Origin of the sequence: Vibrio sp. R-1 (assembly GCF_035615595.1) — a bacterium.
Classification (GTDB): domain Bacteria; phylum Pseudomonadota; class Gammaproteobacteria; order Enterobacterales; family Vibrionaceae; genus Vibrio; species Vibrio cholerae.
In genome coordinates, this window is sequence record NZ_WPDC01000010.1 from 1 (window position 1) to 55348 (window position 55348).

Annotated in this window: 65 protein-coding genes and 1 pseudogene (1 of these 66 cut by a window edge); 45 read left to right on the plus strand and 21 right to left on the minus strand. The window is 48.9% G+C overall.

Features of this window, described 5'->3' with window-relative positions:
* Nucleotides 1-42: 42 nt before the first annotated feature.
* The 6 genes from crp to GOU96_RS03640 all read right to left on the minus strand — a co-directional run bounded on the left by crp (nt 43) and on the right by GOU96_RS03640 (nt 5610).
* Entirely contained in the window at nt 43-675 is a 633-nt protein-coding gene (gene crp / locus GOU96_RS03615; RefSeq protein ID WP_000242749.1) for a cAMP-activated global transcriptional regulator CRP, read from the minus strand.
* Nucleotides 676-917: 242 nt separating this feature from the next.
* Nucleotides 918-1787 (minus strand): phosphoribulokinase, encoded by an 870-nt coding sequence (locus tag GOU96_RS03620; protein WP_001274667.1) that lies wholly within the window; start codon nt 1785-1787, stop codon nt 918-920.
* 96 nt (nt 1788-1883) lie between these two features.
* On the minus strand, nt 1884-2093 hold the full coding sequence (locus GOU96_RS03625; protein ID WP_000586561.1) for a YheU family protein: 210 nt from the start codon (nt 2091-2093) through the stop codon (nt 1884-1886).
* A 128-nt stretch (nt 2094-2221) separates the two neighbouring features.
* Nucleotides 2222-3211: a hydrolase gene (locus GOU96_RS03630; protein ID WP_069648377.1), complete on the minus strand. Its 990-nt coding sequence runs from the start codon at nt 3209-3211 to the stop codon at nt 2222-2224.
* Complete coding sequence (locus GOU96_RS03635; protein WP_001278733.1) at nt 3208-3693, minus strand: TIGR02444 family protein; 486 nt, start codon at nt 3691-3693, stop codon at nt 3208-3210. The genes GOU96_RS03630 and GOU96_RS03635 overlap by 4 nt, the downstream gene beginning before the upstream one ends.
* On the minus strand, nt 3694-5610 hold the full coding sequence (locus GOU96_RS03640; RefSeq protein WP_267781245.1) for an ABC transporter ATP-binding protein: 1917 nt from the start codon (nt 5608-5610) through the stop codon (nt 3694-3696).
* 122 nt (nt 5611-5732) lie between these two features.
* On the opposite strand from GOU96_RS03640, the gene kefG reads away from it, so the two are divergent.
* From kefG to motX, 7 genes are all read left to right on the plus strand, one after another.
* Entirely contained in the window at nt 5733-6323 is a 591-nt protein-coding gene (gene kefG, locus GOU96_RS03645) for a glutathione-regulated potassium-efflux system ancillary protein KefG (protein WP_001245312.1), read from the plus strand.
* Nucleotides 6304-8106 (plus strand): glutathione-regulated potassium-efflux system protein KefB, encoded by a 1803-nt coding sequence (gene kefB, locus GOU96_RS03650; RefSeq protein ID WP_000188331.1) that lies wholly within the window; start codon nt 6304-6306, stop codon nt 8104-8106. The genes kefG and kefB overlap by 20 nt, the downstream gene beginning before the upstream one ends.
* 9 nt (nt 8107-8115) lie before the next feature.
* Entirely contained in the window at nt 8116-8316 is a 201-nt protein-coding gene (locus tag GOU96_RS03655; protein WP_000810607.1) for a YheV family putative zinc ribbon protein, read from the plus strand.
* A 91-nt stretch (nt 8317-8407) separates the two neighbouring features.
* Nucleotides 8408-9013, plus strand: a complete 606-nt coding sequence (gene slyD, locus GOU96_RS03660; RefSeq protein ID WP_000687664.1) for a peptidylprolyl isomerase — start codon at nt 8408-8410, stop codon at nt 9011-9013.
* A gap of 162 nt (nt 9014-9175) precedes the next feature.
* Nucleotides 9176-10156 (plus strand): isoaspartyl peptidase/L-asparaginase family protein, encoded by a 981-nt coding sequence (locus GOU96_RS03665; RefSeq protein ID WP_114812238.1) that lies wholly within the window; start codon nt 9176-9178, stop codon nt 10154-10156.
* 127 nt (nt 10157-10283) lie between these two features.
* Nucleotides 10284-11582 carry an adenylosuccinate synthase gene (locus GOU96_RS03670; protein ID WP_267781241.1) on the plus strand — a complete coding sequence of 433 codons (1299 nt, stop codon included), beginning with the start codon at nt 10284-10286 and terminating at the stop codon, nt 11580-11582.
* A 207-nt stretch (nt 11583-11789) separates the two neighbouring features.
* Nucleotides 11790-12425 (plus strand): flagellar protein MotX, encoded by a 636-nt coding sequence (gene motX / locus GOU96_RS03675; RefSeq protein WP_001883957.1) that lies wholly within the window; start codon nt 11790-11792, stop codon nt 12423-12425.
* Between the two features lie 26 nt (nt 12426-12451).
* Here the strand turns inward: motX and GOU96_RS03680 are convergent, their stop codons facing one another.
* Nucleotides 12452-14281 carry a DUF3413 domain-containing protein gene (locus GOU96_RS03680; RefSeq protein WP_267781239.1) on the minus strand — a complete coding sequence of 610 codons (1830 nt, stop codon included), beginning with the start codon at nt 14279-14281 and terminating at the stop codon, nt 12452-12454.
* 182 nt (nt 14282-14463) lie between these two features.
* On the opposite strand from GOU96_RS03680, the gene rnr reads away from it, so the two are divergent.
* From rnr to rplQ, 30 genes are all read left to right on the plus strand, one after another.
* On the plus strand, nt 14464-16929 hold the full coding sequence (rnr, locus tag GOU96_RS03685; RefSeq protein WP_088131575.1) for a ribonuclease R: 2466 nt from the start codon (nt 14464-14466) through the stop codon (nt 16927-16929).
* 7 nt (nt 16930-16936) lie between these two features.
* Entirely contained in the window at nt 16937-17680 is a 744-nt protein-coding gene (gene rlmB, locus GOU96_RS03690; RefSeq protein ID WP_071170599.1) for a 23S rRNA (guanosine(2251)-2'-O)-methyltransferase RlmB, read from the plus strand.
* A 468-nt stretch (nt 17681-18148) separates the two neighbouring features.
* Nucleotides 18149-18460: a 30S ribosomal protein S10 gene (gene rpsJ / locus GOU96_RS03695; protein ID WP_001181007.1), complete on the plus strand. Its 312-nt coding sequence runs from the start codon at nt 18149-18151 to the stop codon at nt 18458-18460.
* A 14-nt stretch (nt 18461-18474) separates the two neighbouring features.
* Nucleotides 18475-19104 (plus strand): 50S ribosomal protein L3, encoded by a 630-nt coding sequence (gene rplC, locus GOU96_RS03700; RefSeq protein ID WP_000579663.1) that lies wholly within the window; start codon nt 18475-18477, stop codon nt 19102-19104.
* 16 nt (nt 19105-19120) lie between these two features.
* The gene (gene rplD, locus GOU96_RS03705; protein WP_000422344.1) at nt 19121-19723 is read left to right on the plus strand and encodes a 50S ribosomal protein L4; all 603 of its coding nucleotides are present in this window, start codon (nt 19121-19123) and stop codon (nt 19721-19723) included.
* Complete coding sequence (gene rplW, locus GOU96_RS03710) at nt 19720-20022, plus strand: 50S ribosomal protein L23 (RefSeq protein ID WP_000617542.1); 303 nt, start codon at nt 19720-19722, stop codon at nt 20020-20022. The genes rplD and rplW overlap by 4 nt, the downstream gene beginning before the upstream one ends.
* A gap of 16 nt (nt 20023-20038) precedes the next feature.
* Entirely contained in the window at nt 20039-20863 is an 825-nt protein-coding gene (gene rplB, locus GOU96_RS03715; RefSeq protein ID WP_001018908.1) for a 50S ribosomal protein L2, read from the plus strand.
* Nucleotides 20864-20883: 20 nt separating this feature from the next.
* The gene (gene rpsS, locus GOU96_RS03720; protein ID WP_001138114.1) at nt 20884-21162 is read left to right on the plus strand and encodes a 30S ribosomal protein S19; all 279 of its coding nucleotides are present in this window, start codon (nt 20884-20886) and stop codon (nt 21160-21162) included.
* Nucleotides 21163-21172: 10 nt separating this feature from the next.
* Nucleotides 21173-21505, plus strand: a complete 333-nt coding sequence (gene rplV, locus GOU96_RS03725; protein WP_000387269.1) for a 50S ribosomal protein L22 — start codon at nt 21173-21175, stop codon at nt 21503-21505.
* Nucleotides 21506-21524: 19 nt separating this feature from the next.
* Entirely contained in the window at nt 21525-22226 is a 702-nt protein-coding gene (gene rpsC / locus GOU96_RS03730; protein WP_000529940.1) for a 30S ribosomal protein S3, read from the plus strand.
* An 11-nt stretch (nt 22227-22237) separates the two neighbouring features.
* Nucleotides 22238-22648: a 50S ribosomal protein L16 gene (rplP, locus tag GOU96_RS03735; RefSeq protein ID WP_000941219.1), complete on the plus strand. Its 411-nt coding sequence runs from the start codon at nt 22238-22240 to the stop codon at nt 22646-22648.
* Nucleotides 22648-22839 carry a 50S ribosomal protein L29 gene (gene rpmC, locus GOU96_RS03740; protein WP_000647192.1) on the plus strand — a complete coding sequence of 64 codons (192 nt, stop codon included), beginning with the start codon at nt 22648-22650 and terminating at the stop codon, nt 22837-22839. Before rplP ends, rpmC begins: the two co-directional genes overlap by 1 nt.
* Nucleotides 22839-23093: a 30S ribosomal protein S17 gene (gene rpsQ / locus GOU96_RS03745; RefSeq protein ID WP_001280803.1), complete on the plus strand. Its 255-nt coding sequence runs from the start codon at nt 22839-22841 to the stop codon at nt 23091-23093. The genes rpmC and rpsQ overlap by 1 nt, the downstream gene beginning before the upstream one ends.
* 162 nt (nt 23094-23255) lie before the next feature.
* Complete coding sequence (rplN, locus tag GOU96_RS03750) at nt 23256-23627, plus strand: 50S ribosomal protein L14 (protein ID WP_000615540.1); 372 nt, start codon at nt 23256-23258, stop codon at nt 23625-23627.
* Between the two features lie 12 nt (nt 23628-23639).
* Complete coding sequence (rplX, locus tag GOU96_RS03755) at nt 23640-23957, plus strand: 50S ribosomal protein L24 (protein WP_000729178.1); 318 nt, start codon at nt 23640-23642, stop codon at nt 23955-23957.
* 24 nt (nt 23958-23981) lie between these two features.
* Nucleotides 23982-24521 (plus strand): 50S ribosomal protein L5, encoded by a 540-nt coding sequence (gene rplE / locus GOU96_RS03760; protein WP_001096208.1) that lies wholly within the window; start codon nt 23982-23984, stop codon nt 24519-24521.
* A 17-nt stretch (nt 24522-24538) separates the two neighbouring features.
* The gene (rpsN, locus tag GOU96_RS03765) at nt 24539-24844 is read left to right on the plus strand and encodes a 30S ribosomal protein S14 (protein ID WP_001118926.1); all 306 of its coding nucleotides are present in this window, start codon (nt 24539-24541) and stop codon (nt 24842-24844) included.
* 29 nt (nt 24845-24873) lie between these two features.
* Nucleotides 24874-25266 (plus strand): 30S ribosomal protein S8, encoded by a 393-nt coding sequence (gene rpsH / locus GOU96_RS03770; protein ID WP_000062614.1) that lies wholly within the window; start codon nt 24874-24876, stop codon nt 25264-25266.
* A 14-nt stretch (nt 25267-25280) separates the two neighbouring features.
* Nucleotides 25281-25814, plus strand: coding sequence for a 50S ribosomal protein L6 (rplF, locus tag GOU96_RS03775; RefSeq protein WP_000091926.1), 534 nt, complete (start codon nt 25281-25283; stop codon nt 25812-25814).
* Nucleotides 25815-25823: 9 nt separating this feature from the next.
* Nucleotides 25824-26177 (plus strand): 50S ribosomal protein L18, encoded by a 354-nt coding sequence (gene rplR / locus GOU96_RS03780; RefSeq protein ID WP_000358092.1) that lies wholly within the window; start codon nt 25824-25826, stop codon nt 26175-26177.
* Nucleotides 26178-26191: 14 nt separating this feature from the next.
* Nucleotides 26192-26695 (plus strand): 30S ribosomal protein S5, encoded by a 504-nt coding sequence (gene rpsE / locus GOU96_RS03785; protein WP_001040927.1) that lies wholly within the window; start codon nt 26192-26194, stop codon nt 26693-26695.
* 7 nt (nt 26696-26702) lie between these two features.
* Nucleotides 26703-26879: a 50S ribosomal protein L30 gene (gene rpmD / locus GOU96_RS03790; protein WP_000201159.1), complete on the plus strand. Its 177-nt coding sequence runs from the start codon at nt 26703-26705 to the stop codon at nt 26877-26879.
* 5 nt (nt 26880-26884) lie between these two features.
* Nucleotides 26885-27319 carry a 50S ribosomal protein L15 gene (rplO, locus tag GOU96_RS03795; protein ID WP_000926115.1) on the plus strand — a complete coding sequence of 145 codons (435 nt, stop codon included), beginning with the start codon at nt 26885-26887 and terminating at the stop codon, nt 27317-27319.
* Nucleotides 27320-27339: 20 nt separating this feature from the next.
* A complete protein-coding gene (secY, locus tag GOU96_RS03800; protein ID WP_142546027.1) occupies nt 27340-28674 on the plus strand; it encodes a preprotein translocase subunit SecY in 1335 nt (444 codons plus the stop codon).
* 38 nt (nt 28675-28712) lie between these two features.
* Nucleotides 28713-28826, plus strand: a complete 114-nt coding sequence (gene rpmJ, locus GOU96_RS03805; protein ID WP_000868186.1) for a 50S ribosomal protein L36 — start codon at nt 28713-28715, stop codon at nt 28824-28826.
* 149 nt (nt 28827-28975) lie between these two features.
* A complete protein-coding gene (rpsM, locus tag GOU96_RS03810; protein WP_000090771.1) occupies nt 28976-29332 on the plus strand; it encodes a 30S ribosomal protein S13 in 357 nt (118 codons plus the stop codon).
* Nucleotides 29333-29351: 19 nt separating this feature from the next.
* The gene (gene rpsK, locus GOU96_RS03815; RefSeq protein ID WP_001118870.1) at nt 29352-29741 is read left to right on the plus strand and encodes a 30S ribosomal protein S11; all 390 of its coding nucleotides are present in this window, start codon (nt 29352-29354) and stop codon (nt 29739-29741) included.
* A gap of 27 nt (nt 29742-29768) precedes the next feature.
* The gene (gene rpsD, locus GOU96_RS03820) at nt 29769-30389 is read left to right on the plus strand and encodes a 30S ribosomal protein S4 (protein ID WP_000135216.1); all 621 of its coding nucleotides are present in this window, start codon (nt 29769-29771) and stop codon (nt 30387-30389) included.
* Nucleotides 30390-30413: 24 nt separating this feature from the next.
* Complete coding sequence (locus tag GOU96_RS03825; protein WP_001162087.1) at nt 30414-31406, plus strand: DNA-directed RNA polymerase subunit alpha; 993 nt, start codon at nt 30414-30416, stop codon at nt 31404-31406.
* Between the two features lie 26 nt (nt 31407-31432).
* A complete protein-coding gene (rplQ, locus tag GOU96_RS03830) occupies nt 31433-31819 on the plus strand; it encodes a 50S ribosomal protein L17 (protein ID WP_001216360.1) in 387 nt (128 codons plus the stop codon).
* A 143-nt stretch (nt 31820-31962) separates the two neighbouring features.
* On the opposite strand, the gene GOU96_RS03835 is transcribed toward rplQ, so the two are convergent.
* Both GOU96_RS03835 and GOU96_RS03840 read right to left on the minus strand, forming a co-directional pair.
* Nucleotides 31963-32439, minus strand: coding sequence for a DUF2780 domain-containing protein (locus GOU96_RS03835; protein ID WP_042989285.1), 477 nt, complete (start codon nt 32437-32439; stop codon nt 31963-31965).
* Nucleotides 32440-32580: 141 nt separating this feature from the next.
* The gene (locus tag GOU96_RS03840) at nt 32581-33201 is read right to left on the minus strand and encodes an FKBP-type peptidyl-prolyl cis-trans isomerase (protein WP_000005601.1); all 621 of its coding nucleotides are present in this window, start codon (nt 33199-33201) and stop codon (nt 32581-32583) included.
* 225 nt (nt 33202-33426) lie between these two features.
* Between GOU96_RS03840 and GOU96_RS03845 the strand changes: the two genes are divergently transcribed.
* Nucleotides 33427-33993: an OapA family protein gene (locus tag GOU96_RS03845; protein WP_001081782.1), complete on the plus strand. Its 567-nt coding sequence runs from the start codon at nt 33427-33429 to the stop codon at nt 33991-33993.
* On the opposite strand, the gene GOU96_RS03850 is transcribed toward GOU96_RS03845, so the two are convergent.
* Together GOU96_RS03850 and GOU96_RS03855 are read right to left on the minus strand one after the other, a co-directional pair.
* A complete protein-coding gene (locus GOU96_RS03850; RefSeq protein WP_032474790.1) occupies nt 33943-34836 on the minus strand; it encodes a DMT family transporter in 894 nt (297 codons plus the stop codon). The two genes, GOU96_RS03845 and GOU96_RS03850, sit on opposite strands and share 51 nt — an antisense overlap.
* Before the next feature lie 2 nt (nt 34837-34838).
* Nucleotides 34839-35288 (minus strand): GNAT family N-acetyltransferase, encoded by a 450-nt coding sequence (locus tag GOU96_RS03855; RefSeq protein ID WP_000611535.1) that lies wholly within the window; start codon nt 35286-35288, stop codon nt 34839-34841.
* A 225-nt stretch (nt 35289-35513) separates the two neighbouring features.
* On the opposite strand from GOU96_RS03855, the gene dbpA reads away from it, so the two are divergent.
* Nucleotides 35514-36896 carry an ATP-dependent RNA helicase DbpA gene (gene dbpA, locus GOU96_RS03860; protein WP_000993354.1) on the plus strand — a complete coding sequence of 461 codons (1383 nt, stop codon included), beginning with the start codon at nt 35514-35516 and terminating at the stop codon, nt 36894-36896.
* A gap of 2 nt (nt 36897-36898) precedes the next feature.
* On the opposite strand, the gene GOU96_RS03865 is transcribed toward dbpA, so the two are convergent.
* Nucleotides 36899-37468: a Crp/Fnr family transcriptional regulator gene (locus GOU96_RS03865; RefSeq protein ID WP_001148210.1), complete on the minus strand. Its 570-nt coding sequence runs from the start codon at nt 37466-37468 to the stop codon at nt 36899-36901.
* Between the two features lie 118 nt (nt 37469-37586).
* Complete coding sequence (gene cpdB, locus GOU96_RS03870) at nt 37587-39494, minus strand: 2',3'-cyclic-nucleotide 2'-phosphodiesterase (protein ID WP_002034585.1); 1908 nt, start codon at nt 39492-39494, stop codon at nt 37587-37589.
* 372 nt (nt 39495-39866) lie between these two features.
* Between cpdB and cobA the strand changes: the two genes are divergently transcribed.
* The 4 genes and pseudogenes from cobA (at nt 39867) to cysC (ending at nt 43850) form a co-directional block, all read left to right on the plus strand.
* Nucleotides 39867-40733 (plus strand): uroporphyrinogen-III C-methyltransferase, encoded by an 867-nt coding sequence (gene cobA / locus GOU96_RS03875; protein ID WP_029627669.1) that lies wholly within the window; start codon nt 39867-39869, stop codon nt 40731-40733.
* A 66-nt stretch (nt 40734-40799) separates the two neighbouring features.
* Nucleotides 40800-41744, plus strand: a pseudogene (gene cysD, locus GOU96_RS03880) (sulfate adenylyltransferase subunit CysD); the annotation flags it as partial.
* A 17-nt stretch (nt 41745-41761) separates the two neighbouring features.
* Nucleotides 41762-43192 (plus strand): sulfate adenylyltransferase subunit CysN, encoded by a 1431-nt coding sequence (gene cysN / locus GOU96_RS03885; RefSeq protein ID WP_108315024.1) that lies wholly within the window; start codon nt 41762-41764, stop codon nt 43190-43192.
* 10 nt (nt 43193-43202) lie between these two features.
* Nucleotides 43203-43850: an adenylyl-sulfate kinase gene (gene cysC, locus GOU96_RS03890; protein WP_108315023.1), complete on the plus strand. Its 648-nt coding sequence runs from the start codon at nt 43203-43205 to the stop codon at nt 43848-43850.
* 72 nt (nt 43851-43922) lie between these two features.
* On the opposite strand, the gene GOU96_RS03895 is transcribed toward cysC, so the two are convergent.
* The 8 genes from GOU96_RS03895 to msrA all read right to left on the minus strand — a co-directional run bounded on the left by GOU96_RS03895 (nt 43923) and on the right by msrA (nt 50321).
* Entirely contained in the window at nt 43923-44822 is a 900-nt protein-coding gene (locus GOU96_RS03895) for a TIGR03899 family protein (RefSeq protein ID WP_000774796.1), read from the minus strand.
* 310 nt (nt 44823-45132) lie between these two features.
* Nucleotides 45133-45654, minus strand: coding sequence for a DUF3299 domain-containing protein (locus tag GOU96_RS03900; protein ID WP_000819707.1), 522 nt, complete (start codon nt 45652-45654; stop codon nt 45133-45135).
* Nucleotides 45655-45706: 52 nt separating this feature from the next.
* On the minus strand, nt 45707-46966 hold the full coding sequence (locus GOU96_RS03905) for an ABC transporter permease (RefSeq protein WP_000864642.1): 1260 nt from the start codon (nt 46964-46966) through the stop codon (nt 45707-45709).
* Entirely contained in the window at nt 46963-47679 is a 717-nt protein-coding gene (locus GOU96_RS03910) for an ABC transporter ATP-binding protein (RefSeq protein WP_174500179.1), read from the minus strand. The genes GOU96_RS03905 and GOU96_RS03910 overlap by 4 nt, the downstream gene beginning before the upstream one ends.
* Before the next feature lie 81 nt (nt 47680-47760).
* On the minus strand, nt 47761-48474 hold the full coding sequence (zrgA, locus tag GOU96_RS03915) for a zinc uptake protein ZrgA (RefSeq protein WP_267781223.1): 714 nt from the start codon (nt 48472-48474) through the stop codon (nt 47761-47763).
* 48 nt (nt 48475-48522) lie between these two features.
* Nucleotides 48523-48813, minus strand: coding sequence for a DUF2607 domain-containing protein (locus GOU96_RS03920; protein WP_161783423.1), 291 nt, complete (start codon nt 48811-48813; stop codon nt 48523-48525).
* A 236-nt stretch (nt 48814-49049) separates the two neighbouring features.
* A complete protein-coding gene (locus GOU96_RS03925; protein ID WP_000792388.1) occupies nt 49050-49601 on the minus strand; it encodes a YtfJ family protein in 552 nt (183 codons plus the stop codon).
* Between the two features lie 81 nt (nt 49602-49682).
* A complete protein-coding gene (msrA, locus tag GOU96_RS03930; RefSeq protein WP_000884805.1) occupies nt 49683-50321 on the minus strand; it encodes a peptide-methionine (S)-S-oxide reductase MsrA in 639 nt (212 codons plus the stop codon).
* A gap of 178 nt (nt 50322-50499) precedes the next feature.
* On the opposite strand from msrA, the gene GOU96_RS03935 reads away from it, so the two are divergent.
* Both GOU96_RS03935 and GOU96_RS03940 read left to right on the plus strand, forming a co-directional pair.
* Nucleotides 50500-52215 (plus strand): autotransporter assembly complex protein TamA, encoded by a 1716-nt coding sequence (locus tag GOU96_RS03935; protein WP_230609895.1) that lies wholly within the window; start codon nt 50500-50502, stop codon nt 52213-52215.
* On the plus strand, nt 52212-55348 hold the 5' portion of the coding sequence (locus tag GOU96_RS03940; RefSeq protein WP_267781220.1) for a translocation/assembly module TamB domain-containing protein. 628 nt of this gene lie beyond the right edge of the window; the window shows 3137 of its 3765 coding nt (coding positions 1-3137); the start codon lies at nt 52212-52214; the stop codon falls past the right edge of the window. Before GOU96_RS03935 ends, GOU96_RS03940 begins: the two co-directional genes overlap by 4 nt.

The window sequence follows — 55348 nt, forward strand, 5'->3', positions numbered from 1 at the left end:
GCAGGGTGGCTATTTTTTATAACAAGATACGGGTTGGAGCACTTAGCGAGTGCCATAAACCACGATGGTTTTACCGTGGGCAGAGATCAGGTTCTGCTCTTCCAGCATCTTCAGGATGCGGCCAACGGTTTCGCGAGAACAGCCAACAATTTGACCGATCTCTTGGCGAGTGATCTTGATTTGCATACCATCAGGGTGAGTCATCGCATCTGGCTGACGTGCAAGATTCAGCAGAGTCTGTGCGATACGGCCAGTTACGTCTAGGAACGCAAGGTCGCCAACTTTCTGGCTGGTCACTTGCAGACGACGAGCCATTTGACCTGAAAGGCGCATCAAAATGTCTGGGTTAACTTGGATTAACTGACGGAACTTCTTAAATGAGATTTCAGCCACTTCACACGGTGTTTTGGCACGAACCCAAGCGGTACGCTCTTGACCTTCTTCAAACAGGCCGAGTTCACCGATGAAATCACCTTGGTTCAGGTAAGAGAGAATCATCTCTTTACCTTCTTCATCTTTGATCAGTACCGCAACTGAACCTTTTACGATGTAGTACAGCGTTTCCGCCTTCTCACCCGCGTGGATCAGCGTGCTTTTTGATGGGTACTTATGAATGTGACAATGTGAAAGAAACCACTCTAGTGTTGGATCGGTTTGAGGTTTACCTAGAACCATAATAATCTCACTTCCTCTGCAGGGTACGCTTGCCGCTATCCATATTTTAGCGAAGCCTCAATTGGGCTTACTAGAATAAGAGGTGTTACCCAAGGCTGCAAGCTATCTTGTGTTTCGGTTAAGAATAGTATCCTTTTTCGAAATCGATTTCTTGATTTTAATCGTGTCAGTAGTCCGATTTGCTACGCAAAACTGTGCACATGATCACGGTATGAAAAGTAAGCATTCATCACTGGTCGGATCTAGCCAATTTTTCCCGTTTCGATCAGTTGTTGCAGCAGCGGGCGCACAATCAAATCCATCGCAAAACTCATTTTACCGCCGGGGACGACAATGGTGTTGTGGCGTGACATAAACGAGCCATCAATCATCGCCAGCAAGTACGGGAAATCGACGTTCTTGATGCCACGAAAACGGATCACCACAAAACTCTCATCCAGCGTTGGAATGCCTTTGGCATTGAGTGGATTCGAAGTATCGACCGTAGGCACACGTTGAAAGTTGATGTGGGTGCGCGAAAATTGCGGGGTGATGAATTTGAGGTAGTCGTCCATTGAGCGAACAATCGAATCCATCACCGCTTCACGTGAATGGCCGCGATCGCGCGTATCGCGCACGTATTTTTGGATCCACTCAAGGTTAACTATGGGTACCATGCCAATCAAAAAATCGACGTGTTGCGCGACATTAACATCGCCATCAACGACCCCGCCGTGTAAACCTTCATAAAACAGCACATCGGAGTTTTCAGGCAGCGACTGCCAAGGGGTAAATGTACCGGGCATCTGGTTATACGGCACCGCTTCATCAAAGGTGTGCAAGTAGCGGCGTACTTGGCCGGTGCCTACTTTTCCATATTGGCGGAAGAATTCTTCCAGTGTAGGGAAATCGTTGGCTTGCGGGCCAAAGTAGCTGATATGGCGGCCTTGTTCACGCGCTTTGCGGATTTCCACATCCATTTCTGGGCGAGTAAAACGGTGGAAACTGTCGCCTTCCACCCAAGCGGGTTTGATGTTCATCATATTGAACATCTTGCGAAAGGCTTCTGAGGTGGTGGTGGTACCAGCGCCGGAAGAACCGGTCACTGCAATAATCGGATGTTTGGCTGACATGACAAACCTTGTCCTTTAAGTCCTTGATTTTGGTGCTAACTTAGACACCTTCCAAAAAATGACTATAGCACGGAAAATGCCGTCGTCACGGCATGGCTAAAACGGATGGCATTTAATATCCACGGTTTCATGCAATTCTGAATAGACGATCACAGCTTGTCCAGATTGTAATTGAGTGCGTACCTGAGCAATTTTCTCCTCTAGCGAGACTTCAATATCGCCATAGTCGGTGCCTTCACGCAGCACAAATTCACGGATCAAATTGTCGAGTGTGTCTGGCGCAATCTCTTGCCATGGAATGATCATAAATACCTCTTTATTTTATGATGGCGCTTTTTTATGACGGTTCTTTTGTATGACTGAAAGAAACGACGAGTTGCCGCCACGCTCAGTCGTTTGAATGTCGCTTTCATCTGTCGAGAAGGAATCGTGGATTAGCTGGGCTGTAGAAAATCATCTCGCAGCGGTACGTAATACTCGGGTAGAGCTTGCTCTAACCAAAAATACGGTTTAAGCCATGAACCGCTCAGGAAACCCACATGGCCGCCATGCTCGAAGAGACGATAGCGGATATTGTCAGGTAGCGGAAAATTGGGGATCACCGCTTCAGTCATAAAAGGATCGTCTTTGGCGTGGATGATCTGAGTCGGGACGCGGATCTGAGTCAGCTGTTTAATCCCAGAGCACTGCTGGTAATAATCGGCTGCATCATGAAAACCGTGCAGCGGTGCGGTGATCACATCATCAAACTCGGCGAGTTTAGCGATCGCACGGATCCGCTCAGGGCTCAGTGGCAAAGCGTTTTCCAGCAGTGGGTATTTCGCGATGGCATTTTTCTTCAATGAAGAGAGCAGATAGGCTCGATACACTTTGGAAAAGCCCTGTTCGATACGTTGTGAGCAGGCGGCTAAATCGAGTGGCGCAGAAATCAAGGTGGCGGCCGTGACGATAGGATCATCCCGATACTGCGCAAGATAGTTGGCGAGCATGTTACCGCCGAGCGAAACACCGACGGCAACGATCGGACGCTCTGGTAATTGTTTACGCAGATACTCCAGCACAAAACGCGCATCGCCCGTTTCGCCAGAGTGGTAAGCGCGTGCTAAGTGGTTGGGTTTACCACTGCAACCGCGAAAATGCATCATCACCGAGAGCCAGCCTTGCCGCGCAAAGGCGTGCATCAAGCCGTTCGCGTAAGGGCTTTTGAAGCTGCCTTCTAAGCCGTGGAACAACACAAACAGTGGCTTACGCTGCGCGTGTGGTGTGCGCCAATCTTCGCTCCAAGCCAGATCGAGAAAATCACCATCAGGCGTGAATAGCGTTTGCCATTCGGCACTAAACAGCGGCTGTTTTCGCAGCAAGCGAGGCAGCAGAGTTTGTAAGTGGGGATTTTTCAGCCCCTTGGCAGCAATAAACGTGGTCATGATGTTGGATTATCGGATTCTCGGTACGGAGCTGAAAAAAGCTCGGCTAAGTATTCTGCGCCAAGCATTTTACAGTATTGCAGAGTGAGCGATAGATCTTGCGCAGGATGAAGTGTCATTCGATTGATACAATGCACCAAATCCGCTTGTTGCTGCTTTTCTAATTGCAGCTCAAACTGCAGAGCTTCGCGATAGAGAGTGTCTGGTAAATGGCTTTTCAAGCGTCGCCGCAAATCACGAAAATCGTGCAGCAGAGTTTCCGAATGACTCAAACATTCCAGCACCGTCGGCCAGTCAGTTTCCGCAAAAGTGAGCTGCTGTTCATCTAGCCATTTGAGTAACAGCAGCAGATTGACATTGCCGTGATGGCTATTTTGCAATCGTAAGCACGCCTCTTTTACCTCGCGCACACTGTAATACTGCAAACTGAATTGCCAGAGTCTTTCCAGTGTTAATCTTGGTTTGGCGTGCTCATCACTCATTTATCCGTTGAACTCCCGTTCCATCTCTTCCAAGGTTTCTTGCTCGGCCATCCATTCTAGCTCGACTTGCTCAAGCTCGGATTTGGCGGCGGCTTGTTTAGCCAACACCTCAGTCAGTGTCGCTTTATTCTGTGCTTCGTACAGTGAGGTGTCCGACAATTGTGCCTCCATCTCACTGACAACGTGGTTCAACTTATCGAGTTTCTCTTCTAACTGTGTCAGCTTTTTGCGAATTGGCGCAGTGAGCTTACGAAAATCGGCTTCACGGCGCTTTTGCTCTTTTTTCGCCGCGGCACTGTTCGCGCTATTCGCAGTATTGGTCGGTTGGGTTTCTTTACGCTCGGCTTTTTGCTGATCGGTAAGCCATTTGTAGTAGTCATTCAAGTCACCATCAAACGGACCAACTTGGTGATCATGCACTAAATAGAGATCATCGGTGGTAGCACGCAGCAAGTAGCGATCATGGCTGACAATGACCATGGCGCCTTCATAGCTTTGTAGCGCAAGGGTTAGCGCCTGACGCATGTCCAAATCCAAATGGTTGGTGGGTTCGTCAAGCAACAGTAAGTTGGGCTTTTGCCACACAATCAGCGCCAGCACTAAACGGGCTTTTTCACCACCCGAGAAAGGCGCGACTTTTTCGAGTGCTTTCTCACCATGGAAACCAAAGCTGCCTAAGTAGTTACGCAGCTCGAGCTCATTTTTGTCTGGCGCGATTTGCATCATGTGTTGCAGCGGCGTCTCTTCTGGATGCAGTGTTTCCAACTGATGCTGCGCAAAGTAACCAATTTTCACCCCCTGCGAGTATGTGCAGTCACCCGATTGCGGTTTGAGCTCACCCGAGAGCAGTTTGATCAAGGTGGATTTACCTGCGCCGTTACGACCAAGCAGACCGATGCGACTGCCCGGCACCAGATTGAGGCGGATTTTCTCGAGGATGAGGTGATCGCCGTAGCCCGCTGCGACCTGATCCATCATCAGGATCGGGTTCGGTAGCGCGGTAGGTTCACGAAATTCAAAGCTGAATGGGTTATCAAACTGGGCGGGCAACACTTTTTCCATCCGCTCCAGCGCTTTAATCCGGCTTTGGGCTTGGCGAGCTTTCGACGCTTTATAGCGGAAGCGATCAATGTAGCTTTGCATGTGCGCCATCTGCTTTTGTTGCTTTTGGTAGATGGCTTGTTGCTGAAGCATTTTCTGCGCGCGCTGAGTTTCAAACGACGAGTAGTTCCCCGTGTATTCATTCAGTGTCTGATTTTCAATATGCACAATGCGATTGACGATTGGGTCGAGGAAATCGCGGTCATGGGAAATCAGGATCAGCGTGCCGGGGTAGCTTTGCAGCCAACGCTCGAGCCACATCACCGCATCCAAATCCAAGTGGTTGGTCGGTTCGTCGAGCAGCAGTAAATCTGAGCGGCAAATCAGCGCTTGCGCCAAGTTCAAACGCATCCGCCAGCCACCAGAAAATTGGGTCAGGCTCCAGCTCATCTGCTCTTGAGTAAAGCCTAAACCGTCAAGCAGTTCTGAGGCGTGAGCGCGAATGCTGTAACCACCGACCATCTCGATTTTGCCATGCAAATCGGCCACTTTGGTGCCGTTGTCGGCCGCTTCTGCGTCCATCAATTGGCGCTCAAGTTCGCGATATTCGCGATCGCCATCGATGACGTATTCCAATGCTGTGCGATCCAGCGCTGGGGTTTCCTGTGCTACCCAAGCCAGCTCCCAGTGCGCTGGTTTGCTGAAGGAGCCCGCATCAATGGTGAGTTCATCTTTCAGCAGTGCAAAGAGAGTGGATTTGCCGCAGCCGTTTTTGCCCACTAAGCCGACTTTATCGCCGGGATGAATGGTGGCTGAAGCTTGCTCAAGGAGTGGTTTGCCGCCACGCAGTAGCTGAATCTCAGAAAAGGTAATCATAAAAAATCGTTTATCGCCCGTTGAATTTTCGCTCGGAATAGTAGGAGGAATAAGGATAAATGTCGATCATTATACAAATTGGGTTATGATGCTGAGTAACGGATTAGTAACAAATTAGCGGAGTGCGCAACTTGGTCAACCGAGAGCAAACGAAAGCCAAAGTGCTGGTGGTGTATGCGCACCCCGATCCACAACACTCCGTTGCCAATCAGGTGATGATGGAAAAGATTGCCGATTTAGAGCATGTTTCGATTATCGACCTCTACGCCACTTACCCCAATTTCTTTATTGATGTGCATGCTGAGCAGCAGCGCTTGCGGGAACATGATGTGCTGGTGTTGCAACATCCCCTCTATATGTATTCCTGCCCTGCTCTTTTGAAAGAGTGGATTGATCGCGTGTTGAGCAAAGGTTTCGCCTTCGGTAAACAGAGTGAGCTGAAAGGGAAACTTTGGCGCAGTGTGATCACCACTGGCGGCAACCACACCGCCTACGATCAACGTGGTTATAACCGTTATCCGCTGAATGAAATCCTGCAGCCGTTCGAGCTCAGTGCGGCTTTGTGTCAGATGCACTGGATTGAGCCTTTGGTGCTGTATTGGTCACGCAACATCAGTGATCAAGAGCGTGCGCAGCATGCAGAGCGTTATCGGCAATGGCTACAAGAGATCGCCCACTGGCAAGGAGAGCCGTATGACGCCACTGACCAGTGATTTTCTCAGTAGCAGTGTCGTCTTTCTGAGCGCTGCGGTGATTGCCGTACCCCTTGCGCAGCGCGCGGGATTAGGCTCTGTGCTTGGCTATTTGCTGGCGGGGATTGCGATTGGTCCATGGGGACTGGGCTTGATCCGCGATGTGCAAGCCATCATGCATTTTGCTGAGTTTGGCGTGGTGCTACTACTGTTTCTGATTGGCTTAGAGCTCAACCCGAAAAAGCTGTGGAATCTACGCGGCCCCATTTTAGGGCTAGGCGGCGCGCAAGTGGTGGTGACCACTGCGGCGCTTTCCAGTGTCGCGTATTTACTGGGTGTCAGTTGGCAAAGTGCGTTAGTCATCGGTATGGCGCTGGCGCTTTCATCGACCGCGATCGCTCTGCGCGTGATTGAAGAGCACGGCTTAACGCGTACTGAGGCGGGACAATCGGGATTTGCGGTGCTGCTGTTTCAAGATATTGCGGTGATCCCCATGTTGGCACTGCTGCCAATCCTCGCTGGAAACAGCAGTGGCGATTGGCTGAATGCCCTGTGGATGACGGGAGGAATTGCTGCTTTGTTACTGGGCGGACATTTTCTGCTTAACCCGCTGTTTCGATACATCGCATTAAGTGGCGTGCGCGAACTGTTTACTGTCGCGGCTTTGCTCTTGGTGGTTGGCATCGCGTTGCTGATGCAGAAGGTTGGTCTTTCGATGGCGCTAGGTACTTTTTTAGCTGGGGTGATCCTCGCAGAAAGCGAGTTTCGTCATGAGCTAGAAATCGCTATCGATCCTTTTAAAGGCTTATTGCTTGGTCTGTTTTTTATTTCGGTGGGTATGGCAGTGGACGTGGGTTTGTTACTCGTCAAGCCTCTGCAGATTATGCTGGCCGTGTTGGGCTTAGTGATTGTCAAAGGTCTAGTGCTCTATCTGCTGGCACGCCTGTCGGGTACGGTTGCCAAAGCGCGCAGCAAAATGGCGGCGATTTTAAGCCAAGGGGGGGAATTTGCCTTCGTGATTTTTACCGCCGCCAGTGCGGAGGGCTTGCTGACGGCCTCGCAAGTCTCCTTCCTTCTGGTGGTGGTAAGCCTTTCTATGGTGACCACGCCGTTATTACTCTCTGCCCAAAAATACTGGTTTGCCCGCCAGCTCAATATTGAAGAAAACCCACTGACGCCGGATGTCGAAAATAAAGAGCCGCGAGTGATCATTGTCGGTTTTGGCCGCTTTGGTCAGATAGTGGGGCGTCTGCTGTACGCCAACAAAATCAAAGTCACTATTTTGGAAAGTGACGCCAGCCAAGTGCGTTTACTGCGTAAATACGGCTACAAAGTCTTTTATGGGGATGCCACCAATCTGGAACTATTACGCGCTGCGGGTGTTGAGCAAGCAGAGGCCTTGGTGGTTTGTACCGATGACCCTGAGCAAGTGATCACCATAGTGGAGCTGTGTCAGCAGCATTTTCCGAATCTGAAATTGTTGGCGCGAGCACGCAGTCGGGTCGAAGCTTATCAACTGATGAGTCTCGGTGTACAAAATTACACCCGAGAAACCTTCTTGAGCGCACTCGACTTGGGGCGCAAAGCCTTGGTTCAACTTGGCATGCATCCTTATCAAGCGAAACGTGCCGAAGAGCATTTTCATCGTCTCGATAAAACTATGCTCAAAGAATTGCTACCGCAACATAATGAAGATAAACAACTCGAACTGCGCGCCAAAGAAGCGCGTACCGAACTTGAAGAAATATTTAGCCGTGAGATGGACAGTGATCAGCTCTCACGCCGATATTGGGAAAAGGAGTAGTACAATCTCGTGAAACAGAAAAAACGTTTTATCGCTGGCGCAAACTGCCCACAGTGCAAGACCGCCGATACGTTGCAATGGTGGGTAGAGAACAGCATTGAGCTGGTTGAGTGCGTCGAATGTGGGTTCCATGAACAGCGTAAACCCAAATCCGTCGAGCAGAGTGAGCATGCGAATGAGCAGATGATCGGGATTTTTAAGCCGGAGTAATTGAGTTTCTGCGTGTGATCTTCATAATATCGGCAACATTCTTCTCTTGGCCTGCATTTGGCAGTCAAGAGACAACCTCCCTGGAGCAGTTATGAAAATTGAAAAAAACACGGTAGCAAGTCTTGCTTACCAATTGACTATCGAAGATGGCGTGGTGGTGGATCAGTCTACTGTTGATGCGCCGCTGGATTACCTGCACGGTCACAATAACCTAATTACAGGTCTTGAGCGTGAATTGGAAGGCAAAGTGGCTGGTGATAAATTCACCGTTACTATCGCACCAGAAGATGCATACGGCGAACACAACGAAGATCTGGTACAGCGTGTTCCTGCAGACGTGTTCCAAGGAGTGGATGAGCTTGAAGTCGGTATGCGTTTCCTCGCCGATACAGACCAAGGTCCAATCCCAGTTGAAATCACTGAAGTGGATGGCGATGAAGTCGTGGTTGATGGTAACCACATGCTGGCTGGCCAGTCACTGACTTTCACCGTAGAAGTGGTTGCCGTGCGCGCAGCGACGGAAGATGAGATTGCTCACGGTCATATCCACCAAGCGGGTGGCTGTGGTCATGACCACGATCACGACCATGATCATGAAGGCGGTTGCTGCGGTGGCGAAGGCCACGGTCACGATCACCATGGTCACGGTAAGAAAGAAGGCGGCTGCTGTGGTGGCGGCGGTTGTGGTTCTCACTAATAGTGAGCCCATCTCGCTAAGTAGTACGTTATTTTCGTAGTACGACAGATTTGAAAGCGCTAACCGCGATCCGGTTAGCGCTTTTTTATTGCGAACTTTGGCACTATACGCCCATTCTAAAAGCCGAAATAAAACGGTTAACTATATTGGAGAATACAAGTCATGACACAGCCTTTTGCGATTGCTATCCATGGCGGTGCCGGCACGATTTTGCGTGAGCAGATGAGTGATGCATTGCGCATGGACATCCTCGCGACTTTAGAGCAAGCCGTGCGAGCAGGGCATCAGCTACTGGTTGAAGGAGCCGATGCCTTAGATGCGGTGGTGGCCGCGGTGACAGTATTGGAAGACTCGCCACTGTTTAATGCCGGCAAAGGCTCAGTACTGACGCACAATGAAATGGTGGAGATGGATGCCTCGGTGATGCATGGCGCAGCGCGAGAGGCTGGGGCGATTGCTGGCGTGCGTCATGTTCGCAACCCAATTCAACTCGCGCGCGATGTGCTGCGTCATAGTGATCATGTGTTTTTGATTGGTGATGGGGCGGAGCAATTTGCTTTCCAGCAAGGGCATGTGTATACCGAGCAAGACTATTTTTTCACTGAGCGCCGTTATGAACAGCTGCAAAACATGAAGCAGCAAGATCGCTTTGCACTTTCAGAAGCTTCCTATCAATCAGAGTCTGCTGAACAAGAGCCGCCAAGTGAATATCCCGATGATAAGAAATTTGGCACGGTAGGCGCGGTGGCGCTGGATCAACAGGGCAATTTGGCGGCGGCGACCAGTACGGGTGGGATCACCAATAAACGCTTTGGTCGCGTGGGCGACTCGCCAATCATCGGCGCTGGAACGCTAGCTGAAAATGGTAATGTCGCCATTTCATGCACCGGAGTGGGCGAGTACTTCATCCGTTATGCGGTTGCAGGCGATATTGCGGCACGCATGCGTTATCTCAAAGAAGATGTGCATACAGCCTGTGAAACCGTGGTGCAAGGTGAACTGAAAAGCGTAGGTGGTGAAGGGGGATTAATTGCGATTGATGCGCAGGGTGAACTTCACTTTGCCATGAACAGTTCTGGCATGTATCGCGCGGGGATTGATCGCCATGGTCAATTCAGTGTGAAAATTTACGCTGACGAATAACCTTTTCTTAATAACTGAATGGATTTTCAAAGCCGTTTTATATGAATTTTTCATGCTTAAAAAATGACTGCAAGGATTCAAATTCGGTGCTAGAATCCTTTTTTAACTAGCAATCAGACTTGGAAAGATGGGTAATAACGTTGTCGTTCTTGGCACCCAATGGGGTGACGAAGGTAAAGGTAAAATCGTAGACCTTTTAACTGAAGATGCAAAATACGTGGTTCGCTACCAAGGCGGACACAACGCAGGTCACACACTAGTAATCGACGGTCAAAAAACCGTTCTCCACTTAATTCCATCCGGTATTCTTCGCAATAACGTGAAATGCATCATCGGTAACGGTGTAGTACTTTCACCAGAAGCATTGATCAAAGAAATGTCTGGTCTCGAAGAGCGTGGTGTTCCTGTTCGCGAGCGTCTTTTCATTTCTGAAGCTTGTCCTCTGATCCTGCCATACCACGTTGCTCTTGACCAAGCGCGCGAAGCCGCTCGTGGCAAGAAAGCAATCGGTACTACTGGTCGTGGTATTGGTCCTGCGTACGAAGATAAAGTAGCTCGTCGTGGTCTGCGTGTTGGCGACCTATTCGATATGGCTTCTTTTGCTGAGAAACTGCAAGAAGTGATGGCATTCCATAACTTCCAACTTGAGCACTTCTACAAAGTAGAACCAGTAAGCTACGAAGCGGTACTGGAGCAGGCGAAGGGTTATGCAGAACTCCTGACTTCTATGGTTATCGACGTAACCAACGAACTGGATGCAGCGCGTAAGCGTGGCGACAAAATCATGTTCGAAGGCGCGCAAGGTACACTACTGGATATCGACCACGGTACTTACCCATATGTAACGTCTTCAAACACCACTGCGGGTGGTGTTGCTGCGGGCTCTGGTTTTGGTCCTCGTCACCTAGGTTACATCCTTGGGATCGCGAAAGCGTACTGCACTCGTGTTGGTGCCGGTCCGTTCCCAACTGAACTGTTTGACGAAGTGGGCGATCACTTAGGCACTAAAGGCCATGAGTTTGGTGCAACCACAGGTCGTAAGCGTCGTTGTGGTTGGTTTGATGCAGTGGCAATGCGCCGCGCGATCCAAATCAACTCAGTCACCGGCTTCTGCCTGACCAAACTGGACGTTCTAGATGGTCTGAAAGAGATCAAGATCTGTACGGGTTACCAAATGCCTGACGGTTCTATTGCTGAAGTTTCACCTATGGCCGCTGACGCATTTGAAAACGTGATGCCAATTTTCGAAACTATGCCTGGTTGGTCTGAAACGACTTTCGGTGCAAAAACTCTGGCTGAACTGCCACAGACAGCGCTGGATTACATCAAGCGCATCGAAGAGCTGACTGGCGTTCCGGTAGACATCATTTCTACTGGCCCAGACCGCAACGAAACCATCATCAAAGTTCACCCATTCAGCGCGTGATCTTGAGATAAAAAACAGTAAGCCGACTCACCGAGTCGGCTTTTTTTTGCCATACTGTTGGTGGTATTTTGTGCGCCTGTGGCAAAAAGTTGCCGCAAAACGGTAAACGGGGCTAAAGCGATTGCATTCAATGCCGATATAGAAAGCAATCCGGGTCAACGTGCAATGCGGCGCGTGGTGACTGCCGGTGTTTATAAGAGTGCGGGTATGAAGCTACGAACGGTAGCCGCTTCCTTATTGCTTGCATGGCACTCCTCTTACAATCCTGCTTATGCAGCGGATTTAGGAGAGCCAGTGCCTATCTATTCGGAAGCTGAGCTAATCAAACTGATTGAAGAAAATAAGCATCTTGAGCGCGTAAAAGCGGATAATTGCCAGATCGTGGAAGATATTGTCGCACGTGCGACACGTATCAGTCTGCCCTCTTATGAGTTTTTGTATGGCGATATGCTGGCTTGGGGCGTGTGTGTGGATCAGGATGTTGAGCTGGGTCTCTACTATATGGAGAATGCGGCGCATCAAGGTTTGCCTGCTGCTCTGGAGCAGCTTGGGCGCTACTACTCACGCGGCACCTTAGTTCAACAAGACAAAGAACGCGCGATCCCCTATCTGCGTGAAGCGGCGGCAATGGGCAATCTTAATGCGCGTATTCAGCTCGCTGAACTGTTACTGCGTGATTACGGCAGTCCCCTCGATTATGAAGATGCCTACCGCTGGTTATATAACTCGGTCACCGCCGATCAGCGTACTCACAACCGTATCGCTCTGCTGCGTCAAGGTTTAGAGCGTAGGATGCCGGAAAATATCATCGCGCGAGCCAAACGCCGAGAAACGTTCTGGTAAAGCCGCTTTACCAGAACTGGTTCCCTTTAGCGCAAGAATTGCCGCATCTCTTCAAGCGCTTGCATGATCTGCTGAGTCGAAATTTGACGCTCTTTCTCTGGGGCAAGCTCTGAATTGAGAGTCTCGACTCGCCCGGTGGGGTAGCTCACCAACATCTCTTTATCACTCACTAACGCATAGTTAAAGTAACTACCGATAATCGTCCATTCCCGTTGTGGGCTCTCTTGCCAAAGCGGGTAGCCTAGCGCAAATTCATTGAGTGGATTTTGTACCCCTAACACTTCTTGCATCAACATAGGCGCAATATCGAGGTGGGTGGTTTTGTGCGTTAATACGCTTCCTTCTTTGTCAGGAATGTAGATGTAAAGTGGCACATGGATCTGCGCCATGCTGTAGTTACTGCCATGCCCCCAATAATTTTGTCGATTGTCATTAAACTCTTCACCATGATCAGATGTGATGATCACTATGGTATTGCGCAGCTCATCGCGGGCTTGCAACTGCTCAAGTACTTTGCCAATCAAACTATCAGCGTAATAGAGGGCATTGCGATAGCGGTTATGGTACGGCTCGGGATCAAAATCGTTGTTGAGTTTGATGTGATCGACTCGCTCCCAATAAGGGGTGAAAGGCGGAGTCATCGAGCTTGGGAAATCAGCCGCATGCGCTGAATCGTAAAACAGAAAACCGAAGTAGGGCTTGCTACGATCCCGTTGCTCTAAAAAGTGCAAAAAATCCTCAGTAATACGTTCATCACGCTGTGGTGAGTTTTCTCCGGGCGTGACTGTACGTAGCTGGGCAATTTTGCTGAATATCGTTCGGTCAAACGGTGGGCTATTGAGTGGTGCCGAGCCGTAAATAGCAAACTGATAGTTCAAATCTGCGAGAGTTTGCATCAGCAGTGGGCGAGTTTGGCTGGTTTGAAACTCCTCCCAATAGGTAGCGGGTAAGCCGTAAAAGAGACTGAATAAGCCAGCTTGGGTTGAATTTCCACCACTTAAGTGATGAGTAAAGCGCGTGGCTTGTTGACCAAAGTGAGCAATGTTGGGCGTCACATCGCGATTGGCATCATCAAAACGCCAAGCATCAATCCCAATCAATAAAATGTTTGGGCGCTCTGCAGGCGGTTCAATGTGCAGAGGTCGCAGCGGATAGTTGAGAGTACTGCTGGTTGGTGCATGAAAATCCACCTGCTGACGGCGGGCGGATTGCGCATCAACAACACCGAGCTGGTCGAAAAAGCGCTTTGCGGTTAACGGATAATAGAGCGGCCAGTGATAGCTGTAGCTTGGGATCTCATTGTCATAAGTGGCATCTTTCCAAGCGTGGATAAACTGGCTACTCAGCAATGAAAGTAACCAAACCGCCGATACCCAGCGAACTCCACGTGAATGTTGAATGCGTTGCGCCAGTTTCATGATGAGCCATTGGGCAAAGCCGACCACGAAGACAATAAAGCCTGCCATCGCAAGGGTATACCACGACACGCTGATCACTTGCTGTCCACCATGCAACAGCAAATCCCACACAAAGCCACTCAGATGGAATCGGTACTGTTGATACACTTCAATATCGACCATCAACAAAATGCTCACGGCCCAAGAGGCTACAAACACAACACCGTGCAGTAGGCGACTCGGGAGCCAAACCAGAGCGAGTGAAACCAGCGTGATGGCAAAGGCAAATAACCCAAACCAGCCAAACTGGGTGGCCGAAAGATAAGCGTACGCTATCCTATTACCGCTGCTGACCTCCATCCATTGCAAATAGGGGAGGCCCAATATAGCTAATAAAACAGCATTCAAAATAAAGTTACTAAAAAGCCACTCTATATTCTTTTTTATCATCAATAACATGTGGAATCCCCGTAGCAAATGGGATTGGTTGGACAGCAAAATTGCTGCAAATAATAACTTAAAAGTTGACCTATGTCACATTACCTAGAATGATGAAAGAGTTCTGTGCGTTGTCATTAGTTGTTCGTAGTGACAAAGCAGTAGGATATAACTAACACCTTCCTAGATAAGCAGGTCTGCCTATGTCTGATACCACACATCTTGATCCTTTCGCTGATCGCGAAGCCGACAATTATGACAATCCAATTCCGAGTCGTGAGTACATTCTCGAATTTTTAACCCAAGCCAATGTTCCCATGAATCGCAACGATCTGTTCGAAGCCCTCAAACTAGAAGGCGAAGAGCAATATGAAGGGTTGCGTCGTCGCCTGCGGGCAATGGAACGAGATGGCCAACTGGTGTTCACGCGCCGTCAATGCTATGCCTTGCCAGAAAAGCTGGAAATGGTGAAAGGCTATGTGATTGGCCACAAAGACGGCCACGGCTGGGTTCGTCCAGAAGGAAGCTTAAACAAAGAAGGCGATATTTTATTGCCCCACCACCAGATGCGTACGCTGATCCATGGTGATTTTGTCTTAGTGCAGCCGAGCGGTACTGATAAACGTGGCCGTAAAGAAGGGCGCTTAGTACGCATTCTCGAAGAGCGTAATGGCCAAATTGTCGGACGTTTCTTCTTTGAATACGGTTACTCTTATGTGGTGCCAGATGACTCACGCATTCACCATGACATTCTGATCCCCAATGACTTACGTGCTGGCGCTCGCATGGGCAACGTGGTCGTGATTGAAATTACCGACCGTGGTACGCGTAACCGCGGCATGATGGGTAAAGTCGTTGAAGTGTTGGGTGAAAACATGGCCCCGGGTATGGAAACGCAAATTGCGATTCGTACTCACCAAATTCCCCATGAATGGCCCGCAGAAGTTGAGCAGCAAGTAGCAGGATTGACCGAGGAAGTGCCAGAAGAAGCCAAGCAAGGTCGTGTCGATCTACGTGCTTTGCCATTAGTCACGATCGATGGCGAGGATGCTCGAGATTTCGATGACGCTGTCTATTGTGAAGCGAAAAAAGGCGGTGGCTGGCGTTTATGGGTCGCGATTGCCGACGTGAGCTATTACGTACGTCCCGATACCGCGCTGGATAAAGAAGCGATCAACCGTGGAAACTCGGTCTATTTCCCATCGCAAGTTGTCCCAATGTTGCCCGAAGTGCTGTCGAACGGCCTCTGTTCACTCAACCCACAAGTCGATCGCTTGTGCATGGTGTGTGAAATGACCGTATCGGAAACGGGTAAGCTCTCGGGCTACAAGCATTACGAAGCGGTAATGAACTCGCACGCTCGCCTGACTTACACCAAAGTGCATGAAATCCTAGAAGGGGATGAAGAACTGCGCGAGCGTTATAAAGCGCTGGTTCCTCATCTTGAAGAGTTGCACAAAATGTATCAGGTGCTGAAAAGTGCACGCGATGAGCGTGGCGCGATTGAGTTTGAAACCGTTGAAACCAAATTCATCTTCAACGCTCAGCGCAAGATTGAAAGCATTGAGCCTGTTGTACGTAACGATGCGCATAAGCTGATTGAAGAGTGTATGATCCTCGCCAACATCGCCTCTGCCTCTTTGGTAGAAAAAGCCAAAGAAGCGGCGTTGTACCGTGTCCATGAGCCACCTGGTGAAGAACGTCTCACTGGCTTCCGTGATTTCCTCGGTGAGTTGGGGCTCGATCTCTCCGGTGGCCTTGAGCCATCACCGACCGACTACGCCAATTTAATGAAGCAAATTGGTGAACGTCCAGATAAAGAGCTGATCCAAACCATGTTGCTGCGCTCGATGAAGCAAGCGGTGTATAACGCGGATAACGCGGGTCACTTTGGCTTGGCGTTGAAACGTTACGCACACTTTACATCGCCAATCCGTCGTTACCCGGATTTGTTGCTGCATCGTGCGATCAAATATCTGATCGCGAAGCAAGAAGGGCGCAACCAAGACCGTTGGACTCCAACCGGTGGCTATCACTACTCCTTCGATGACATGGACTTCTACGGTGAGCAGTGCTCCATGACTGAGCGCCGCGCTGATGATGCGACGCGCGAAGTGTCTGACTGGCTCAAATGCGAGTATATGCAAGATCATGTGGGTGAAGAATTAGAAGGCGTCGTCGCGAACGTCACCAGTTTCGGCTTCTTTGTTCGTCTCACTGAGCTGCACATTGACGGCCTGGTACACATTTCGACTCTGGCTAACGACTACTACCACTATGATCCGATTGGTCAGCGTCTGGTGGGGGAAAGTTTTGGTGCCATCTATCGTCTTGGTGATGCGGTAAAAGTAAAAGTGTTGGCGGTAAACCTTGATGATCGCCAAATTGACTTTGAATTGGTCGAAACTAGTCGTAAGCTACGCGGCCAAGGCAAAACCGCCAAGAAACGTGCCGATGAAGCTCGAGCCAAAGCGCAAGGTAAAAAAGCAGCGGCCACCAAAGGTGCCCGTGGCAAATCACCAACGAAATCAGAGTTGAAACCACAGGTAGAAGCGACGCGCCGTCCAGACAGTGAAGGCCGCAGCAAACCGAAAAAGACCAAAGCGCCGAAAAAACGCAAAGACCAAGCTCGTAAGAAAAGCGGCAAAGTACGAGATAAAACCAAATAGGTAACACATGAGTAATGAATTGATTTATGGCATCCACGCCGTGAACGCGGTACTACAACGCGATCCCGCGCGTTTTGTCGAAGCGTATGTGCTTAAAGGTCGTCAGGACGATCGCCTGCTGCCGGTACTCAACGAATTGATGCGTCTTGGCGTCTCAATTCAAGAGATGAGCCGCAAAGCGCTGGATGACAAAGCGGAAGGCGCAAACCATCAAGGATTGATTGCCCGTGTTAAACCTGCTCGTCAACTCAATGAAAATGACCTTGAAGATATCCTCGCTCAGCATGAGCAACCCCTGTTGTTAGTACTGGATGGGGTAACTGATCCGCACAACCTCGGGGCTTGCCTGCGTAATGCTGATGCGGCAGGTGTGGCGGCAGTCATTGTTCCGAAAGACAAATCAGCACCACTGACCGCGACCGTCAGTAAAGTGGCGTGTGGCGCGGCGGAAACGGTACCGCTCGTGCGCGTTACTAACTTGGCGCGTACCATGCGCGCACTGCAAGAAAAAGGTGTCTGGTTTGTAGGGACTGCAGGCGAAGCGACTCATGATATCTATCAAAGCAAACTGACCGGGCCGCTGGCGATCGTGATGGGCGCAGAAGGGGATGGCATGCGTCGTTTAACGCGTGAAACCTGTGATGATTTGATTAAAATCCCGATGGCAGGCAGCGTATCAAGTCTAAACGTGTCTGTAGCTTGTGGTGTCTGTTTATTTGAAGCAGTGCGCCAGCGTATGGCGAATCGGTAAGCTCAATCATTCCATCATAGTAAATGGGCACTTGAGAGTGCCCGTTTTTTGTCATCCCTAAACCACGGCATTTAGAGGTCGTGATTGTTTGGCGCATGCATAAACACTCCACTGACGTTATCGTTAACAGAGATTTAATTCCGTTTATTTTTCAAACATACCTTGCAACTGAAACTGTGATCGGTATAATGCCCGGCACTGGTTTAGCCAGTTGTGAACCAATGAGCAGTGAGGAGCTGTCCCATCTTATTGATAGGGCAGGTAATGTATACTCAGCTTATGTTCGCAGTTAATAAAAATTTAGCTTTCTACTATCTTGCGATAGTTCAGGTTAATCACCTATTAGCTGACAATGCGTCCTAATCTTGGATGCTACGGTTTCACATAAATCAATCGGCATTCTCTCGTCTTATCGAGTTTGAGTGGCGATATTGTTTGTGTAATTTTTTAATATTGGAGCTCTGTCTCATGCAGAACCAACGTATCCGTATCCGCCTGAAAGCTTTCGATTACAAACTGATCGATGCTTCTACAGCGGAAATCGTTGAAACAGCTAAGCGCACTGGCGCACAGGTTCGTGGTCCAATCCCACTGCCAACTCGTAAAGAGCGTTTCACTGTTCTTATCTCTCCACACGTTAACAAAGATGCTCGTGATCAGTACGAAATCCGTACTCACAAACGTCTAATCGACATCGTTGAACCAACAGACAAAACTGTTGATGCTCTGATGCGTCTAGACCTTGCTGCGGGCGTTGACGTACAAATTAGCCTAGGTTAAGGGAGATTAGAAGAATGATTGGTCTAATCGGTCGTAAAGTGGGCATGACCCGCGTATTTACTGAAGACGGCGTTTCTATCCCAGTAACTGTTGTTGAAGTTGAAGCAAACCGCGTTTCTCAAGTGAAAACTCTTGAAACTGATGGTTACGCTGCAATCCAAGTCACTACTGGTTCTAAGAAAGCTAACCGTGTTACTAAGCCAGAAGCTGGTCACTTCGCGAAAGCGGGTGTAGAAGCTGGTCGCGGTCTTTGGGAATTCCGTTTGGAAAACGGTGAAGAGTTTGCAGTAGGTTCAGAACTGACTGTTGAACTGTTCAACGAAGTAAAAAAAGTAGACGTTACTGGTACATCTAAGGGTAAAGGTTTCCAAGGTGCTGTTAAGCGCTGGAACTTCCGCACTCAAGATATGACTCACGGTAACTCATTGTCTCACCGTGCTCCTGGTTCAATTGGCCAATGTCAAACTCCAGGTCGCGTGTTCAAAGGCAAAAAAATGGCAGGTCACATGGGTGCTGAGCGTGTAACGACTCAAAACCTAGAGATCGTACGTGTTGACGCTGAGCGCAATCTGCTTCTGATTAAAGGTGCAGTCCCAGGCGCAACTGGCGGTAACGTGATCGTCAAACCAGCTGTTAAAGCGTAACGTCTAGGAGTAAGTAATGGAATTGATGGTTAAAGGTGCTAACGCACTAACTGTTTCCGAAACTACTTTCGGACGTGAGTTCAACGAAGCTCTTGTACACCAAGTAGTTGTTGCTTATGCAGCAGGTGCTCGTCAAGGTACTCGTGCTCAAAAGACACGTTCAGAAGTTTCTGGCGGTGGCGCTAAGCCATGGCGTCAAAAAGGTACTGGCCGTGCACGTGCTGGTACAATCCGTAGCCCAATCTGGCGTACAGGTGGTGTTACTTTTGCTGCGAAACCACAAGATCACAGCCAAAAAGTAAACAAGAAAATGTACCGTGGTGCTATGAAGAGCATTCTGTCTGAGCTAGTTCGTCAAGAGCGTTTGATCGTTGTTGAAAACTTCTCAGTTGAAGCTCCAAAGACCAAAGCTCTGGTAGCTAAGCTAAAAGAACTTGAGCTGAACGATGTTCTCATCGTTACTGGCGAAGTAGACGAAAATCTGTTCTTAGCTGCGCGTAACCTGTACAAAGTTGACGTGCGTGACGTAACTGGTATCGACCCAGTAAGCCTGATCGCATTTGACAAGGTTCTAATGACTGCTGCTGCAGTTAAGCAAGTTGAGGAGATGCTGGCATGATCCGTGAAGAGCGTCTACTAAAAGTTCTACGTGCTCCGCACATCTCTGAAAAAGCAACTATGTCTGCTGAGAAATCGAACACTATCGTTTTCAAAGTAGCAAAAGATGCCACTAAGAAAGAGATCAAAGCAGCTGTAGAAAAGCTATTTGAAGTTGAAGTTAAGTCTGTAAATACCCTGATCATCAAGGGTAAGACCAAGCGTCAAGGTCTGCGCCAAGGCCGTCGTTCAGACGTGAAAAAAGCGTACGTGACTTTGAATGAAGGTCAAGATCTTGACTTCGTTGGCGGCGCGGAATAACAGGAGTAGTTGAAAAATGGCTATTGTTAAATGTAAGCCGACTTCGGCTGGTCGTCGTCACGTTGTTAAAGTTGTTAACGCTGACCTGCACAAGGGTAAGCCATACGCACCTCTTCTAGAGAAAAACTCTAAGAACGGTGGTCGTAACAACAACGGTCGTATCACAGTACGTCACATCGGTGGTGGCCACAAGCAACACTACCGTTTGGTTGACTTCAAACGTACTAAAGACGGTATCCCAGCGAAAGTTGAGCGTCTAGAATACGATCCAAACCGTAGCGCAAACATCGCTCTAGTTCTGTACGCAGACGGTGAGCGTCGTTACATCATTGCACCGAAAGGTCTGCAAGCGGGTGACGTTATCCAATCTGGCCCAGATGCGCCGATCAAAGCGGGTAACGCAATGCCAATGCGCAACATCCCAGTTGGTTCAACAATCCACAACGTTGAATTGACTCCAGGAAAAGGCGCTCAGCTGGCTCGTTCTGCTGGTGCTTACGCGCAACTTGTTGCTCGTGATGGTGCATACGTGACTCTACGTCTACGTTCTGGCGAAATGCGTAAAGTACTGTCTGAAGGCCGTGCAACTATCGGTGAAGTAGGCAACGCTGAGCACATGCTGCGTGAACTAGGTAAAGCTGGTGCAGCACGCTGGCGCGGTGTTCGTCCAACCGTTCGCGGTGTGGTAATGAACCCGGTTGACCACCCACACGGTGGTGGTGAAGGCCGTACTTCTGGTGGTCGTCACCCAGTATCTCCTTGGGGCGTTCCAACCAAAGGCTACAAGACACGTAGTAACAAACGCACTGACAAGTACATCGTACGTCGTCGTAATAAGTAATCTATTTAAGAGGATAAGCCATGCCACGTTCTCTCAAGAAAGGTCCATTTATTGACCTACACTTGCTGAAGAAGGTAGAGAAAGCGGTGGAAAGCGGAGACAAAAAGCCTATTAAGACTTGGTCCCGTCGTTCAATGATCATTCCAACAATGATCGGTTTGACCATCGCTGTCCATAATGGTCGTCAACACGTTCCAGTTTTCGTAACTGACGAGATGATCGGTCACAAATTGGGCGAATTTGCACCTACTCGTACTTACCGCGGTCACGCTGCGGATAAGAAAGCTAAGAAGAAATAAGGGGTAAATAATGGAAGCTATCGCTAAACATAACTTTGCTCGTATTTCTCCTCAGAAAGCTCGCTTAGTTGCAGACCAAATCCGCGGTAAATCTGTGGATCAAGCGCTAGAACTTCTGACTTTCAGCAACAAAAAAGCGGCTGAACTGGTTAAGAAAGTTCTGGAATCTGCAATCGCGAACGCAGAGCACAACGAAGGTGCAGACATCGACGATCTACGTGTCGCTAAAATCTTCGTAGATGAGGGCCCAGTCATGAAGCGTATTATGCCTCGTGCTAAAGGCCGTGCGGATCGTATCTTGAAGCGTTCAAGCCACATTACTGTGGTTGTCGCAGATCGCTAAGAGACTAGGAGAGTAAGCAATGGGTCAGAAAGTACATCCAAATGGTATTCGTCTAGGCATCGTTAAGCCTTGGAATGCTACATGGTTTGCTAACACCAAAGATTTCGCTGACAACCTAGACGGCGACTTCAAGGTACGTCAATACCTGTCTAAGGAATTGGCAAACGCGTCTCTGTCACGCATCGTTATCGAACGTCCTGCGAAAAGCATCCGTGTGACTATTCACACTGCTCGTCCAGGTGTTGTTATCGGTAAGAAAGGCGAAGACGTTGAAAAACTGCGTGCAGCAGTAGCAAAAATTGCTGGCGTACCAGCGCAAATCAACATCGCTGAAGTACGTAAGCCTGAGCTGGATGGTCAGCTTGTGGCTGATAGCATCGCGTCTCAACTAGAGCGTCGCGTAATGTTCCGTCGTGCTATGAAGCGCGCAGTACAAAACGCAATGCGCCTAGGCGCTAAAGGTATCAAAGTGGAAGTAAGCGGTCGTTTAGGCGGCGCTGAAATCGCTCGTTCAGAGTGGTATCGTGAAGGTCGCGTACCTCTACACACTCTGCGTGCTGACATTGATTACGCAACTTCTTCGGCTCACACCACCTACGGTGTAATCGGCGTTAAAGTCTGGATCTTCAAAGGTGAGATCCTAGGCGGTATGCCAGCAGCAACTGAAGCTGCAGAGCCAAAGGCTGACAAGCCGAAGAAGCAGCGTAAAGGCCGTAAGTAAGGAGTCGACAGATGCTACAACCTAAACGTACTAAGTTCCGTAAGGTTCAGACTGGTCGTAACCGTGGTCTAGCGAAAGGTACAGAAGTAAGCTTCGGTACTTTTGGTCTTAAAGCTGTAGGCCGTGGTCGTCTGACTGCTCGTCAAATCGAAGCGGCACGTCGTGCTATGACGCGTCATATCAAGCGTCAAGGTAAAATCTGGATCCGTGTGTTCCCAGACAAGCCAATCACTGAAAAACCACTAGAAGTTCGTCAAGGTAAGGGTAAAGGTAACGTTGAGTACTGGGTAGCCCAAATCCAACCTGGTAAGGTTATGTACGAAGTTGATGGTGTACCTGAAGAATTGGCACGTGAAGCGTTCCGCCTAGCGGCTCGCAAACTGCCATTCAAGACTACATTCGTAACTAAGCAGGTGATGTGATGAAAGCACAAGATCTACGCGAAAAAAGCGTTGAAGAGCTGAACTCTGAGCTACTGAATTTGCTGAAAGAGCAGTTCAACTTGCGCATGCAAGCTGCAACTGGTCAACTGCAGCAGACTCATACTCTGAAAGCTGTACGCCGTGATATCGCACGTGTGAAAACTGTTTTGACTGAGAAGGCAGGCGCATAATGAGCGACAAAATTCGTACTCAACTAGGTCGTGTTGTTAGCGACAAGATGGACAAGTCTATCGTTGTTGCTATCGAGCGCATGGTGAAGCACCCTATCTACGGTAAATTCGTTAAGCGCACGACTAAAGTACACGCACATGACGAAAACAACGAGTGTGGCATTGGCGACACTGTTGAAATTCGTGAATGTCGTCCACTGTCTAAGACTAAGTCTTGGACTCTGGTGAAAATTGTAGAAAAAGCGAAGATGTAATCTCCTCTCTTTCTCGCAATTCAGGCGGCTCCAATTATTTTTGGGGCCGCTTGTTTTTTGACTACCCAATCAAAAAAAAGGGTGGTACAATTCGCGTCCCTTTAAAGAGGCAGCCCGACCCGAGATGGGTCTAGTTTTTTTAATATTTAGCGGAGCACTAACATGATCCAAATGCAAACTATGCTGGATGCAGCTGATAACTCAGGCGCTCGCAGCGTAATGTGTATTAAGGTTCTGGGTGGCTCTCACCGTCGTTACGCCCACGTTGGCGACATCATCAAAGTTACCGTTAAGGAAGCAATTCCTCGCGGTAAAGTAAAGAAAGGTGATGTATTAAAGGCGGTGGTAGTTCGCACCCGTAAAGGCGTACGTCGTCCAGACGGTTCTGTCATTCGCTTCGACCGTAATGCTTGCGTTCTGTTGAACAACAACAGTGAGCAACCTATCGGTACACGTATCTTTGGTCCAGTGACTCGTGAGCTTCGTAATGCGAAATTCATGAAGATTGTATCACTGGCTCCAGAAGTTCTGTAAGGAGCGGCAACAATGGCAGCTAAAATCCGTCAAAATGACGAAGTAATCGTTCTTGCTGGGAAAGACAAAGGCAAGAAAGGTAAAGTAACTAAGGTTCTGGCAACTGGTAAAGTTATCGTTGAAGGTATCAATCTAGTTAAGAAACACCAGAAACCTGTTCCTGCGATGGGTGTCCAAGGTGGCATCGTTGAGCAAGAAGCAGCGATCGACGTTTCTAACATTGCGATTTTCAACGCAAAAACTGGTAAAGCAGACCGCATCGGTTTCCGTTTCGAAGATGGTAAGAAAGTTCGTTTCTTTAAATCTAACAACGAAATCGTTTCTAACTAATTAGAAGTAATTTGGAGTTCTACTATGGCGAAACTGCATGATTACTACAAGTCGTCTGTAGTCGCTGAGCTGACCAAACAGTTCAGTTACACAAGCGTCATGCAAGTCCCTAGAATTGAGAAAATCACCCTCAATATGGGCGTTGGTGAAGCAATCAACGATAAGAAACTACTTGAAAATGCAGCGTCTGATATGGCGATCATCTCTGGCCAAAAGCCACTGATCACTAAAGCGCGCAAATCTGTAGCTGGTTTCAAAATTCGTGAAGGCTACCCAATTGGTTGTAAAGTAACCTTGCGTGGCGAGCGCATGTGGGATTTCTTGGAGCGTTTGATTTCTATCGCTCTACCACGTGTACGTGACTTCCGCGGTGTTAACGGCAAGTCTTTTGACGGTCGCGGTAACTACAGCATGGGCGTTCGCGAGCAAATCATCTTTCCGGAAATCGACTACGATAAAGTCGATCGTGTACGCGGTCTTGATATCACTATCACGACTACCGCTGGTACCGATGAGGAAGGCCGTGCTCTGCTGGCTGCCTTTAACTTCCCATTCCGTAAGTAAGGTGAAGGGTTACTGTTATGGCTAAACAATCAATGAAAGCACGTGAAGAAAAACGTGCGAAGCTGGTAGCTCAGTTCGCTGAAAAGCGTGCAACTCTGAAAGCTATCATCAGCGATGTAAACGCATCTGAAGAAGATCGTTGGAATGCGGTTCTTAAACTGCAATCTCTTCCACGTGATTCAAGTCGTTCTCGTCAGCGTAACCGTTGCAACCAAACTGGTCGCCCACACGGTTTCCTACGTAAGTTCGGTCTAAGCCGTATTAAAGTTCGTGAAGCTTGCATGAAAGGCGAGATTCCAGGACTTCGTAAGGCTAGCTGGTAATTGCCACTTAATCATTTGGAGTAAAGTTTATGAGCATGCAAGATCCGATTTCGGATATGCTGACCCGCATTCGTAACGGTCAGGCAGCAAACAAAGTTGCTGTAAAAATGCCTTCTTCAAAGCTGAAAGTTGCAATTGCTGCACTTCTGAAAGCAGAAGGTTATATCGCTGATTTCGCTGTTGAAGGCGAAGTGAAAGCAGAGCTGGAAATCACTCTTAAGTATTTCCAAGCAAAACCAGTAATCGAGCAAATCAAACGCGTTTCTCGTCCAGGTCTTCGTGTTTACAAGAAGAAAGACGAGCTGCCATCTGTAATGGGTGGTCTAGGCGTTGCTGTCGTTTCCACTTCCAAGGGTCTGATGTCAGACCGCGCTGCTCGTAAAGCAGGTCTTGGCGGTGAAATCATTTGCTACGTAGCATAATTAAGGAGTAGAACATGTCTCGTGTTGCTAAAGCACCTGTCGCTATTCCAGCTGGCGTAGAGGTGAAACTGAACGGCCAAGAGATCACTATTAAAGGTGCTAAAGGCGAACTTTCTCGCGTTTTCCACAAAGGTGTAGTGATCGCACAAGAAGACAACCAACTGACTTTTGGTCCACGTGAAGGCGTAGCCAACGCATGGGCACAAGCAGGTACTGCACGTGCTCTAGTTAAGAACATGGTTGTTGGTGTTACTGAAGGCTTTACTAAGAAACTCGTTCTGAAGGGTGTTGGTTACCGTGCTGCTATGAAAGGCAACGCTGTAGGCTTGACTCTGGGTTTCTCTCACCCTGTTGAGCATGAACTGCCAGAGGGTATTAAAGCTGAATGTCCAAGCCAAACTGAAATCGTACTGACTGGTTGTGACAAACAACTTGTTGGTCAGGTTGCGGCTGACATTCGTTCTTACCGCGCGCCTGAGCCTTACAAAGGCAAAGGTATTCGTTACGCAGATGAAAATGTGCGTAGTAAAGAAGCTAAGAAGAAGTAAGGTAACACTATGGATAAGAAAGCATCTCGCATCCGTCGTGCTACACGTGCACGTCGTAAGATTGCAGAACTGGGTGCAACTCGCCTAGTAGTACACCGTACTCCTCGTCACGTGTACGCACAAGTGATTGCAGCTAATGGCTCTGAGGTTATCGCCGCCGCTTCTACTGTAGAAAAAGCGATCCGTGAGCAAGTGAAATACACCGGTAACATCGATGCAGCGAAAGCAGTGGGTAAAGCTGTTGCAGAGCGCGCACTTGAAAAAGGCGTAACTGTAGTTGCGTTTGATCGTTCTGGTTTCCAATACCACGGTCGAGTAGCAGCGCTAGCAGATTCTGCTCGCGAAGCTGGTCTGAAATTCTAAGGTAGGGTTGGAAGATGGCTAAAGAACAACAAGTTCAAGCGAATGATTTGCAAGAAAAATTAATCGCAGTTAACCGTGTTTCTAAAACGGTTAAAGGTGGTCGAATCATGAGCTTTACTGCACTGACTGTAGTTGGTGACGGTAACGGTCGTGTAGGTTTCGGTTACGGCAAAGCCCGTGAAGTACCTGCTGCGATCCAAAAAGCAATGGAAAAAGCACGTCGTAGCATGGTTACGATCGCGCTGAACGAAGGTACTCTTCACCACCCAGTGAAAGGTCGCCATTCGGGCTCTAAAGTTTACATGCAGCCTGCTGCAGAAGGTACTGGTGTAATCGCCGGCGGTGCGATGCGTGCAGTACTTGAAGTTGCTGGTGTACACAACGTTTTGTCTAAAGCGTACGGTTCAACGAACCCAATCAATATCGTTCGTGCAACGATTGATGCGCTAGTAGACGTTAAGTCACCAGAAATGGTTGCTGCTAAACGTGGTCTGACTGTTGAATCAATTTCGGAGTAAGAACACAATGGCAACTATTAAAGTAACTCAAACTAAAAGCTCAATTGGTCGCCTGCCAAAGCATAAAGCTACACTGCGCGGTTTAGGTCTTCGTAAAATCAACCACACAGTAGAACTTGAAGATACGCCATGTGTTCGTGGCATGATCAACAAGGTTTACTACATGGTTAAAGTTGAGGAGTAATCATAATGCTATTGAATACTCTATCACCGGCCGCGGGTTCTAAACATGCTCCTAAGCGTTTAGGTCGTGGTGTCGGTTCAGGCCTTGGTAAAACAGGTGGCCGTGGTCACAAAGGTCAAAAGTCACGTTCTGGCGGCAAAGTACGTCCAGGTTTTGAAGGCGGTCAAATGCCTCTGAAACAACGTCTACCAAAATTCGGTTTCACTTCTCGTAAGAGCTTTGTGTCTGCTGAAGTTCGTCTGTCTGAACTGGCGAAAGTAACTGGTGACGTAGTTGATCTGAATGCTCTGAAAGCAGCAAACCTCGTTACTAAAAACATCGAGTTTGCAAAAATCGTTCTTTCTGGCGAGATCAACAAAGCAGTGACCGTAAAAGGTCTGCGCGTGACTAAAGGCGCTAAAGCTGCAATCGAAGCTGCAGGCGGTAAAATCGAGGAATAATCTCGAGGATTGAGGTACAGATGGCTAAAAAACCAGGACAAGATTTTCGTAGTGCTCAGAGCGGCTTAAGTGAACTAAAGTCGCGCTTATTCTTCGTAATTGGTGCACTTTTAGTATTCCGAGCCGGCTCTTTTGTGCCGATTCCTGGTATTGACGCTGCTGTACTTGCCGAATTGTTCGAACAGCAAAAAGGTACCATCGTAGAAATGTTTAACATGTTCTCCGGTGGTGCTCTTGAGCGTGCATCTATTTTAGCACTGGGCATCATGCCGTATATTTCGGCGTCAATTGTTGTCCAGTTGCTAACAGTAGTTCATCCAGCGTTAGCGGAACTCAAAAAAGAGGGTGAAGCAGGCCGTCGTAAGATAAGCCAATATACGCGCTACGGCACGCTTGTACTTGCAACATTCCAAGCGATTGGTATTGCAACAGGCTTACCAAACATGGTCAACAATCTGGTCGTTATCGACCAAACCATGTTTACCCTGATTGCGACCGTGAGTTTAGTAACCGGTACCATGTTCTTAATGTGGTTAGGTGAACAAATTACAGAGCGTGGAATTGGAAACGGTATTTCGATACTGATTTTCGCAGGTATTGTTGCTGGATTGCCTAAAGCAATCGGTCAAACAATCGAGCAAGCGCGTCAAGGTGAACTGCATGTACTTCTTCTGCTGTTAATCGCAGTGTTAGCTTTTGCTGTGATTTACTTCGTTGTTTTCATGGAGCGTGGTCAACGTCGTATCGTTGTGAACTACGCAAAGCGTCAACAAGGTCGTAAGGTGTTCGCAGCACAAAGCACTCACTTGCCGTTGAAAATCAACATGGCTGGTGTAATTCCTGCGATTTTTGCGTCAAGCATTATCCTGTTTCCAGGAACATTGGCGCAGTGGTTTGGTCAGAACGGCGAAAGCAGCACATTCGGTTGGCTAACTGATGTGTCTTTAGCTTTGAGCCCAGGCCAGCCTCTGTATGTAATGCTTTATGCAGCGGCGATTATCTTCTTCTGTTTCTTCTATACCGCGTTGGTGTTTAACCCGCGTGAAACGGCAGATAACTTGAAGAAGTCTGGTGCATTCGTACCCGGTATCCGCCCAGGTGAGCAGACAGCGAAATATATCGATAAAGTAATGACACGTTTAACCCTTGCAGGTGCACTGTATATTACTTTTATCTGTCTGATCCCTGAGTTCATGATGGTCGCTTGGAACGTACGTTTCTACTTTGGCGGCACATCACTACTGATTGTAGTTGTCGTGATCATGGACTTTATGGCACAGGTACAGACCCATTTGATGTCTCATCAATATGAGTCTGTGTTGAAAAAAGCAAATCTGAAAGGCTACGGCCGTTAATACGGCAGGCAGTTCAGATAGATTTACGGAGTTTAGCAATGAAAGTTCGTGCTTCCGTTAAAAAAATCTGCCGTAACTGTAAAGTTATCAAGCGTAACGGTGTCGTTCGCGTGATTTGCAGTGAGCCAAAGCACAAGCAGCGCCAAGGCTAATTAGCAGAAATTTTTTACTTGAAAATTAAGGTAGTGTCGAGTATATTCCTCGGCCTACCTTTTGCGTGCAAAAGAAGTAGTATACCGCAACGTATCCTCGACGGGCTTTGTTGCGGGTAATTCTTTGATGAAAGTACTAGGAGTGCATAGTGGCCCGTATAGCAGGCATTAACATTCCTGATCATAAACACGCTGTAATCGCTCTAACTGCGATCTACGGTATCGGCAAAACTCGTTCAAAAGCTATTCTAGCTGACCTGGGTATTGCTGAGAGTGTTAAGATCAGTGAACTAACTGAAGAGCAGATCGATCAACTGCGTGATGGTGTAGCTAAGTACACTGTAGAGGGTGATCTACGTCGTGAAGTTTCCATGAACATCAAGCGCCTAATGGATCTTGGTTGTTACCGTGGTCTTCGTCATCGTCGCAGTCTACCACTACGTGGACAGCGTACTAAAACCAACGCTCGCACCCGTAAGGGTCCGCGTAAGCCGATCAAGAAATAATCGGGAAGGGTAGAGTACAATGGCTAAACAACCAACTCGCGCACGTAAGCGTGTACGCAAGCAAGTTGCTGATGGCGTAGCGCATATCCACGCATCTTTCAACAACACAATCGTAACCATTACGGACCGTCAAGGTAATGCTCTTGCTTGGGCAACTGCTGGTGGTTCTGGTTTCCGCGGTTCTCGTAAGTCTACTCCGTTCGCTGCACAGGTTGCTGCTGAGCGTTGTGCTGAAATGGCTAAAGAATACGGCCTAAAGAACCTAGAGGTTATGGTTAAGGGTCCTGGTCCAGGTCGTGAATCTACTGTTCGCGCTCTGAATGCAGCTGGTTTCCGTATCACGAACATCGTTGATGCTACACCAATCCCTCATAACGGTTGTCGTCCACCGAAGAAACGTCGCGTTTAACGTTTCTAGGAAGATTGGAGAAAGATCATGGCAAGATATTTGGGTCCTAAGCTGAAGCTTAGCCGCCGCGAAGGTACTGACTTGTTCCTTAAGTCAGGCGTTCGTGCGATTGATACCAAGTGTAAAATTGATAACGCACCAGGCGTACACGGCGCTCGTCGCGGTCGTCTGTCTGAGTATGGCGTTCAGCTTCGTGAGAAGCAAAAAGTTCGTCGTATTTATGGCGTTTTAGAAAAACAATTCCGTAACTACTACAAAGAAGCTGCTCGCCTGAAAGGCAACACAGGTGAAAACCTGCTTCAGCTTCTGGAAGGTCGTCTGGATAACGTAGTTTACCGTATGGGTTTTGGTGCAACTCGCGCTGAAGCACGTCAGCTGGTTAGCCACAAAGCTATCCTAGTAAACGGTAAAGTAGTAAACGTTCCTTCTTTCAATGTTGCGGCAAACGACGTTGTTGCAGTTCGTGAGAAAGCGAAAAAGCAATCTCGCATCAAAGCAGCTCTAGAAGTTGCTGAACAACGCGAAAAACCAACTTGGATTGAAGTCGATGTAAACACGATGGAAGGTACTTTCAAGCGTATGCCTGAGCGTTCCGATCTGTCTGCTGACATCAACGAACAATTGATCGTCGAGCTTTACTCTAAGTAAGGTTTAAACTAAAGAGAGGACACAATGCAGGGTTCTGTAACAGAATTTCTTAAGCCACGTCTTGTTGATATCGAACAAATCAGCACGACACACGCAAAAGTAACTCTTGAGCCGTTAGAGCGTGGTTTCGGCCATACTCTGGGTAATGCACTTCGCCGTATTCTTCTATCTTCAATGCCAGGTTGTGCTGTGACTGAAGTAGAGATTGAAGGCGTTCTTCACGAGTACAGCACCAAAGAAGGTGTTCAGGAAGATATCCTTGAGATTCTCTTGAACCTGAAAGGTCTGGCTGTTCGCGTTGCCGAAGGCAAAGATGAAGTGTTCATTACACTGAACAAATCAGGCTCGGGCCCTGTGGTTGCAGGTGACATCACCCATGACGGTGATGTAGAGATCGTAAACCCTGAACACGTTATTTGTCATTTAACTTCTGACAATGCTGCGATCGCTATGCGTATCAAAGTAGAACGTGGTCGTGGTTATGTTCCAGCTTCTGCCCGTATCCATACTGAAGAAGATGAGCGTCCAATTGGTCGTTTGCTTGTTGACGCGACTTTCAGCCCAGTAGACAAAATTGCCTACTCTGTTGAAGCAGCTCGTGTTGAACAGCGTACTGACTTGGACAAGCTTGTTATCGATATGGAAACTAACGGTACTCTTGAGCCTGAGGAAGCAATCCGTCGCGCAGCAACAATTCTTGCTGAGCAATTGGATGCGTTCGTAGATCTTCGTGATGTACGTGTACCTGAGGAGAAGGAAGAGAAGCCAGAATTCGATCCGATCCTACTGCGTCCTGTAGACGATCTTGAACTAACAGTTCGCTCTGCTAACTGTCTGAAAGCAGAAGCGATTCACTACATCGGTGATCTGGTACAGCGCACTGAGGTTGAGCTTCTTAAAACGCCAAACCTCGGTAAGAAGTCTCTTACAGAGATTAAAGACGTGCTTGCATCACGTGGTCTGTCTCTGGGCATGCGTCTAGAAAACTGGCCACCAGCGTCAATCGCTGAAGATTAATCGATATTAGTTAGAAGGATTAGGTCATGCGCCATCGTAAGAGTGGTCGTCAACTCAACCGCAACAGCAGTCATCGCAAAGCGATGTTCAGCAACATGGCTAGCTCTCTAGTACGTCATGAAGTTATCAAGACTACTTTGCCAAAAGCGAAAGAGCTGCGTCGCGTCGTTGAGCCTTTGATTACACTAGCTAAGACTGACAGTGTTGCTAACCGTCGTCTAGCATTTGCTCGCACTCGTGATAACGAAGTGGTAGCAAAACTGTTTAACGAACTAGGTCCACGTTTCGCTGCACGTCAAGGCGGCTACACTCGTATTCTGAAGTGTGGTTTCCGTGCAGGTGACAAAGCTCCAATGGCATACATTGAGCTGGTTGATCGCCCAGAAGCTGCTGTTGAAGCTGCTGCTGAGTAATCAGTTCGTCATGCAATAAAAGAGCCGGGCTAGCCCGGCTTTTTTATTTCTATTTTCTGCTTTATCTGGGTGTGAAAAGTGGGTGTTGTGCTTTTTCACACTATATCTCGATTTCACACTGTATATCGATAGTGGGCATGGCATTACTGCCATAGCTTACCTAATGACGCCAATAGGTCTTGACTCGCACCTTGCTGAGTCAGGTATTGCATCAAAACAGGCACGAACTGTTCAACCATGCTGGCATCCAGTCCTAATGTATTAAAGGCTTGGTTCACTTCTTTGCGTTGCAAAATTGTGCTGAGGTTTTGATTTGGGATGAGACCATTCAAATCATTAAGGTTTGGGATTAATTGGAGCAACTCGCTTCTTTGATCTGCATTTAGGTTGTTTTGAGCCTGTGCAAGCAGGGTCGCTACGCCACCTCCCGCTTGTTGCGGTGAAAGAGGAAATTGACTGGTAAATGGAGTCAATAACTCTTGGGTTGCTTTGGATTGGGAGAGGGTTTCACCAACTAATCCAGCGAGGTCGTTTGAACCTAAAGATTTGAGGTCAGGGAAAGCCAGAGCGGATGTGCTGGCGAGCGTCGAAATAAGTAAGGCAGTAAAACGATAGTGCATGATCACTCTCCATAAATGGCGCGTAACGTATTTTCTTATTCGGTTCGAAGGTTCAGATCGAAACCTTGGATGTGAGATAGTTTAATGAAAAAAGAGCGACCCAGTGGGTCGCTCTTTGTCACATAATTGCGAAAGCGAAACTTACAGGATATCCAGCAGTTCGACTTCAAATACTAACGCTGCAAACGGAGGAATCGCTGCGCCTGCGCCACGCTCGCCATAAGCAAGGTTGTGTGGAATGTAGAGTTTCCACTTAGAGCCAACAGGCATCAGTTGCAGAGCTTCAACCCAACCGCGGATCACGCCAGTCACCGGGAATTCAGCAGGTTGGCCGCGTGATACTGAGCTATCAAACACAGTGCCATCAACCAGTTGGCCGTGGTAGTGTACGCGAACTGACTTATCGGATGTTGGGATTGCGCCATTACCTTCAACCAGTACTTCGTACTGCAGGCCTGACTCAAGAACCGTCACTTCTGGACGTAGAGCATTATCTTTCAGGAAAGCTTCACCTTCAGAAGCGGCCACTTTAGCGGCTTCTTGGCGGGCTTCTTCAGCACGCATATGGATCGCATGTAGAGCTTGGTTGATCTCATCAACAGAAATCGCTGGCTGCTCGCCAACAAGAGCGGTGGCGATACCCGCAGCAATTGCCGCTACGTTTAAGCCTTCAAGGCCACTACCTGCCAACTGTTGACCCATTTGTAGGCCAATGCCGTAGCTTGCTTTCTGTTCTACGGTTTCAAATTTTACTTCAGACATAAAAGTCACTCTTGGTCGTTCAATAAAGGTGACAGAATAGCAGGTTAGGTAGAGTGATGAAACGTTTAGCGCCCAATCGTTGCTATCCGTTCGGTGTGACTTGTCGCAGAAAGTTCAGCGAAAAACTTCAAGTTTGTGTCAAGCTTTGGCTTTCATGTCACTCGACTCTATACTCTAACCTCATGAATTTTTATACTGTGGGCAAGTAATTAAAGGACTTTGAACATGAACCGCCGCCACAAGAAGCCGCAGCAAACTGATTATCTGGCCAAAGTGCAGAATTATTGGCAGCAATTGGATTGGCCACGCTATCGCCAGCAACTGCATGCGTTATGGTTGCGCTTGCCTCCTTTTCATCGTCGAGGCTTGATGGTGCTCACGCCAGCTGTGTTGGTATTGATGGTGATCCCTTTGCCTGACAAGCAAGAAGTGGCAGCTGAAACTCCTGCCACGTCAAAGCGGATTGAGGTTGGGATCAATACGCAAAGCTTGAGTGAACAACGCACGCAAGCGCAAACCGCCCTTAAATCTTCGGCATGGCAAGAGTACGTGGTGCGTCAGGGGGATACTTTGTCGCAGGTGTTTCGTAACAACGAGCTACCACTCACTGATATTAATGCGCTGGTTAAGGTGGAAGGTTCTGATAAACCGCTGAGCCAGATCCAAGCGGGTCAACTGATCCGCTTTAAATTGGCGGAAAACGGTCAATTAGACATTTTGCAGCTTGAACGTAATAACCAATCAGTGATGTTCTTCCGTCTCTCTGATGGTGGCTTTGGGCGCAGTAAGTAATCCCCACCACTTTGCCAGCCATGCGCTAGGCAACAGAGGCAGAATAATCATTCCAATCCCCAGCCAAGTCAGTGCGTCCAGCATTTCAGCAAACCAGAATGCGCCAAAAGCTGCAACAAAGATCAATCCTGAATACTCAGCCAGTGCTATTTGGCTGGCTGGCGCTTTCTGATACGCGGCAACGGCCAAACCGTTGTAGAGCAAAATCAATCCTGAACTTGCAGCAATCCATAACCACTGAGATAAGCTGAGCGGCTGCCAATAGGCGGCCGCCAGTAAGCCGGAAATGGGGAGTGAAAAAAATGTGGTCCACATAAGTGTGGTCACGACAGGTTGGCGCTCAGGGATGGTGCGAGCGAGTAGGTTAAAGAGTGCCAACGAACATGCCGTACCCAAGGCAAACAGGGCTGCCCAATGAAATTGCGATGGGCGCAAGACAATCAGTACCCCAAGAAAGCCGGTGACGGTTGCGATAACCTTGCCGCGGCTTGGTCTCTCTTTCAGAAACAGAATTGAGAGAGGCAGCATCAATAGTGGCGCGGCGTAAAACACCGCATTGGCGGTGGCTAAGGGTAAATACGAAATCGCGACCACCATACAGCCAGCGCCCAGTAGCACTAAATGAGCGCGGATTAGGGTGACTTTAGGATCATGCAGTTGACGTAAGACTTTGGGCTGTTTTCGCCACACGGGCCAGATGAGGGCAAAAGCAAAGAGTTGGCGCAAGAACATATATTGAAAAGGTACGACTTCACCTTGCAGCATTTTGACTGCCACATCAGAGAGCGAAGCCGCCAAATTGCCCAAAACCAGTAGCCAAACAGCTAACGCTACAGGGTTCATGGTTAGGCTCTTTTCATATCAATGTGAGGAATGCCATCTTCTAGATAGGTTTCTGAGGTTGCGACAAAGCCATAGCGAGCATAAAACTCGCGCAGATGCTCCTGTGCACCAATTTCAATCGATTGTTGTGGCCATAAGTTTTGACATTGCTCAAGTGCCGTTTGCAATAGTTGGTGTCCTAAGCCATTGCCACGTGCACTGGCCTTAGTCGCCACACGGCCAAGGCTAACACTAGGATAGCTCACCCCGGCAGGCAGTAGACGTGCGCAAGCGACGAGCTCTCCATCTTGATAACCTAGCAGGTGGTGCACTTCGTTGAGTGTATCTTTGTTATCCAATTCCGGGTAGGGGCAGGTCTGCTCGACCACAAAAACATCGACACGCAGTTTGAGTAGTTCGTACAGCTGTTGGGTGGTTAATTGGCAAAAAGGGATACATTGCCAGTTGATCATCTTTATCTCCTTAAATATGAAATCTATCCACTTCCTATGAGATGCTGCAACGGCAAGTCATTTAGGTATAGGCGGATAGGAATAGCAGTACTGTAGCAGGCAGCGTAAAAACCAGCGTTAACAAAGGTTAAGGGCAAGCAAGAAAATTTAAATCAAGATTCACTGGAGCTCGGGCGCAAAATAACGATAATAGCGCTTCTTTTTTCGTCACACTGAGGACACCCCTTGAACGCCAACTCTTTTGCTGCTTTGAATCTGAAGCCTGAACTTCTTGCTAACCTTGAAACCATGGGGTTTGCCACTATGACTCCGATTCAGGCGCAATCTCTTCCTGCGATCCTTAAAGGGCAGGATGTGATTGGCCAAGGCAAAACAGGCTCCGGTAAAACCGCTGCGTTTGGTCTTGGGGTACTCTCCAACCTCAATGTGAAGCGCTTTCGTGTGCAAGCCTTGGTGCTGTGTCCAACACGTGAGTTGGCCGATCAAGTCGCGACCGATATTCGTACGCTAGGGCGTGCTATCCACAATATCAAAGTGTTGACGCTGTGTGGCGGTATGCCAATGGGGCCGCAGATCGGATCCCTTGAGCATGGCGCGCATATTTTGGTCGGAACGCCGGGACGGATTTTGGATCATTTGAGTAAAGATCGTATCGATCTGAGTGAGCTCAATACCTTGGTATTGGATGAAGCTGACCGCATGCTCGAAATGGGTTTCCAAGAAGCGCTGGAGGCGATCATTGCTGCCGCGCCAGCCGAGCGTCAAACCTTGCTGTTTAGTGCAACTTATCCCGCTAGCATTGAGCAGATTGCACAAAGCGTGACTCGCAATGCGCTGATGATTAAAGTTGAGGCGACCCACGATACTTCAAGCATTCGTCAATATTTCTACAAAGTAGAAGGCAGTGCTGCGCGTGATGAGGCTCTGGAAACGTTGCTCTTGCACCATCAACCGACTTCTTCGGTGGTGTTCTGTAACACCAAACGTGAAGTACAAAATGTTGCCGATGCCCTGCATCAAAGCGGTTTTAGCGTGATTGAACTGCATGGTGATATGGAGCAGCGTGAGCGCGACCAAGCCTTAGTGCAATTTGCCAATAAGAGTATTTCTATTCTGGTGGCGACCGATGTTGCGGCTCGTGGTCTGGATGTCGATAACCTTGATGCAGTGTTTAACTACGATCTGTCTCGCGATCCTGAAGTGCATGTACATCGCATCGGGCGTACTGGTCGTGCGGGAAGTAAGGGCTTAGCGTTTAGCTTCTTTAGTGACAACGAGAGCTACCGTGTGGCGCAGATTGATGAGTACATGGATATCGCGATTGAACCTTCAACCTTGCCGCAACCGGCTGCAGGCGCTCGTCCTTACGCGGCGAATATGGTCACCATTCAGATTGACGGTGGTAAGAAAGATAAGGTGCGTCCCGGTGATATCCTTGGCGCACTGACCAGTGATGGCGAACTGACTGCGGAGCATATCGGCAAGATTAACCTGTTCCCGATGCGTGCTTATGTGGCCGTGCACAAGAAAATCGCCCACAAAGCGCTGAATAAAATTGCCAACGGTAAGATGAAGGGACGCCAGTTCCGCGCTCGCTTACTCAAATAATCTCATGCATCCTGTCTCAGCCGTGCTTTAATGCGGCTGAGGCTAATTGGCGTGATCCCCAAATACGCGGCGATGTGATGATCGCAAAGCCGCGCCATCAAATCTGGAAACTGAGCACACATCACTTGGTAACGCTGTTCTGGGCGATAGAGCAACATAAAGCGCTCTTTTTGCTCCTTGTACAGCAGTTGTGTCTCAAGTAAACGTTGATAGAGCGGGTGACCGCTAGAGCGCCATTCACGTAACACCTCAATCGGTACGCCCATCAGTTGTACTGGAGATAAGGTTTCCAGCATGAAGGGGGAAGCTTGCTCACGCAACAAACTTTCAAAACCAATCGCCCAGTCTTGCTCCCAATAAAACTCTTTACTGAAACTTTTGCCCTCTTCGGTGAGATAGCAAGCGTGGCATAGCCCTGCGAGCACCCAATAGGCAAAGGGAGTGGTTTCTCCTTGTGCGACCAATACATGTCGTGTTGGCAGCTCGAGTGGCTGAGCGACACTTTGCAATTGAGTACATTCGGCATCGGAAAAACCATGCTGTTTTAGATAAGCGTGAAACAGTGCTTGCATAAAAGCCTCATAGAAAAGAAAACAGCCACTCTAGGTGGCTGTCTACTTTACGTGATAACCCAAGTGACTTGAAGCGGCTGCTGTATTGGTTGCCGTTTCAATAGGGGGTTATTGATGCTTATTTTTGTAAGTCGATGCGATACACCGCGAAGCCAACATCATCACTGGCGACTTGGGTCATCGGATATTGACCTTTTTGTTTAATAAACTGGGTGGCTTTATCGCTTGGTGAGGTTTCAAAGCGAATATCCAACTTGGTTTTGCTGCTGATCGGAGCAAATGACCAGTTGTTGTCCGCACTTGGCGTCACTTCGCCTTTGTCCTTACTTACGCGAGCAATGTAATCGGCCACTACTGTGCGGTTTTCATCGGGTGAATCAAACGCGACAAACTCAGCGCCTGTGCCGGGGAATTTGTTGCTGTAGGCACGATAGTTGTTGGTGGCGATCAAGAAGGTTTGTTGGGTATCAATTGGCTTACCTTGATAAGTCAGTTGCACGATGCGCTGTGAATTTGGGTTGATCAGTTTGCAGTCACCATCGTAGCGCGCAGGCTGAGTCACATCGATCTGGTAATTGACGCCATCAATCACATCAAAGTTGTAAGTGCGGAAGCCATCCCAGTTGATGAGAGATTGCGGTGCGCTAGACGTCACATCAATCTGGTTAAACTGGCCTGCTGAGCACTCTAACCACTCTTTAAGCTGCTGACCGCTCACTTTCATGGTGACTAAGGTGTTCGGGTACAGGTAAAGGTCGGCGGCATTACGGAAAGTCAGCTCGCCCGCTTCCACTTCAGTGAAACCGTTAGGATCGTCTTTACGGCCACCGGCTTTGAAAGGCGCAGCGGCAGATAGCACTGGCAAACCATCAAGGTTTGGATCGCCTTGAATAAAGCGCTCGACATAATCTTTCTGCGCGAGGTTGACGATTTGTACCGTTGGGTCATCTTGCACCAGTGATAAGAAGCTGTACATCACGTCGTTCGCTTTGCCGATTGGCTGGTTAACAAAGTCGCGTGTACCTTGATGATCGTGTTGCAGCGCTTGCACCATAGTGGCATCGGCTTCGACAAGCGCTTTCTTATTGGCTTTGTCAAAGATTGGGCGAGCTTCGGATTGACCGGAAGTCACTGCCCAGCGACCTTGCTGCTTTTCTAAGGTCAGATCCATCACCCCAACATGGCTACCCCAACGGCCCGGCATCACAGCGGTCACGCCATTAATGGTACCTTTATCGATGTCTGCGCCCGGTACATTAGCAAAATCTTTACCCGGGAAGACGGCGTGAGAGTGACCAAAAGCAATCGCATCAATGCCTTTCACTTGGGTCAGGTAGTAAACCGAGTTTTCTGCGCCAGCTTGGTATTCATCGGTGCTGATCCCAGAGTGGGGGATGGCGACAATCACATCCGCGCCTTTGGCTTTCATCTCAGGGATAAGTTTTTCTGCGGTTTGTTTGATATCGGCTGCGGTCACTTTACCTTCGAGATTTTTCTTATCCCACACCATGATTTGTGGCGGAACAAATCCGATATAACCGACCTTGATGGTATGTGCCTCTCCATCGGTATCTTTAAAGCTGTGCTCTTTAATCACATAAGGCGTGAATAAGTGCTGACCTGTTTTGGCATCAAACACGTTGGCGTTGATGTAAGGGAAGGCGGCATCGTTGATGGTCTCTTTTAAAAACTCAAGGCCGTAGTTAAATTCGTGGTTACCTATGTTACCCACATCATAACCTAGCGGATTCATGGCTTTATAAACGGGGTGCACTTCGCCAGCCTTGATGCCTTTCGCTGCCATGTAGTCACCCATCGGGCTACCTTGGATCAAATCACCGTTATCGACCAGCACACTGTTTTCGACTTCGGCGCGAGCTTGCTTAACCAGCGTGGCGGCGCGCGTCAGGCCAATTTGATCGGAGGCTTTATCTTTGTAGTAGTCGTAATCCATCAAATTGGTATGAATATCCGTGGTTTCAACAATACGTAGTTTGATCGTATCGGCCATTACAGGGCCCGCCATAGCTAACAGGCCGCCAAGTACCGCTAAAGAAACAGGTTTGATCATCATGGTCATCACAGACTCCAGAATGAGTTACAGAAGGGGGGAAATAAAAACAACTCGATAAATGTAACAAAAATCGATGAAACAAAAATTTCACTCATAACCAAATTGTGATGTGGCGCGATACCTTTGTCTGAAATTGCCCGGTTGATCCCAGTTGGCATGCTGCTGTTGTCCTGACTGTGTAGAGTAATCTGCTGAGCTTAGGCCTTTATGACCATTTCACTCCGCTTATATCAGCTTTTGGAATAAAAAATGAAATTATAGAATTTCAGGTAATAAACGTAACTGCTCATAATGCCTGCAACAGACCAATTAAGGATCAAGATTATGGCGCAGGATGCGGTAACTCCCCTTCGTAAAACCCCTCGCTTAGCCGTTGTAGAAGGCTCAGGTTATGTGCGTGCCGCGCGTAGCCAACTGCAAGCAGGAGAAGTGGCGCTGGTGGGGGCAGGCCCGGGCGATCCTGAGCTGCTGACAGTCAAAGCACTCAGTTATCTCCAACAAGCGGATGTGGTGCTCTACGACTACTTAGTGTCCGATGAAATCATGGCTCTGATCCCAAGCGAGACGATTTTAGTCTGTGTCGGGAAACGCGCAGGCCATCACAGTGTGCCGCAGGAGAAAACCAATCAACTCTTGGTGGATTTTTCCCGTCAAGGTTATCGCGTGGTGCGCATCAAAGGCGGCGATCCTTTTATGTTTGGCCGCGGCGGCGAAGAACTGGAAGTGCTGTTTGAAGCTGGCGTGAAATTTCAGGTTGTCCCCGGCATCACCGCCGCCGCTGGTGCAACGGCGTATGCTGGTATTCCGCTCACTCATCGTGATTACGCCCAATCGGCGCTGTTTGTCACCGGTCATTTAAAAGCACAAGCCGAGGATCTGGATTGGTCAACGCTGGCGCGTGGTAAGCAAACCTTAGTGATTTATATGGGCTTGAGCAACGCTGCGGCAATCGCTGAACAGCTCCAGTTGCATGGCCGCCAAGCGAGCACGCCTGTGGCAATCATTGAACGTGGCACTCAAGTCAATCAACAGGTGCTGATTGGTACACTGCAAACTTTGCCCAATTTAGCCAGCCAAGCGCAATCTCCGGCGCTGATTGTGGTGGGTGAAGTGGTCGCGCTTGCCGCCAAGCTGCACTGGTTTGGCGAACAAGGCGCAACACAGCAGCTTGAGGCGGCGCAGTCGGCGTAAGGTGCCGCATTCATCTTCTTGGTCACTACTTAAAATTTCACACTACGGCGCTGCTTAAGGGCAGCGCGCCGCCGTCAGGCAAGCGAAAAGGAAGCAGGTAAAATGGATCAACAGCGTTTAACCCATTTAAAACAGTTGGAAGCAGAAAGCATCCACATCATTCGTGAAGTGGCGGCCGAATTTGATAATCCGGTGATGATGTACTCGATTGGCAAGGATTCATCGGTGATGTTGCATTTAACGCGCAAAGCGTTTTATCCGGGCAAGATCCCTTTTCCTTTGTTGCACGTCGATACCGACTGGAAGTTTCGCGACATGATTACGTTTCGTGATGCGACAGCCAAAAAGTACGGCTTTGATCTTATCGTGCATAAAAATCCAGAAGGATTGGCGGCGGGGATCAACCCATTTGATCACGGCTCCTCTAAGCACACCGACATCATGAAAACCCAAGGCTTGAAGCAGGCGTTGAACAAATATGGCTTTGATGCGGCCTTTGGTGGTGCGCGACGCGATGAAGAGAAATCGCGTGCTAAAGAGCGTGTCTACTCTTTTCGCGATAAAAACCACACTTGGGACCCGAAAAATCAGCGTCCAGAGCTATGGCGCACCTATAACGGCCAGATCAACAAAGGTGAAAGCATTCGGGTGTTCCCACTCTCGAATTGGACGGAGCTGGATATCTGGCAATACATCTATTTGGAAAACATTGAGATTGTTCCGCTGTATCTGGCGGATGTCCGTCCAGTCGTACAGCGTGATGGCATGCTGATCATGGTAGATGATGATCGGATGAAGCTGCGCGAAGGTGAACAGATTGAGCACAAGAGCGTGCGTTTTCGCACCTTAGGCTGTTACCCACTGACCGGAGCTATCGAGTCACAAGCCAATATATTGACCGAGATTATTGAAGAGATGCTGGTGGCGACCTCCAGTGAGCGCCAAGGCCGCGCGATCGACCACGATCAGTCGGGATCAATGGAACTGAAAAAACGTCAAGGTTACTTCTAAGGATCGAAGGAAAGCGTATGAACAATGCAGTCAAAGAGCAGCTCGCTGAGCTCGGTATTGAAGGTTACCTCAATCAGCATCAACACAAATCGTTACTGAGATTCTTAACTTGTGGCTCGGTCGATGATGGTAAAAGCACTCTGATCGGTCGTTTGCTCCACGATTCAAAGCAGATTTATGAAGATCAACTGGCTGCCGTCCATAACGATAGCCAGCGAGTGGGCACTACGGGCAGTCGCCCAGACTTAGCGCTGCTGGTGGATGGTTTGCAAGCTGAGCGTGAGCAAGGCATCACCATTGATGTGGCGTATCGTTATTTCTCAACTCAGAAGCGCAAATTCATCATTGCCGATACACCGGGGCATGAGCAGTACACGCGTAATATGGCGACAGGCGCATCGACTTGTGATCTAGCGGTGATCTTGATTGACGCGCGTAAAGGCGTGCTGGATCAAACGCGGCGTCACTCATTTATCTCCAACTTACTTGGCTTGAAACACTTTATTGTGGCGGTCAACAAAATGGATCTGGTCGATTATTCGCAAGATCGTTTTGAACAGATCCGTGCAGAATATCTTAATTTTTCAAAGCATTTACAGGGAGAGACCGAGATTCAGATCATCCCGCTTTCGGCATTGGAAGGCGATAACGTGGTCGAAAAAAGCCGTTTGATGGATTGGTATCAAGGCCCATCACTGCTTGAGCTACTGGAAAATGTCGATATTGATCGCGACAAGAGCAGTGGAGCGTTTCGCTTCCCAGTACAGTATGTGAATCGTCCTAACCTCGATTTTCGCGGTTTCGCGGGTACGATTGCTTCTGGAGTGGTGAAAGTCGGCGATAAAATCAAAGCGCTACCATCGGGGAAAACCTCAACCGTGACAAGGATTGTGACTTTTGATGGCGATTTGCCTCAAGCACAAGCCGGTTTGGCGGTCACTTTGACACTGGCTGATGAAATTGATATTAGCCGTGGTGACTTGATTGTGCTGGAAAGTGCACAAGTCGACAGCACTAATCATTTGTTGGCGGATGTGGTGTGGATGACAGAACAGCCACTGCAAGTGGGGCGTGATTACGATATTAAAATCGTGGGCAAGAAAACCGTCGGTCAAGTAAAAGCGGTGCGTCATCAGTACGACATCAATAACTTGTCGACCTACCATGCCGAGAGTTTACCGCTTAATGGGATTGGGTTGTGCGAGTGGACGTTTACCCAAACTGTCGCGCTTGATAAATATCTGGATTGTGCCGATACCGGTGGTTTCATCATTATCGACCGCCTGACAAACGTGACCGTTGGCGCGGGTTTAGTGCGTGACAGTTTGCAAAATATCACTGGCCAAACCGAGTCGTTTTCAGCCTTTGAACTTGAGCTCAATGCCTTGGTGCGTAAGCACTTCCCACATTGGCAAGCGATTGATTTAAGCCGCTTAGGTAAAGCGTGAGTGAGGATGGATGAGTAAGCAAGCAGACAGCCTGTGCTTTGAACAAGATGCCAAGCCAGAGAATGTAGTGTGGCATCGTCATGCGGTGGATAAAGCGCAACGTGCGGCGCTGAAACAGCAGCGCCCTGCGGTACTCTGGTTTACCGGTTTATCGGGTGCGGGCAAATCGACCGTGGCAGGGGCGCTTGAGAACCGTTTAGCGGCGCTTGGGTATCACACTTATCTGCTGGATGGTGATAACGTGCGCCACGGTTTGTGTAGCGATCTCGGCTTTTCTGAACAGGATAGACGGGAAAACATTCGCCGCATTGGTGAGCTTGCCAAACTGATGGCGGATGCGGGTTTGATTGTGCTGACCGCGTTTATTTCACCCCATCGCGTTGAGCGCCAAATGGTGCGTGACTTGTTGCCAAATGGCGAGTTTCTAGAGGTGTACGTCAACACATCACTCGATGTGTGCGAAGCGCGTGACCCGAAAGGCTTGTACAAAAAGGCACGCGCCGGAGAAATTCGCCAATTTACTGGGATTGATTCCGCCTATGAAGCGCCGCTCAATCCGGATATCGATTTACCGGCGGGTGAAAAAAGCGTGGATGAGTTGGTGGCGCAGTGCCTACAGGCGTTAGCAGAGCGTCATATCATTCAACGTTGGGTATAACTCTTTAGATTCAAAATAAACCAAAAGCGACCATCCGGTCGCTTTTTTGATCTCTTTATTGAGAGCATGTCATCAGACGGTGTGGTGAATCGAGCTGCTGCTCACTTCAGTCTGTACGGTGAATTTCTGAGTCAGAAGTGCGACCAGCTGATCGTAATAAGTCATATTGGGTTTGTTACCGAGCAGTCGACACAGTTCATTGCCGGTTGGGCTAAAACGATAATAGATCAGGCGCACGCCTTTGCTGGTTGGCTGCAGATGCAGATTTTTACCCTGATAGCTAAGGAGTAGGGCGGGTTCGGCTTCAATCTCGCCCGATTCCAATTCCGTTGCGTGCAAAAGACCCAGCTCAATCAATACCAACAAGCTGGAATAAGGCAGTTGATGATTGCCTATATTGATGGCTTGGGTGGTAATGCGCTTGCCGAGACTAAACAAGCTATTTTGCGCTTTGTAGCCAATCAGCAATTTCAAGCTGGTGTCTGAGCCAAAACTGCACGCCAGCGCGGCGGCGCGTTGTAAAATCTGCGCTTCTTTGGGCGTCATATCCTGCAGCACCTTCAGTGCTTTCATGGAGGTAAAGCCGGGATTGGTCACTTCACGTTTCAGCACTTGCGCCCACAGGCGCTGCATGGAGCTATTGTGAATGTCCTGCGCCATATCAAAAAAGCGATATAGCCAATCTTGGTCTGGGTCGCCAGCGCTTTCATTACGGCAAGAGCTGTGCGCAAGCTTAATGATCTGCTCTAAGTTTTTCTGGCGCTGCTCTTTACGTTGTCGCTCGCGATGTACTGCTCGTTCTAATGCGCTGTTTTCCGGCGATTCTGTTAATAGCTGGGCATCTAAGCCGTGATGACGGGCGATAACCAAAATGCGGCTACCACTGTCTTTGACGTAATGGGAGTGGGTTCGTTTCTCTTGGCTCTGTTGAGAGTCATGCTCGATCACAACAGGCGTCATATTGTCCGCCATGCGCTTCCTGAAAGCCTCTGCTGCGTTTTTGGTCTGCTGTAAAATTTACTCTGTTCGCCGCTGAGCAGCCAGTGAAACTCTCTGACGTAGTGCACAATTTTGTGCTATCACAAATGATAATAAATTGTTAAAGTTGTTATTAATCTTTGTGGGGTGGCTATGAAGTATTGGAAAGAGCGCAAATTGGCCAAGTACCTATCGCTATTAATCTTATTTATCGGCTATTTCTCGGTACTGGCGTATCTATCGAAATATTTGGTGTAACCTCCCCGCGCAAGCGCAGGGAGGGCACAGCGTTTTCTCTCTGCGGTTACATATCGTCGTATTCGGCGATCTCAGTACCGATAATGGTGTAAGCCGTTTCCGCTAGATCATGACTGAGCGATTCGGTTTTCAATTCCCCAATCACATAAATCACATCCCACAGCTCTTGGATCGGAGCACCTTTAGGAAACTTGACGTAAATAATCTGGTTAGGTGGCGGTGGTGGCACGTGAATACACGCACCAAAGTAAGGCACCAATAAAAACTCGGTGACCTTTTTATCATCGCCTTCAAGCGGGATCACAAAGCCGGGAATTTTGACCCGACTGCCGTTCAGCTCCTTACGGACAGTGCCAATCTGTTGCTGCTTGGCAGGTTCATTACCATTATGATCCGGCATCGGCATACCTTGTTGATCAAACAAGTTACGCTCATTCTCTGGAATGAGATCGAGCCAGTCGAGTTGTAACACATCCTGCTCACTGGCAGTGGTGTCTTGATTAGCCAATAGTGGCGTTGAGAACAGCGGCGCCATGATGAGGCTCGCTATCAACATAAAACGTTTCATCGAATGCTTCCTTGTGATCCTTCTCGTTGTGAGTCAGTCACCTATTTTATACCTATAAGCGAATGGTCATGCCATCACTGAGCGATTGTCGATAAGCGCGCAGTGCGGGAATAAACCCAATCACTATACCTGCCAGTTGTACGCAGCCGAGCAACTGCCATTCATAAGCGGTTAACCCAGCCAGCGCAATTTGAATGCCGTACTGGCTTGCAATCAGTGGCGCGGCGAGCGCCAGTAGCAAATAAAGCACACTCACGCCAAGCAGGATGCCCACGAGTGTCAGTACACTTGCTTCGCTGACCAACAAAGCAAACACATGCTGTGGCCTTGCGCCCATTGCACGTAAAATCGACATCTCTCTGCGCCGCTCTTGTAAGCTGGTCAGTAAGCTACTGAGCATACCGAGCAACCCTGCTACCACCACAAAAACGGAGACAGCCATCAGTGCTTGTTCAGCGACGGACATCATACCCCACAGTTCATGCAGTGCTACGCCGGGCATGATAGCGCTGAGCGGCTCTTGCGGATAGTCATTGATCTGTCGCTGCAGGGCAAAAGTTTGGATTTTTGATTTGAGTCCAACCAGCATGGCGGTGATCTGCTTAGGCGTGAAATCACGCTGTGCCAGTTGTTCGGCGCTGGGTTGATGGCCAAGATTGGCGCCGGACTCCCAACCGACATGGATCGCCTCTATCGCTTCTAAGGAAACATGCACAGTTTTATCAACTGGGGTGCCCGTGGGAGCCAAAATGCCGACCACAGTAAAGGGCAGGTTATCGTGGCGGCTAAAGCCGACATCACTGATGCCATGGGCGATGATAATTTGGCTGCCGACTTGATAGCCAAGCGTTTGGGCGACATCGGCGCCAATCACGGTTTCAAATAACCCATTGAACTCTCGCCCTTGGGAAAAAGTCAGTGGTTGCTTACTTCCGTAACGATAATGTTCAAAATAGCTGTGATTGGTGCCAAGTACGCGAAATCCTTTATGTGAATCACCTAAAGAGATCGGAATTGCCCATTTCACGGCAGGGTGCTGGCTAAATTCTTGGTAACTTTTCCAATCAATATTGTTGGTGGCATTGCCAATCCGAAACACAGAATAGAGCAGTAAATTAACTTGCCCAGAGCGTCCGCCGACGATCAAATCGGTACCAGAAATGGTATTGGCAAAACTCTCTTTCGCTTGAGTGCGGATGCGCTCTACCCCAAGCAGTAACACCACGGCGATAGCAACGGTTAACACGGTGAGCAGAGCCGTTGCTTTGCGATTGAGTAGGCTTTTCCACGCTAAATTCAGGATAACTTTCATTGCCAACCTCCTGCACGATTGAGAGTAGGTAAGTGAACACTTCGCTCAAAAAGCTTTTCCAGCGTTGGGTCATGGCTAACAAAAACTAAAGTGGAACCGACTCGCTCCGCTTCTTCACGCAGCAGAGCAATAAAAGCTTCACGGTTATCGTAATCGAGGGCAGACGTGGGTTCGTCGGCGATGATCAGTTTGGGCTCGCCAATTAATGCTCGCGCCGCGGCGACGCGTTGCTGCTGGCCGATACTGAGTTCGGTCACGGGTTTATTCAGTAAAGCGCTTGGCAGATGCAATCTTTCCAACAGCGATTGCGCTTTGTGCGATAAGGGACCATCCACTTGCTGTTTACGCAACGCGGAAAAGTGGCATGGTAAGGTCACGTTATCTAACACCGACAGATAAGGCAGCAGATTAAATTGTTGGAAAATATAGCCTATATGGTCGGCGCGGAAGCGATCGCGCTGACTGGCACTCAAGCGGCTTAAGTCACTGCCAAGTAAAGAGACGACACCTTGTGTTGCGGTATTAATGCCAGTTAAAAGGCTAAGTAACGTGGACTTGCCGCAGCCACTGGGGCCTTTGACAAACAGGTGTTCACCCCGAGCAATCTGTAAATGGGCAATATCCAAGGTGGGTGAGCTGGCTCCCGGCCAACAGAACACCACATCATTCAACTCAATCACGGATGAAGTAGGATCAGAACGGTGAGCAGGCATCATGGCTCCTCATGTGTGCAGGGAAAATCAAAGCATCTCCAATGAGGGATAGGTGAGAGTCACCTATCCCGAGCGGTGGCATTACAGTTTGATAAGCGTTTGCTTAGCGTTCAGTTGTAGCGCACTTTGCTGCTTTTCCGTTAACACATTGGCTTGGATTTTCTCTGTGCTTGGGAAATATTGGAACCATTGGGTATTGATCTGTTTGAGCTGATCGACGGCTTCACAGTGGAACTGATATTGAGCAGTGAATGAGCCGTGTTGATGCTCATCATGGTCATGCCCTTCGTGCTCATGCCCTTTATGGTCGTGTTCTTTGTGATCATGGTCCGCGTGTTTATCAGCGGCATGATCATGACCTTTATGCTCGTGGTCTTTATGACCATGCTCGCCTTCACCGTGCTGATGCTCGTGTTCTTCCCCTTCACCATAAGCGTGGCTGTGTTGGTACTCTTCGCCACCTAAAGTGTGTTTAATCAACACTTCACGTTTTTCGCACTGTGCTTTATCACTGAGTGCAAATAGCTTCTCTGGGTGATGCAAGGTCTCTAAAGCTTTTTCGAGCGCTTGTTTTTGCGCGTCATCTTGAGGGGCGTGTTCAAAACCGACTACATCGGCTCCCGGTGCGGTGATTTCCAGCAGCAGGTCATGGCCATCTTGAGCAATGTTCAGTTCAACTTGGCCATGCACATGAGCCTCGTGCTGACGATGTTGATGGTCAGAGTGATGATCGGCCAATACGTTGCCAGAAAGTGTCGCGCCAACCATCAGCGCAATCATTGTTGGGTAATGCATGAAAAACTCCTAATAAAACAAAAAAAGAAACAATCGGTTTGATTTGTTTTATGCCGCAGGTGGTGAACGAGCGAAATAGGAGTGCAGCACTTGAGCGCGTTGGATAGGTTGTTCAACCCTCGCTTGTGGTGGATTTTGACGCCAACTGGGCAATATCCACTGACTGGTTTTGAGGCCATGTGCCGCGCTGGCAAACAACTGACAATCATGCTGTAAATGATGTTCAGGATGCAGATCAAGTTGGTGATCAATCACGGCCACGTTAAACCAAAGCGCCAGCACCACAGAGAGCATAGCCACTATGGATAAGCGAGTTGGACGTAGCTGAGGTAACGACATAGCGTGTGCGACCAAGAGTGATTGAAAACCGACAGTGATTGAGGCTTGTTATAATATAACAAGTCACAAATCAGGCAAGCGATGATTCTGATGAGTTTGTATGCAGATGTCTCTCAGTCAACGGGTGAGCAAGTTAGTCCTTACTCACCCGATGTAATTGATGGATGAATGAAGGCATCCTCTTCCTGCTTGAAGCTGCAGCAGTGTGAGCTGCAACGTCAAGTCGTTTGGGGCGATTACAGATTTTGCTGAATCAAACCCAGTACGGTTTGAATGTCCGCTTCGTTGAGCGCCCCTTCTTTCACAAACAGCACGTTACCTTGTTTGTCTTGCACTATGATCGCAGAGGATTCCGCTTGTAGCTGCCAGGCTTGGGCAACGAGACCAAACTCATCAAGCACCATAGATGACCAAGGAAACTCTTTTTTGCTGTCTTGCGCGGACGATTTCACAAAAGAGCTGGTGCCCCAAATGGCATCGTCTTGATTGATGATGGTGGTGGTTTGGTAACTCTCGGCTGGGAATTTCGCGGCGGTGATCGCGGCCATCAGTGGCGCATTCATCTCTTTTGAACTGCTACGGCCCGCAATCGCTTGAATGACGCGTACCTTGCCAAGTAGATCCGCAGATCGCCATTTTTGATAGTTGATGTTATTGTCTTGTAGGACGATTTCACCGTGCTTTTCGACACCAACCGCAGGTACCGGTGAGCCGACAGTCAGGTTGTGTGCGAAAGCGAGAGTGGGAGAGCATGCTAAGAGTAAGGCGATAAGTGTTTTATTTTTCATGGTTTTGTTTCCTCAAGTTGAGCAAACAAAGGTATAGCACACAAATGAGGGGAAAGAGAAATTCCCCTCATTGAGATGTCTTTAGAGTGTGGAGTGTGGCGGGAAACAGACTCCTGTACCGCCGAGCCCACAATAACCATTCGGATTTTTGGCCAGATATTGCTGATGGTACGTCTCCGCGAAGTAATACGCTCCTGCGGGCAGAATCTCAGTGGTAATCGAGGGACGATGTTGCGCCGTCAGCAGGGCTTGATAAGCCGCTTTTGAGGCTTCTGCGATTTCGCGCTGATCTTCACTGAAAGTGTAAATGGCTGAGCGGTATTGCGTTCCGCGATCGTTGCCTTGACGCATGCCTTGCGTGGGGTCGTGACGCTCCCAAAATGCGCGGAGCAGTTCAGTCAGTGGCAGGCGTTCTGGATCAAAAATGACGCGCACGACCTCGGTATGGCCAGTTTTTCCACTGCACACTTCTTCATAGGTTGGATTGGGCGTAAAACCGCCCGAGTAGCCAACGGAGGTAGAGATCACTCCGTCCAGTTGCCAAAACAGGCGTTCAGCGCCCCAAAAGCAGCCCATACCAATCAAGATTTGTTGTTGACCGGATTGTGGCGCGGCAGTGATCGAGCTGCCATTGACGAAATGCGTATCGTCAATCGACATCGCAGTAGTACGACCGGGTAAGGCGTTGTGTGCCGTAACCATGGTTTGTTTGTCGAGCATGATGTTTCCTTACTGAAGTGGTGGCGCTGTCTCTTTGAATATCGCAAGCAGCAACGCCCTGATTATCTTCGATACAGACCGGAGATTTAACGGTTTTCGTACAGACGCAGGGTTGCATTGACGTTATGATGCGTCTGTAGCAAAAATGTCACCGTTGTATAACGAGTCTAAATCAAGCATGAGACGAAAATCACTTCCCGCTTTAATCTTGCTATGGCTGTTTTCAGCCGTATCTTACGCCGATGTGAAGCTCGAGATCACTGGAATAAGTGGCGCAGAGAAAGATAACGTGGAGGCGTATCTCTCATCGATCGCAGCACAAGACTATTCCACCAGTCTGCGTTTTCAATCTCAACTGGAAAGAAGTATGACCGAAGCGTTGAATGCACTCGGCTACTACCACCCCAGTATCGATTTTACTGTCTCTGAAGATAACCAGCGTTTACGCGCCGCAGTGACCTTGGGCGAAGTGACCCGTTTGAGCGAGGTTGATATTGTGATCCGCGGTGAAGCCGAAGGCGATCGCGATTTTCAACGTTTGATCCGCCGCAGTGGTTTGAGAGTGGATGCGCCGCTTAATCACAGTCTGTATGACAACCTCAAATCGGGCATTCGTAACTTGGCGTTGCAAAAGGGCTATTTTAATGGTGATTTTCAGGCCAGCCGGCTGGAAGTGATTCCAGAGCTGAATCAAGCTCGGGTGATTTTGCACTTTGATAGCGGGATCCGTTACCTGTTTGGAGCGACCACGGTCGAAGGCAGTCAAATCGATGAAAATCGCGTGATGTCGCTGCGCCCTTTCAAACAAGGCGAGCCTTATTTGGTGTCGCAAGTCGGCGAGTTTAACCAAAATCTTTCCAATACAGATTGGTTCTCTTCGGTGTTTGTTGAGCCGGACTTATCGCAGTTGGATGAGGGGCGTGAGTTGCCGATCAAGGTGACCTTAGCACCGCAAGCACGCAATCAACTGGAAACCGGTTTAGGCTATTCCACGGACGTTGGAGTACGTGGTTCATTAAAATGGAAGAAACCTTGGGTGAACAGCCAAGGGCACAGTTTTGACAGCAGTTTCTCTCTTTCTATACCAGAGCAGACCATTACGGCGGGTTACAAGATCCCACTGGAAGATGCGTTAAATGAGTACTATCGCATTCAATACGGGATGAAGCATTTGGACAAGCGTGATACCGAGAGCTTGGAATCTAATCTATCACTTGAACGCCATTGGCAGTTGGATGGCGGCTGGCATCGCACGGTCTTTATTCGTTATCTCTTAGAGAATTATCGTCAGGGTTTACAAGATGATAACAGCCAATTTTTATTGCCGGGGATGACGTATACCCGTACGCGGACTCGTTCCAACAGTGGTTTACTGACTTGGGGCGATAAACAGACGATTACCTTGGAATATGGCGATCCAGCATTGCTTTCAGAAACACGGGTATTGCGTTTACAAACCGGATCTTCTTGGTTACGAACTTATGCGCGCAATCACCGCGCCTTAGTTCGCGTTGATGGTGGAGCCAACTTGGTGGATGAATTTGACCAACTCTCGCCCTCGCTGCGTTTCTTTGCCGGTGGTGATAACAATTTGCGCGGGTACGGTTACAAGTCGATTTCACCGCAAGATGCCAGTGGCGCCTTGACGGGGGCGAAATACATCGCCACCAGCTCAATCGAATATCAATACCGTTTAACCGGCAACTGGTGGGCGGCGATGTTTATGGATGTTGGTGATGCGTTTAACGATAATCCTGAATGGAAGAAAGGGGTCGGTACTGGGATCCGCTGGATTTCGCCCGTTGGCCCTATTCGGCTCGATTTCGCATGGGGGCTGGATGCCGCGCCGGGCGATGAGTTCAAAATCCACTTCACTTTAGGGCCTGAATTATGATCAAACGGGCGTTAAAGTGGACCAAATGGCTCTCTATGTCGCTGTTGGTGTTAGTGATCTTGCTGGTGTTGGCTTTGGCGGGGGCGCTGTTTACCAACCCCGGTTTGCATGCGGTTTTGTGGGGCGCGCAGCAAGCATTGCCGCAGTTGAAAGTGGAGCAAGCGCAGGGCGCACTGTTTCCGCGTTTTACTTTGCAAGGGGTCGATTATGCGGATAGTGAGCTTAATCTGAGCTTTTCTGTGCAAAAGCTAAGCTTGGCGATTAACCCCAACTGCTTATTGGAACCCAGTATCTGTATCAATGAGCTGGCGCTATCTGGAGTCAAGTTAGATCTCCCCTCATTAGCAGAGAGTGAACCGACACCTGATGAGCCGGATTCTGAGCCGCTGGGAGACATTTCCACGCCCATCCCGATTCGCTTAGGTCAGTTAGCGCTACAAGATATTGAATTAAATATTCTGGGTAACCGAGTGGCGTGGCAGCAATTGACCACGCGAGCGTCTTGGCAAGGCAATCGCCTGCGTATCGGGCAAACCGAGTGGCAGGGGATCCGTCTTGCGTTAGCGGAGAGTGAAGCCTCAACCGAACCCGAGGCGGTTCAAGCGGCCACCTCTGATAGCGCAGAACCTTTGCAACTGCCAGATGTGATGATCCCGCTGCACATTGAGTTAGCGCGTTTCGATATTCGTGATTTTCGTTTAGAACAAGAGACGCCGATCATCGTCAATCATCTAGCTTTGCAAGCGACTGCCGCGCAGCACGACGTCTCTATCTCTAGTCTTGAGCTGAGCATGCCGGAGCTGGATGCGCAATTGAACGCACAAGCGACGCTCAGTCAAGATTATCCCATTCAGTTAGAACTGCGCAGTCAAGTGAATCTTGCTGATTTTAAAGGCCAAACCTTATCACTGGCCGCGCAGGGCAGTCTTGCGGATCTCACTGTACAAGCCAATCTAGACTCGTTAGCTCAAGCACAGTTGAACAGCCACTTTAATCTGCTGGATGCCGATATACCGTTTGATCTGCAACTGAGTCAGGTGAAAGCGCAGTGGCCCATGTTGGGGGAAGGGGATTATCACGTTGAGGTTCCGGAGTTAAGCATTCAGGGCTCCTTGGCCAAGTATCAGTTCGCCTTGCAGGGCGCGCTACAGGGCAAAGATTTACCGAATGTGAGTTTAGCCCTGCAAGGGCATGGCAATCTGGATGAAGTCGCGTTGCAATCACTTAAAGTTGATACGCTTGGCGGCTTAGTGACGGGCAATGCTGTGGCAAATTGGAAAAATTCGCTCAATTGGGCCGCTCGTTTAAACCTGAAAAATATTCAGCCCGGTCTGCAATGGCCTGAAGCAGAAGGCAAGATCAGTGGTGAGCTTGATACCTCTGGCGCTTTGACTGAGCAAGGTGGCTGGCAAGTGGAGGTTTCACGCTTAGCCATTAAAGGGGTATTACGTGATTATCCGCTTAAAATGTTAGGCGAACTCAGCGCCTCCGATGTCCAAGGGCAAGGGGATATCGCGTTACAAACTAAGGGCGTTTCCTTAGTGCATGGGCCGAACTCCCTCACCGCTAAAGGCCAGTTGAGTAAGCAGTGGCGGATGTCGGTGGAGTTGGATGTTCCGGATTTGAGTAAATCCCTGCCCGATGCGAAAGGCAAAGTGATTGGCGATGTTCTGCTGCGAGGTGATCTCAAACAGCCACGGGTCAAATTGGTGCTGGATGCTGATAGCTTGCAATGGCAAGAGTTAGGCTCGATTGGGCATGTCACTTTGCAAGGAAATCTCGTGCCACTGCCTGAGCCTCAAGGCGAGCTCACCTTACAAGTGCGCGATATTCAGTACCAAGATCAACGAATTGATACTGTTGATTTAAAAGCACAAGGCTCTCAGAGAAAACATGAGGTGACACTCGATGTCACCTCTGATCTCGCTTCGACCAGCTTGGCGATGAATGGCCGATTGCGTACTGAACCCACACTGCGCTGGCAAGGTGAGCTGGAGCGCATGTGGTTAAATTCACCGCAAGGGCAATGGTTATTACAACAGGCGACCGCTCTCTCCTTTGATCAGCGAACGGAGCGCGTGACCGTCGCCGCTCACTGTTGGGTGCAAGGGGAGGCTTCGCTCTGTTTAGAAGAAGAGGCCGAGTTAGGGGCGCGGGGTGAGACGCGCTTAGCGATTAAGCAGTTTGATTTTAAGCAGCTCGCCGGTGTCCTGCCTAAGGAAACCAAACTCAGTGGCGGCTTGAATGGCCAAGTGTGGGCTAAGTGGGCTCCGAAAGCGGCGCCGCAGTTGCAAGCCAATCTTGAGTTAACCCAAGGTCAGGTAACGCAAAAGCTGAATAAAAGCGTGACGTTTGGTTGGGATAAAGCGCAATTTTCTGCCCAATTGGCGAAAAATCAGCTGCAAGCCAGTTGGTTATTAGATGCAACCGATAATGGTGATCTCTCGGGCAATATCCAAATTGCCGATGTGCGCGCTGAGCAGAAAACCATGCTCGGTTCACTTAACTTAACCACGTTTAATCTGGATTTCTTGCAACCGTTGATTGGTGAACTTAGTGAAGCGAAATCCAATATTAATGCCGATGTACAATTTCATGGCCCGATGCTGCATCCGCAATTGAACGGTGAAATTGCGATCAATGATATTCGCGTAAAAGGTGAGATCTCGCCGGTTGATGTGCAATCCGGTCAAGTGTCACTTAAATTTAATGGTTATCAGGCAGTGTTAAATGCCGATATCCAGACCACCGATGGTTTGCTGGAAGTCGATGGTGATGCCGATTGGCAACAGATAGAGGATTGGCGACTCAAAGCGCGAGTGCATGCTCCCTCAATGATGGTTGAGCTGCCACCCATGGTGCGAGTCAAAGTGATCCCTGATTTAACCTTGACCATGCAGCCTCAACTGGCACGCGTGACGGGTAATATAGCGCTGCCGTGGGGGCGAATTGTGGTCGAAGAGTTACCGCCGAGCGCGATTGGGGTATCGAAAGATCAAATTTTGCTGAATGCGGATTTTGAGCCACTGACTGACAAAGAGCGGATCCCGTTTAGTGTGGAGAGTGACGTCAATGTGCAAATTGGCGACGATTTCCAACTCAGTGCTTTTGGTCTACAAGGTAACTTAGTCGG

Bases quoted from the DNA above. Each gene is read 5' to 3' on its own strand.
- crp (WP_000242749.1), bottom strand. From the start codon at position 675: ATGGTTCTAGGTAAACCTCAAACCGATCCAACACTAGAGTGGTTTCTT.
- GOU96_RS03620 (WP_001274667.1), bottom strand. From the start codon at position 1,787: ATGTCAGCCAAACATCCGATTATTGCAGTGACCGGTTCTTCCGGCGCT.
- GOU96_RS03625 (WP_000586561.1), bottom strand. From the start codon at position 2,093: ATGATCATTCCATGGCAAGAGATTGCGCCAGACACACTCGACAATTTG.
- GOU96_RS03630 (WP_069648377.1), bottom strand. From the start codon at position 3,211: ATGACCACGTTTATTGCTGCCAAGGGGCTGAAAAATCCCCACTTACAA.
- GOU96_RS03635 (WP_001278733.1), bottom strand. From the start codon at position 3,693: ATGAGTGATGAGCACGCCAAACCAAGATTAACACTGGAAAGACTCTGG.
- GOU96_RS03640 (WP_267781245.1), bottom strand. From the start codon at position 5,610: ATGATTACCTTTTCTGAGATTCAGCTACTGCGTGGCGGCAAACCACTC.
- kefB (WP_000188331.1), top strand. From the start codon at position 6,304: ATGACGCCACTGACCAGTGATTTTCTCAGTAGCAGTGTCGTCTTTCTG.
- slyD (WP_000687664.1), top strand. From the start codon at position 8,408: ATGAAAATTGAAAAAAACACGGTAGCAAGTCTTGCTTACCAATTGACT.
- GOU96_RS03665 (WP_114812238.1), top strand. From the start codon at position 9,176: ATGACACAGCCTTTTGCGATTGCTATCCATGGCGGTGCCGGCACGATT.
- GOU96_RS03670 (WP_267781241.1), top strand. From the start codon at position 10,284: ATGGGTAATAACGTTGTCGTTCTTGGCACCCAATGGGGTGACGAAGGT.
- motX (WP_001883957.1), top strand. From the start codon at position 11,790: ATGAAGCTACGAACGGTAGCCGCTTCCTTATTGCTTGCATGGCACTCC.
- GOU96_RS03680 (WP_267781239.1), bottom strand. From the start codon at position 14,281: ATGTTATTGATGATAAAAAAGAATATAGAGTGGCTTTTTAGTAACTTT.
- rnr (WP_088131575.1), top strand. From the start codon at position 14,464: ATGTCTGATACCACACATCTTGATCCTTTCGCTGATCGCGAAGCCGAC.
- rlmB (WP_071170599.1), top strand. From the start codon at position 16,937: ATGAGTAATGAATTGATTTATGGCATCCACGCCGTGAACGCGGTACTA.
- rpsJ (WP_001181007.1), top strand. From the start codon at position 18,149: ATGCAGAACCAACGTATCCGTATCCGCCTGAAAGCTTTCGATTACAAA.
- rplC (WP_000579663.1), top strand. From the start codon at position 18,475: ATGATTGGTCTAATCGGTCGTAAAGTGGGCATGACCCGCGTATTTACT.
- rplD (WP_000422344.1), top strand. From the start codon at position 19,121: ATGGAATTGATGGTTAAAGGTGCTAACGCACTAACTGTTTCCGAAACT.
- rplW (WP_000617542.1), top strand. From the start codon at position 19,720: ATGATCCGTGAAGAGCGTCTACTAAAAGTTCTACGTGCTCCGCACATC.
- rplB (WP_001018908.1), top strand. From the start codon at position 20,039: ATGGCTATTGTTAAATGTAAGCCGACTTCGGCTGGTCGTCGTCACGTT.
- rpsS (WP_001138114.1), top strand. From the start codon at position 20,884: ATGCCACGTTCTCTCAAGAAAGGTCCATTTATTGACCTACACTTGCTG.
- rplV (WP_000387269.1), top strand. From the start codon at position 21,173: ATGGAAGCTATCGCTAAACATAACTTTGCTCGTATTTCTCCTCAGAAA.
- rpsC (WP_000529940.1), top strand. From the start codon at position 21,525: ATGGGTCAGAAAGTACATCCAAATGGTATTCGTCTAGGCATCGTTAAG.
- rplP (WP_000941219.1), top strand. From the start codon at position 22,238: ATGCTACAACCTAAACGTACTAAGTTCCGTAAGGTTCAGACTGGTCGT.
- rpmC (WP_000647192.1), top strand. From the start codon at position 22,648: ATGAAAGCACAAGATCTACGCGAAAAAAGCGTTGAAGAGCTGAACTCT.
- rpsQ (WP_001280803.1), top strand. From the start codon at position 22,839: ATGAGCGACAAAATTCGTACTCAACTAGGTCGTGTTGTTAGCGACAAG.
- rplN (WP_000615540.1), top strand. From the start codon at position 23,256: ATGATCCAAATGCAAACTATGCTGGATGCAGCTGATAACTCAGGCGCT.
- rplX (WP_000729178.1), top strand. From the start codon at position 23,640: ATGGCAGCTAAAATCCGTCAAAATGACGAAGTAATCGTTCTTGCTGGG.
- rplE (WP_001096208.1), top strand. From the start codon at position 23,982: ATGGCGAAACTGCATGATTACTACAAGTCGTCTGTAGTCGCTGAGCTG.
- rpsN (WP_001118926.1), top strand. From the start codon at position 24,539: ATGGCTAAACAATCAATGAAAGCACGTGAAGAAAAACGTGCGAAGCTG.
- rpsH (WP_000062614.1), top strand. From the start codon at position 24,874: ATGAGCATGCAAGATCCGATTTCGGATATGCTGACCCGCATTCGTAAC.
- rplF (WP_000091926.1), top strand. From the start codon at position 25,281: ATGTCTCGTGTTGCTAAAGCACCTGTCGCTATTCCAGCTGGCGTAGAG.
- rplR (WP_000358092.1), top strand. From the start codon at position 25,824: ATGGATAAGAAAGCATCTCGCATCCGTCGTGCTACACGTGCACGTCGT.
- rpsE (WP_001040927.1), top strand. From the start codon at position 26,192: ATGGCTAAAGAACAACAAGTTCAAGCGAATGATTTGCAAGAAAAATTA.
- rpmD (WP_000201159.1), top strand. From the start codon at position 26,703: ATGGCAACTATTAAAGTAACTCAAACTAAAAGCTCAATTGGTCGCCTG.
- rplO (WP_000926115.1), top strand. From the start codon at position 26,885: ATGCTATTGAATACTCTATCACCGGCCGCGGGTTCTAAACATGCTCCT.
- secY (WP_142546027.1), top strand. From the start codon at position 27,340: ATGGCTAAAAAACCAGGACAAGATTTTCGTAGTGCTCAGAGCGGCTTA.
- rpmJ (WP_000868186.1), top strand. From the start codon at position 28,713: ATGAAAGTTCGTGCTTCCGTTAAAAAAATCTGCCGTAACTGTAAAGTT.
- rpsK (WP_001118870.1), top strand. From the start codon at position 29,352: ATGGCTAAACAACCAACTCGCGCACGTAAGCGTGTACGCAAGCAAGTT.
- rpsD (WP_000135216.1), top strand. From the start codon at position 29,769: ATGGCAAGATATTTGGGTCCTAAGCTGAAGCTTAGCCGCCGCGAAGGT.
- GOU96_RS03825 (WP_001162087.1), top strand. From the start codon at position 30,414: ATGCAGGGTTCTGTAACAGAATTTCTTAAGCCACGTCTTGTTGATATC.
- rplQ (WP_001216360.1), top strand. From the start codon at position 31,433: ATGCGCCATCGTAAGAGTGGTCGTCAACTCAACCGCAACAGCAGTCAT.
- GOU96_RS03835 (WP_042989285.1), bottom strand. From the start codon at position 32,439: ATGCACTATCGTTTTACTGCCTTACTTATTTCGACGCTCGCCAGCACA.
- GOU96_RS03840 (WP_000005601.1), bottom strand. From the start codon at position 33,201: ATGTCTGAAGTAAAATTTGAAACCGTAGAACAGAAAGCAAGCTACGGC.
- GOU96_RS03845 (WP_001081782.1), top strand. From the start codon at position 33,427: ATGAACCGCCGCCACAAGAAGCCGCAGCAAACTGATTATCTGGCCAAA.
- GOU96_RS03850 (WP_032474790.1), bottom strand. From the start codon at position 34,836: ATGAACCCTGTAGCGTTAGCTGTTTGGCTACTGGTTTTGGGCAATTTG.
- GOU96_RS03855 (WP_000611535.1), bottom strand. From the start codon at position 35,288: ATGATCAACTGGCAATGTATCCCTTTTTGCCAATTAACCACCCAACAG.
- GOU96_RS03865 (WP_001148210.1), bottom strand. From the start codon at position 37,468: ATGCAAGCACTGTTTCACGCTTATCTAAAACAGCATGGTTTTTCCGAT.
- cpdB (WP_002034585.1), bottom strand. From the start codon at position 39,494: ATGGCGGGCCCTGTAATGGCCGATACGATCAAACTACGTATTGTTGAA.
- cobA (WP_029627669.1), top strand. From the start codon at position 39,867: ATGGCGCAGGATGCGGTAACTCCCCTTCGTAAAACCCCTCGCTTAGCC.
- cysN (WP_108315024.1), top strand. From the start codon at position 41,762: ATGAACAATGCAGTCAAAGAGCAGCTCGCTGAGCTCGGTATTGAAGGT.
- cysC (WP_108315023.1), top strand. From the start codon at position 43,203: ATGAGTAAGCAAGCAGACAGCCTGTGCTTTGAACAAGATGCCAAGCCA.
- GOU96_RS03895 (WP_000774796.1), bottom strand. From the start codon at position 44,822: ATGGCGGACAATATGACGCCTGTTGTGATCGAGCATGACTCTCAACAG.
- GOU96_RS03900 (WP_000819707.1), bottom strand. From the start codon at position 45,654: ATGAAACGTTTTATGTTGATAGCGAGCCTCATCATGGCGCCGCTGTTC.
- GOU96_RS03905 (WP_000864642.1), bottom strand. From the start codon at position 46,966: ATGAAAGTTATCCTGAATTTAGCGTGGAAAAGCCTACTCAATCGCAAA.
- GOU96_RS03910 (WP_174500179.1), bottom strand. From the start codon at position 47,679: ATGCCTGCTCACCGTTCTGATCCTACTTCATCCGTGATTGAGTTGAAT.
- zrgA (WP_267781223.1), bottom strand. From the start codon at position 48,474: ATGCATTACCCAACAATGATTGCGCTGATGGTTGGCGCGACACTTTCT.
- GOU96_RS03920 (WP_161783423.1), bottom strand. From the start codon at position 48,813: ATGTCGTTACCTCAGCTACGTCCAACTCGCTTATCCATAGTGGCTATG.
- GOU96_RS03925 (WP_000792388.1), bottom strand. From the start codon at position 49,601: ATGAAAAATAAAACACTTATCGCCTTACTCTTAGCATGCTCTCCCACT.
- msrA (WP_000884805.1), bottom strand. From the start codon at position 50,321: ATGCTCGACAAACAAACCATGGTTACGGCACACAACGCCTTACCCGGT.
- GOU96_RS03935 (WP_230609895.1), top strand. From the start codon at position 50,500: ATGAGACGAAAATCACTTCCCGCTTTAATCTTGCTATGGCTGTTTTCA.